This is a genomic window from Amycolatopsis sp. cmx-4-61 (assembly GCF_046548775.1).
Classification (GTDB): Bacteria; Actinomycetota; Actinomycetes; order Mycobacteriales; family Pseudonocardiaceae; genus Amycolatopsis.
The window spans coordinates 1-55868 of the sequence record NZ_JAEBEI010000011.1 but is presented as its reverse complement, the minus strand read 5'-3'; the positions used below and the strand labels follow the sequence as shown (position 1 = coordinate 55868).

The 55868-nt window shown below is 72.4% G+C and carries 50 protein-coding genes (1 of these 50 running past the window's edge); 20 read left to right on the top strand and 30 right to left on the bottom strand.

Features of this window, described 5'->3' with window-relative positions; genetic code table 11:
• Together ACLJOU_RS27700 and glmS are read left to right on the top strand one after the other, a co-directional pair.
• Positions 1–188, top strand: partial view of a hypothetical protein gene (locus ACLJOU_RS27700; RefSeq protein WP_410571222.1) — the 3' portion only. Its footprint begins 85 nt before the window's first position; only the last 188 of its 273 coding nucleotides appear in the window; its start codon lies off the left edge, out of view; the stop codon is at positions 186–188.
• A gap of 14 nt (positions 189–202) precedes the next feature.
• Entirely contained in the window at positions 203–2026 is a 1824-nt protein-coding gene (gene glmS / locus ACLJOU_RS27695) for a glutamine--fructose-6-phosphate transaminase (isomerizing) (RefSeq protein ID WP_410571220.1), read from the top strand.
• A 13-nt stretch (positions 2027–2039) separates the two neighbouring features.
• Here glmS and ACLJOU_RS27690 read toward each other — a convergent pair whose 3' ends face one another.
• Entirely contained in the window at positions 2040–2474 is a 435-nt protein-coding gene (locus ACLJOU_RS27690; RefSeq protein ID WP_410571218.1) for a pyridoxamine 5'-phosphate oxidase family protein, read from the bottom strand.
• The gene (locus tag ACLJOU_RS27685; RefSeq protein WP_410571217.1) at positions 2471–3046 is read right to left on the bottom strand and encodes a TetR/AcrR family transcriptional regulator; all 576 of its coding nucleotides are present in this window, start codon (positions 3044–3046) and stop codon (positions 2471–2473) included. Before ACLJOU_RS27685 ends, ACLJOU_RS27690 begins: the two co-directional genes overlap by 4 nt.
• Positions 3047–3136: 90 nt before the next feature.
• Between ACLJOU_RS27685 and ACLJOU_RS27680 the strand changes: the two genes are divergently transcribed.
• Both ACLJOU_RS27680 and ACLJOU_RS27675 read left to right on the top strand, forming a co-directional pair.
• On the top strand, positions 3137–4159 hold the full coding sequence (locus ACLJOU_RS27680; protein WP_410571215.1) for an aldo/keto reductase: 1023 nt from the start codon (positions 3137–3139) through the stop codon (positions 4157–4159).
• Positions 4156–5013: an LLM class flavin-dependent oxidoreductase gene (locus ACLJOU_RS27675; RefSeq protein ID WP_410571213.1), complete on the top strand. Its 858-nt coding sequence runs from the start codon at positions 4156–4158 to the stop codon at positions 5011–5013. The genes ACLJOU_RS27680 and ACLJOU_RS27675 overlap by 4 nt, the downstream gene beginning before the upstream one ends.
• A 398-nt stretch (positions 5014–5411) precedes the next feature.
• Here ACLJOU_RS27675 and ACLJOU_RS27670 read toward each other — a convergent pair whose 3' ends face one another.
• Positions 5412–5828: a MarR family winged helix-turn-helix transcriptional regulator gene (locus ACLJOU_RS27670; RefSeq protein ID WP_410571211.1), complete on the bottom strand. Its 417-nt coding sequence runs from the start codon at positions 5826–5828 to the stop codon at positions 5412–5414.
• 53 nt (positions 5829–5881) lie between these two features.
• On the opposite strand from ACLJOU_RS27670, the gene ACLJOU_RS27665 reads away from it, so the two are divergent.
• Positions 5882–6283: an SRPBCC family protein gene (locus ACLJOU_RS27665; protein ID WP_410571210.1), complete on the top strand. Its 402-nt coding sequence runs from the start codon at positions 5882–5884 to the stop codon at positions 6281–6283.
• Complete coding sequence (locus ACLJOU_RS27660; RefSeq protein WP_410571209.1) at positions 6280–6987, top strand: class I SAM-dependent methyltransferase; 708 nt, start codon at positions 6280–6282, stop codon at positions 6985–6987. The genes ACLJOU_RS27665 and ACLJOU_RS27660 overlap by 4 nt, the downstream gene beginning before the upstream one ends.
• Positions 6988–7006: 19 nt before the next feature.
• Here the strand turns inward: ACLJOU_RS27660 and ACLJOU_RS27655 are convergent, their stop codons facing one another.
• The 11 genes from ACLJOU_RS27655 to ACLJOU_RS27605 all read right to left on the bottom strand — a co-directional run bounded on the left by ACLJOU_RS27655 (position 7007) and on the right by ACLJOU_RS27605 (position 23649).
• On the bottom strand, positions 7007–9037 hold the full coding sequence (locus tag ACLJOU_RS27655) for a cellulose binding domain-containing protein (RefSeq protein ID WP_410571207.1): 2031 nt from the start codon (positions 9035–9037) through the stop codon (positions 7007–7009).
• Positions 9038–9118: 81 nt separating this feature from the next.
• Positions 9119–12445, bottom strand: coding sequence for an error-prone DNA polymerase (locus ACLJOU_RS27650; RefSeq protein WP_410571205.1), 3327 nt, complete (start codon positions 12443–12445; stop codon positions 9119–9121).
• A gap of 216 nt (positions 12446–12661) precedes the next feature.
• Positions 12662–13861, bottom strand: a complete 1200-nt coding sequence (locus tag ACLJOU_RS27645) for an RNA polymerase sigma factor (protein WP_410571203.1) — start codon at positions 13859–13861, stop codon at positions 12662–12664.
• Positions 13858–14211, bottom strand: a complete 354-nt coding sequence (locus tag ACLJOU_RS27640) for a YciI family protein (RefSeq protein ID WP_410571559.1) — start codon at positions 14209–14211, stop codon at positions 13858–13860. The genes ACLJOU_RS27645 and ACLJOU_RS27640 overlap by 4 nt, the downstream gene beginning before the upstream one ends.
• A 22-nt stretch (positions 14212–14233) precedes the next feature.
• The gene (locus ACLJOU_RS27635) at positions 14234–14959 is read right to left on the bottom strand and encodes a dihydrofolate reductase family protein (RefSeq protein WP_410571202.1); all 726 of its coding nucleotides are present in this window, start codon (positions 14957–14959) and stop codon (positions 14234–14236) included.
• A gap of 108 nt (positions 14960–15067) precedes the next feature.
• On the bottom strand, positions 15068–17359 hold the full coding sequence (locus tag ACLJOU_RS27630) for an Orn/Lys/Arg decarboxylase N-terminal domain-containing protein (RefSeq protein WP_410571200.1): 2292 nt from the start codon (positions 17357–17359) through the stop codon (positions 15068–15070).
• Between the two features lie 327 nt (positions 17360–17686).
• The gene (locus tag ACLJOU_RS27625) at positions 17687–18250 is read right to left on the bottom strand and encodes a transposase (protein WP_410571199.1); all 564 of its coding nucleotides are present in this window, start codon (positions 18248–18250) and stop codon (positions 17687–17689) included.
• A gap of 35 nt (positions 18251–18285) precedes the next feature.
• Positions 18286–19866 carry a DNA polymerase Y family protein gene (locus ACLJOU_RS27620; RefSeq protein ID WP_410571197.1) on the bottom strand — a complete coding sequence of 527 codons (1581 nt, stop codon included), beginning with the start codon at positions 19864–19866 and terminating at the stop codon, positions 18286–18288.
• Between the two features lie 419 nt (positions 19867–20285).
• On the bottom strand, positions 20286–20957 hold the full coding sequence (locus ACLJOU_RS27615) for a hypothetical protein (protein ID WP_410571196.1): 672 nt from the start codon (positions 20955–20957) through the stop codon (positions 20286–20288).
• 117 nt (positions 20958–21074) lie between these two features.
• Complete coding sequence (locus ACLJOU_RS27610; RefSeq protein WP_410571195.1) at positions 21075–21992, bottom strand: class I SAM-dependent methyltransferase; 918 nt, start codon at positions 21990–21992, stop codon at positions 21075–21077.
• Positions 21993–22125: 133 nt separating this feature from the next.
• Complete coding sequence (locus ACLJOU_RS27605) at positions 22126–23649, bottom strand: alpha/beta fold hydrolase (protein ID WP_410571193.1); 1524 nt, start codon at positions 23647–23649, stop codon at positions 22126–22128.
• A gap of 173 nt (positions 23650–23822) precedes the next feature.
• Between ACLJOU_RS27605 and ACLJOU_RS27600 the strand changes: the two genes are divergently transcribed.
• The 5 genes from ACLJOU_RS27600 to ACLJOU_RS27580 are packed head-to-tail and all read left to right on the top strand — an operon-like array spanning position 23823 to position 29148.
• Entirely contained in the window at positions 23823–24215 is a 393-nt protein-coding gene (locus ACLJOU_RS27600; protein WP_410571192.1) for a GntR family transcriptional regulator, read from the top strand.
• Positions 24212–25093, top strand: a complete 882-nt coding sequence (locus ACLJOU_RS27595; protein WP_410571190.1) for an ABC transporter ATP-binding protein — start codon at positions 24212–24214, stop codon at positions 25091–25093. The genes ACLJOU_RS27600 and ACLJOU_RS27595 overlap by 4 nt, the downstream gene beginning before the upstream one ends.
• Positions 25090–26073, top strand: coding sequence for a transporter (locus ACLJOU_RS27590; RefSeq protein ID WP_410571188.1), 984 nt, complete (start codon positions 25090–25092; stop codon positions 26071–26073). The genes ACLJOU_RS27595 and ACLJOU_RS27590 overlap by 4 nt, the downstream gene beginning before the upstream one ends.
• A gap of 22 nt (positions 26074–26095) precedes the next feature.
• Positions 26096–27205, top strand: coding sequence for an alpha/beta hydrolase family protein (locus tag ACLJOU_RS27585; RefSeq protein WP_410571186.1), 1110 nt, complete (start codon positions 26096–26098; stop codon positions 27203–27205).
• Positions 27202–29148, top strand: coding sequence for an esterase (locus ACLJOU_RS27580; RefSeq protein ID WP_410571184.1), 1947 nt, complete (start codon positions 27202–27204; stop codon positions 29146–29148). Before ACLJOU_RS27585 ends, ACLJOU_RS27580 begins: the two co-directional genes overlap by 4 nt.
• A gap of 60 nt (positions 29149–29208) precedes the next feature.
• Here ACLJOU_RS27580 and ACLJOU_RS27575 read toward each other — a convergent pair whose 3' ends face one another.
• The 3 genes from ACLJOU_RS27575 to ACLJOU_RS27565 all read right to left on the bottom strand — a co-directional run bounded on the left by ACLJOU_RS27575 (position 29209) and on the right by ACLJOU_RS27565 (position 32745).
• Complete coding sequence (locus tag ACLJOU_RS27575) at positions 29209–30120, bottom strand: alpha/beta hydrolase family esterase (protein WP_410571182.1); 912 nt, start codon at positions 30118–30120, stop codon at positions 29209–29211.
• 11 nt (positions 30121–30131) lie between these two features.
• Positions 30132–31769: an endo-1,4-beta-xylanase gene (locus ACLJOU_RS27570; protein WP_410571180.1), complete on the bottom strand. Its 1638-nt coding sequence runs from the start codon at positions 31767–31769 to the stop codon at positions 30132–30134.
• 226 nt (positions 31770–31995) lie between these two features.
• The gene (locus ACLJOU_RS27565) at positions 31996–32745 is read right to left on the bottom strand and encodes an SDR family NAD(P)-dependent oxidoreductase (protein ID WP_410571557.1); all 750 of its coding nucleotides are present in this window, start codon (positions 32743–32745) and stop codon (positions 31996–31998) included.
• Positions 32746–32801: 56 nt separating this feature from the next.
• Between ACLJOU_RS27565 and ACLJOU_RS27560 the strand changes: the two genes are divergently transcribed.
• Positions 32802–33338, top strand: a complete 537-nt coding sequence (locus tag ACLJOU_RS27560) for a ferritin (RefSeq protein ID WP_410571178.1) — start codon at positions 32802–32804, stop codon at positions 33336–33338.
• Between the two features lie 365 nt (positions 33339–33703).
• A complete protein-coding gene (locus tag ACLJOU_RS27555) occupies positions 33704–34333 on the top strand; it encodes a PaaI family thioesterase (RefSeq protein WP_410571176.1) in 630 nt (209 codons plus the stop codon).
• 24 nt (positions 34334–34357) lie between these two features.
• Here ACLJOU_RS27555 and ACLJOU_RS27550 read toward each other — a convergent pair whose 3' ends face one another.
• The 6 genes from ACLJOU_RS27550 to ACLJOU_RS27525 are packed head-to-tail and all read right to left on the bottom strand — an operon-like array spanning position 34358 to position 39221.
• Positions 34358–34855, bottom strand: coding sequence for a nucleotidyltransferase domain-containing protein (locus ACLJOU_RS27550; RefSeq protein WP_410571174.1), 498 nt, complete (start codon positions 34853–34855; stop codon positions 34358–34360).
• 9 nt (positions 34856–34864) lie between these two features.
• Complete coding sequence (locus ACLJOU_RS27545; RefSeq protein WP_410571555.1) at positions 34865–35623, bottom strand: MHYT domain-containing protein; 759 nt, start codon at positions 35621–35623, stop codon at positions 34865–34867.
• Between the two features lie 20 nt (positions 35624–35643).
• Complete coding sequence (locus ACLJOU_RS27540) at positions 35644–36231, bottom strand: GTP-binding protein (protein ID WP_410571173.1); 588 nt, start codon at positions 36229–36231, stop codon at positions 35644–35646.
• Entirely contained in the window at positions 36212–36589 is a 378-nt protein-coding gene (locus tag ACLJOU_RS27535; RefSeq protein ID WP_410571172.1) for a DUF742 domain-containing protein, read from the bottom strand. Before ACLJOU_RS27535 ends, ACLJOU_RS27540 begins: the two co-directional genes overlap by 20 nt.
• Complete coding sequence (locus ACLJOU_RS27530; RefSeq protein WP_410571170.1) at positions 36586–37020, bottom strand: roadblock/LC7 domain-containing protein; 435 nt, start codon at positions 37018–37020, stop codon at positions 36586–36588. The genes ACLJOU_RS27535 and ACLJOU_RS27530 overlap by 4 nt, the downstream gene beginning before the upstream one ends.
• Positions 37017–39221 (bottom strand): ATP-binding protein, encoded by a 2205-nt coding sequence (locus ACLJOU_RS27525; protein ID WP_410571169.1) that lies wholly within the window; start codon positions 39219–39221, stop codon positions 37017–37019. Before ACLJOU_RS27525 ends, ACLJOU_RS27530 begins: the two co-directional genes overlap by 4 nt.
• Positions 39222–39614: 393 nt before the next feature.
• Between ACLJOU_RS27525 and ACLJOU_RS27520 the strand changes: the two genes are divergently transcribed.
• From ACLJOU_RS27520 to ACLJOU_RS27510, 3 genes are all read left to right on the top strand, one after another.
• The gene (locus ACLJOU_RS27520; RefSeq protein ID WP_410571167.1) at positions 39615–40574 is read left to right on the top strand and encodes an ArsR/SmtB family transcription factor; all 960 of its coding nucleotides are present in this window, start codon (positions 39615–39617) and stop codon (positions 40572–40574) included.
• A 345-nt stretch (positions 40575–40919) separates the two neighbouring features.
• The gene (locus tag ACLJOU_RS27515; protein ID WP_410571166.1) at positions 40920–41189 is read left to right on the top strand and encodes a hypothetical protein; all 270 of its coding nucleotides are present in this window, start codon (positions 40920–40922) and stop codon (positions 41187–41189) included.
• A gap of 58 nt (positions 41190–41247) precedes the next feature.
• Positions 41248–41721 carry a DUF4383 domain-containing protein gene (locus ACLJOU_RS27510; RefSeq protein WP_410571165.1) on the top strand — a complete coding sequence of 158 codons (474 nt, stop codon included), beginning with the start codon at positions 41248–41250 and terminating at the stop codon, positions 41719–41721.
• Between the two features lie 104 nt (positions 41722–41825).
• On the opposite strand, the gene ACLJOU_RS27505 is transcribed toward ACLJOU_RS27510, so the two are convergent.
• Positions 41826–42848, bottom strand: a complete 1023-nt coding sequence (locus tag ACLJOU_RS27505) for an NAD-dependent epimerase/dehydratase family protein (protein ID WP_410571164.1) — start codon at positions 42846–42848, stop codon at positions 41826–41828.
• A gap of 193 nt (positions 42849–43041) precedes the next feature.
• Between ACLJOU_RS27505 and ACLJOU_RS27500 the strand changes: the two genes are divergently transcribed.
• On the top strand, positions 43042–44634 hold the full coding sequence (locus ACLJOU_RS27500; protein WP_410571162.1) for an ABC-F family ATP-binding cassette domain-containing protein: 1593 nt from the start codon (positions 43042–43044) through the stop codon (positions 44632–44634).
• 255 nt (positions 44635–44889) lie between these two features.
• Here ACLJOU_RS27500 and ACLJOU_RS27495 read toward each other — a convergent pair whose 3' ends face one another.
• Positions 44890–45918 carry an alpha/beta fold hydrolase gene (locus tag ACLJOU_RS27495; protein WP_410571160.1) on the bottom strand — a complete coding sequence of 343 codons (1029 nt, stop codon included), beginning with the start codon at positions 45916–45918 and terminating at the stop codon, positions 44890–44892.
• A 94-nt stretch (positions 45919–46012) separates the two neighbouring features.
• Positions 46013–48808 carry an AAA family ATPase gene (locus tag ACLJOU_RS27490; protein WP_410571158.1) on the bottom strand — a complete coding sequence of 932 codons (2796 nt, stop codon included), beginning with the start codon at positions 48806–48808 and terminating at the stop codon, positions 46013–46015.
• Between the two features lie 122 nt (positions 48809–48930).
• Between ACLJOU_RS27490 and ACLJOU_RS27485 the strand changes: the two genes are divergently transcribed.
• Positions 48931–50436: a tannase/feruloyl esterase family alpha/beta hydrolase gene (locus tag ACLJOU_RS27485; RefSeq protein ID WP_410571157.1), complete on the top strand. Its 1506-nt coding sequence runs from the start codon at positions 48931–48933 to the stop codon at positions 50434–50436.
• Positions 50437–50496: 60 nt separating this feature from the next.
• On the opposite strand, the gene ACLJOU_RS27480 is transcribed toward ACLJOU_RS27485, so the two are convergent.
• From ACLJOU_RS27480 to ACLJOU_RS27470, 3 genes are read right to left on the bottom strand one after another with little or no spacing between them, the layout of a single operon-like run.
• Complete coding sequence (locus ACLJOU_RS27480) at positions 50497–51711, bottom strand: amidohydrolase family protein (RefSeq protein ID WP_410571155.1); 1215 nt, start codon at positions 51709–51711, stop codon at positions 50497–50499.
• The gene (locus ACLJOU_RS27475) at positions 51708–52130 is read right to left on the bottom strand and encodes a GAF domain-containing protein (protein WP_410571153.1); all 423 of its coding nucleotides are present in this window, start codon (positions 52128–52130) and stop codon (positions 51708–51710) included. Before ACLJOU_RS27475 ends, ACLJOU_RS27480 begins: the two co-directional genes overlap by 4 nt.
• The gene (locus ACLJOU_RS27470) at positions 52127–53518 is read right to left on the bottom strand and encodes an MFS transporter (RefSeq protein WP_410571151.1); all 1392 of its coding nucleotides are present in this window, start codon (positions 53516–53518) and stop codon (positions 52127–52129) included. Before ACLJOU_RS27470 ends, ACLJOU_RS27475 begins: the two co-directional genes overlap by 4 nt.
• A gap of 116 nt (positions 53519–53634) precedes the next feature.
• On the opposite strand from ACLJOU_RS27470, the gene ACLJOU_RS27465 reads away from it, so the two are divergent.
• On the top strand, positions 53635–54504 hold the full coding sequence (locus ACLJOU_RS27465; RefSeq protein ID WP_410571149.1) for a MurR/RpiR family transcriptional regulator: 870 nt from the start codon (positions 53635–53637) through the stop codon (positions 54502–54504).
• Positions 54505–54582: 78 nt separating this feature from the next.
• On the opposite strand, the gene ACLJOU_RS27460 is transcribed toward ACLJOU_RS27465, so the two are convergent.
• A complete protein-coding gene (locus ACLJOU_RS27460; RefSeq protein WP_410571553.1) occupies positions 54583–55308 on the bottom strand; it encodes an ANTAR domain-containing response regulator in 726 nt (241 codons plus the stop codon).
• 174 nt (positions 55309–55482) lie between these two features.
• Between ACLJOU_RS27460 and ACLJOU_RS27455 the strand changes: the two genes are divergently transcribed.
• Entirely contained in the window at positions 55483–55779 is a 297-nt protein-coding gene (locus tag ACLJOU_RS27455; protein WP_410571148.1) for a DUF3140 domain-containing protein, read from the top strand.
• Positions 55780–55868: the final 89 nt, after the last annotated feature.

Genomic DNA, 55868 nt, shown 5'->3' with positions numbered 1-55868 from the left:
TCGACGACGTCCTGGCCTTCTACCGGACTCCCACCGAGGACTACGTGCGCCGCCGGCACGCCGAGCTGCAGGCACAGGGCCGGAAGAACCCCGAAATCTTCCCCCTGATCGCCGCCGAGCTCCGCGGCAGGCTGGTGGCCGCGCCCGTCCTCTCCGAGCGGCAGCTGCGCCGCATCGTCTACGGCTAGGAAGAAGGTTCGCCATGTGCGGGATCGTCGGCTACATCGGCGGCCAGAACGCCGCGCCCATCCTGATCGAGGGCCTGACCCGGCTCGAGTACCGCGGGTACGACTCCGCCGGGATCGCCGTCCTCGGCGCCAAGGGCACCCCGCAGGTCCACCGGGTCGTCGGACGCGTGCGGAACCTCGCCGCGGCGCTGCCCAAGCGGCTCACCGGGAAGGCGGGCATCGGGCACACGCGCTGGGCCACGCACGGGCCGGCGTCCGAGGCCAACGCCCACCCGCACACCTCCGCCGACGGCCGGATCTGCGTCGTCCACAACGGCATCATCGACAACGCCGACGCGTTGCGCGCCCAGCTCGCCGACGCCGGGGTCGAGCTCACCTCCGAAACCGACACCGAGGTGCTGGCCCACCTGATCGCGCGCTCGGCCGCGGAAACCCTCGAAGACGCCGTCGTCGAGGCGGTCTCGCGGATCACCGGCACGTACGCGATCGCCGTCACCGACAGCGCGCACCCGGACCGCCTGGTCATCGCCCGCAACGGCTCGCCGCTGATCATCGGCGTGGGCGAACGGGAGATGTTCGTCGCCAGCGACCTGGCCGCGCTCGTCCGGCACACCTCGCAGGTCGCGCACCTCGACGACGGCGAGTTCGCGACGGTCTTCGCCACCGGCTACCGGACCTTCACCGTCGACGAGAGCGACACCACCAAGCCGGCCACCGAGATCGACATCGACGCCGAGGACCTCGACCTGGGCGGCTACCCGCACTACATGGCCAAGGAGATCCAGGAGCAGCCGGAGTCCGTCGAGCGGATCATCCGCGGCCGGCTCGACGACCGGTTCGGCGTCGCCCGGCTGGACGGGCTCAACCTGACGCCGCGGGAGCTGCGCGGGTTCGCCCGCGTGAAGATCCTCGGCTGCGGCTCGGCCTACTACGTCGGCCAGATCGGCGCGACGATGATCGAGGAGTTCGCGAGGATCCCGGCCGACGCCGAAGCCGCGTCGGAATTCCGGTACCGCAACCCGATCATCGAGGCCGACACGCTCTACATCGCGGTCAGCCAGTCCGGCGAGACGATCGACACCGCCTTCGCCGTCGAGGAGATCAAGCGCAAGGGCGGCCGGGTCGTCGGACTGGTCAACGTCGTCGGCTCGACGATCGCCCGCGCCTGCGAAGGCGGCGTCTACCTGCACGCCGGCCCGGAGATCGCGGTCGCCTCGACCAAGGCGCTGACCAACATGGCCGTCGGGTTCGCCCTGATCGCGCTGGCGCTGGGCCGGGTGCGCGATCTGTCCAACGCGGACGGTCAGCGGATCATCGACGCGGTCCGCGCGCTGCCGGGCCAGATCAAGTCCATTTTGGACTTCGAGCCGGAGATCGCCGAACACGCGAAGACCGTCGCCGCCGCGAAGAGCCTCTTCTTCGTCGGCCGCGTCCGCGGCTACCCGGTGGCCCGGGAAGGCGCGCAGAAGTTCAAGGAGATCTCCTACCGCCACGCCGAGGCGTACCAGACCTCCGAGCTCAAGCACGGCCCGCTGGCGCTGATCGACGAAGCCCTCCCGACGGTCGCCGTCGTGCCGTCGGACGAGCTGACCGGGCGCAACCTGGCCGCGGTCCAGCAGATCAAGGCCCGCGGCGGCGCGGTACTGGCGGTGACCCACGCCGACGTCGACTTCGGCGAACTGGACGTCCCGCGGATCGTGGTGCCGAAGACCGAGCCGGAGCTCGACCCGATCCTGCTGACCATCCCGCTGCAGCTGCTCGCCTACCACGCGGCCCTGACGCTGGGCTACGACATCGACAAGCCGCGCAACCTGGCGAAGTCGGTCACCGTGGAGTGAGGCCCGGCCGGAGTCACTCGCGTTCGACCTTCCGCAGGCCGCCGCCGGGGGTCCACCACTCGACGACCAGCAGCGTCGCCGCCTCGTTCAGGTGGGTGTGCACGACCTCGGCGACCTCGGCCACGAACCGCTCGCCGTCCGCCGTCCGCACCCGGCCGGCGATCTTCGCCTCGCCCGGCCACTGCGCCTCCGCGCCCTCGACGGGGTCGACCGTCGCGCTGTGCAGGGCGAACCGCGGGTCCCGCTGCAGGTCCGCGCCCTTGCGCGCGTGCGGCATCGAGCCGAAGACCAGCTCACCGTCCTCGAAGGTCGTTTCGATGCCCGAGATCCGCGGTGAGCCGTCCGCCCGCAGGGTCGCGATCGTCTTGTGCTTGTGCGCGTCGAACAACGCCCGCACCCGCCGGGCGAACTCCGGCTCCGCCGCTTCGAACTCCCGCCACGCCGTCATGCGTCCATCCTCCCGTACCGCAGCCCCGCGACGAGGATGCCGGCCAGCCGGCGCGCGTCGTACTCCGGATCGGAGTCCGCGCCGATGCAGAGGTTGCCGACCCCGCGCATGAGCTCCAGCGGGCGCACCTCGGCGCGGATCTCGCCGGCCGCGGCCGCCGCGTCGAGCAGCTGCGCGCACACCGGCACCAGGCGGTCGAGGAAGTACGCGTGCAGCGACTCGAAGCCGGCGTTGTCGGACTGGAGCACCCCGGCGAGCCCGTGCTTGGTCACCAGGAAGTCGACGAACAGGTCGATCCACTGCGCCAGGGCGGCGTACGGCGAGTCGTTCGAGGCCAGCAGCGCCGGCCCCGCCTCGGTGCAGGCGTCCACCTGGTGCCGGAAGACGGCGATGATCAGGTCCGCGCGGGTCGGGAAGTGCCGGTAGATGGTGCCCATCCCGACGCCGGCCTTCGCCGCGATGTCCCGCACCGGCGCGTCCACGCCGGAGGCGACGAAGACCGCCGCCGCGGCGTCCAGCAGCGTCTTCTCGTTGCGCCGGGCATCCGCCCGCTTGGGCTTGCGCTCGCCCACCGATCCTCCCGGGTTGCTAAGCGGAGCATTGTTCCGTATCGTTAGCGGAGCAACGTTCCGTTTGCCCATCCTGCCACGGAGGCACTTCCCATGCAGTACCGCACCCTGGGTCGCACCGGCGTCCAGGTCAGCACGCTCGCGCTCGGCGCGATGAACTTCGGCCCGATCGGACACGTCACCCAGGACGAGGCCACCGCCATCGTCGACGCCGCCCTCGAAGCCGGGATCAACCTGATCGACACGGCCGACATGTACGGCCAGGGCGAGTCGGAGGTGATGGTCGGCACGGCGATCGCCGGCCGCCGCGACGACATCGTGCTGGCCACGAAGGCGACCATGCCCATGGGCGACGAGCGCAACCACCGCGGCAATTCGCGCCGCTGGCTGGTCCGCGCGCTCGAGGACAGCCTGCGCCGCCTCGGTGTCGACCACGTCGACCTCTACCAGCTCCACCGCTGGGACCCCACCACGAGCGACGAGGAAGCGCTTTCCGCGCTGACCGACCTGCAGCGCGCGGGCAAGATCCGCTACTTCGGCTCGTCGACGTTCCCCGCGTACCGCATCGTCCAGGCGCAGTGGGCCGCCCGCGAGCACCACCTCGGCCGGTACGTCACCGAGCAGCCCAGCTACTCGATCCTGCAGCGCGGCATCGAAGCCCACGTGCTCCCGGTGACCGAGGAGTACGGCATGGGCGTGCTGGCCTGGAGCCCGCTGGCGTCGGGCTGGCTGTCCGGCGCGGTCCGGGCGGGCCGGGAATTCACCGGCAACCGCGCGAAGGTCCTGCCGCAGCGCTTCGACCTCGACGTCCCCGCCAACCGGGCCCGGCTCGACGCCGTCGAAGAGCTGGCCAAGATCGCCGAGCAGGCCGGGCTGACCCTGATCCAGCTCGCGCTCGGGTTCGTCACCGCGCACCCGGGCGTGACGAGCGCGCTCATCGGCCCGCGGACCCGGGACCACCTGAGTTCGCAGCTCGAAGCGGCCGACACCGTGTTGCCCGCCGACGTCCTGGACGCGATCGACGCCGTCGTCGCGCCGGGCACCGACCTGGCGCCGGAGGAGAAGTTCGACACCCCGCCGGCACTGCTCGACCCCGCGCTGCGGAGGCGTCGATGAGCTTCGGCATCATGACCGCGCCCCAGCAGGTCGGCTACGCCGAGATCCGGCGCGTGTGGCGGGAAGCCGACACGGTGCCGGAGATCGAGCACGCGTGGCTGTTCGACCACCTGATGCCGATCGCCGGCGACCCGGGTGGCCCGATCTTCGAGGGCTGGACGCTGCTTTCGGCCCTCGCGGCGCAGACGTCCCGGCTGCGGGTCGGCCTGCTGGTCACGAGCAACCGGTTCCGTCCGCCGGCCGTGCTGGCGAAGATCGCGACCACGGTCGACGTGGTGTCCGGCGGACGGCTCGACTTCGGCATCGGCGCGGGTTCCCGGCCGAGCCACCCGCTGGCCCGGCGCGAGTACGACGCCCACGGCCTGCCCTACCACGACCAGGCGGACGCGGTGGCGGCGCTGGCCGAGGCCTGCACGGTGATCCGTCGCTTGTGGACATCTGCGGAGCCGTTCGACTTCGAGGGTGCGCACGTTTCGTTGCGGGGAGCCTTCGGGAACCCGCGGCCGGTGCAGCGGCCCCACCCGCCGATCGTGATCGGCGGCCGGGCGAGCGCGACGCTGCGCGTGGTGGCCGAGCACGCGAACGTGTGGAACATCCCGGGCGGCGGCGAGATTTCGGACCTGGCGGGCCGGAGCCGGTTGCTGGACGAGTACTGCGCGGAGATCGGCCGCGACCCGGCGGAGATCACGCGGTCGATCTTCCTGCCGGTGGACTACCAGCGGCCCGAGGTGACGCGGGGCAAGATCGCCGAGGCGCGGGAGGCGGGATTCGGGCACTTCGTGCTCGGGTTGGCGGATCCGTATCCGGACGGCGTGGCGCAGTGGGTGGCGGAGGAGCTGATCCGCCGGTCGTGACGCCGGGCCCACCCGATTCCGATGGAGGAGCGGGGTGGTCATCCCGCGGCCCACCTCCCCAACGAGAGATGACAGCGGAACCAGGGGTCATCCCGGAGCCTGCCCGTCCGGCGAGGACATGCTTTCGATTCTCCTGTCGAACTCTGCCGCGGCAGAGCGGGTCCGACCTCCCCCGCCCCTCCGGGGGGATTTTCAGCCGACGGGCGGGTTCGTCAAGGCGGGAAAGCGTGCCTTGACAAACCCGCCCGTCGGCTGAAGAGCAGGCTGGGATGAGGGGCGGGGGAGGTCTGGTGACGTCCTTGGTCGGCTTACGCTGCCGGCCGTCTGTTATCGGCCGTGTGCCGCAGTCCGCGTGCCTGCCGCCGGTTCGGCGATGGCTTCCGGCGAACCCGCCGCGGTCAGCCCGAGTTCGCCAAGTGGGCCAGGGCCGACCGCAGGACCCGCCGGGCTTCCGGGGGCAACCCCGCCAGCTTGCGCTCCTCCACCTCCCGGATCGCGGCCCGGACCGCCGCGTGCCGCCGGGTTCCCTCGGGGGTCAGGCGGACCACTCGCGCGCGGCGGTCGGCCGGGTCCGGCTCGCGGGCTACCAGGCCGGCCGCCTCCAGCTTGTCGAGCAGGGCGATCAGCCGGGTCTTGTCGTAGTGGATCTGCTGGGCCAGCACCAGCTGGCTCGGCGCCGCCTCGGTGGCCAGTGCCGACAGCACCACGTACTGCCACATCGAGAGGCCGTACCGGTCCAGCACCGGCCGCTCGGCCTCGGCCAGGTTGCGGCCCGCCCCGGCGCAGAGGGCTCCGAGATCGTCGTCCTCGTTCACCGGCAAGATCTTACGCGTGGACAAATCATAAGCACCTGCGTATCGTTTCCCTCATGACACTGGGACTCGCCGAAACCCGCACCATCTCCATCTCCGCACCGCCGGCGCAGGTCGTCGGCTACCTCGCCGATCCGCGTCACCTCCCGGAATGGGCGCCGGGCTTCGCCGCCGCGGTCGATCACGACCACGACGACATCTGGCGCGTCCGGACGGAAGGCGGCGCGCAGCGGATGTCGGTGCGGGTCGCGGCCGACCACGGCGTCGTCGACTTCGTCAGCGCCGACGCCCCGAACCTGGGCCTGTTCACCCGCGTGGTCCCGAACCTGACCGGCGCCGAGCTGATCTTCAGCCTGTTCTTCCCCGGCGACACCGACCCCTCGGCAGTGGCCGCCCAGATGGCGGTCGTCGGGGACGAACTGCGGGCCGTGCGCGACCACGTCGAAAGCGGCCGGTGAACCGGGACGTCCGGTCCGTCGACGACCTGCTCCGCCTGCTGGACGGCCTGTTCGACGACCGGCCGGCCCCGGACCGGTGGGACCGCTTCTACGCCGACCGCGATCGTCCGGTCCCGTTCTTCGTCAGCCTCCCCGACGAAAACCTCGACGGCTGGCTCCGCGACGGACCCCTCCGCGGCGGCCGCGCCCTGGAGCTCGGCTGCGGGCCCGGCCGCAACGCGCTCCGGCTCGCGGCCGCGGGCTACGAAGTGGACGCCGTCGACCTCTCGCCGGTCGCGATCGCCTGGGCGCGGGAACGCGCGGGCGACACCCCCGGCGTCCGCTTCCACTGCGCGGACATCTTCTCCGTCGACCTGCCGCACGAAACCTACGACCTCGTCTACGACTCCGGCTGCCTGCACCACCTCGCCCCGCACCGGCGGATCAGCTACCTCGCCCTCCTCGACCGCCGGCTCGCGCCCGGCGGCCACTTCGGCCTCACCTGCTTCGCCGCGGGCACCGATGATGCGAACTCCGGCGTCGAAGTCCCCGACGCCCAGCTCTACCGGGACCGCAGCCTCCACGGCGGCCTCGCCTACGGGCCGGACGACCTGCGCCGGCTGTTCGCCGGCTACACCGAAGTCGAACTGCGCGCCATGAACGGCGCTCCGGCGGAGGGCCTGTTCGGCGTCCCCTTCCTCCTCACCGGCCTCTTCCGCCGATGAGGAGGAGGAGACACCGGGATCAGCCCGCCGCGCAGAGGACGCCGTTCAACGTGAACGCCGTCGGCAGGATGTTCGGCCCGCTGTAGTCGGCCGTGAAGCCGACGTCCACCCCCGCCGCCGGCGGGGACGACGATGACACCGTCACGGTCGAGCCGTTCTGGGCCCACGTGCCGTTCCAGCCGCCGGTCAGGTGCTGGCGTGCGGTGGGCCAGCCGAACGTCAGCGTCCAGTCCCCCACCACCCCGGTGGCGGTGACGTGGATGCCGCCCACGAAACCGCTCGCCCAGTCGGTCACGTCCGTCAGCCGGACCGTGCAGCTGCTCGTCGCCGGGGCGCCCGTCGTCACCGTCAGCGGCGGGGAGGCCGCCGACACGTTCCCGGCCGTGTCACGCGCCAGCACGTTGATCGTGTAGCGGCTGCCCGGCACCAGGTTCCCGACGTCCAGCGACGTCCCGGTCGTCTCGCCCCACTGCTCGCTCACCGCGCCCACCTGCCGGTAGACCTCGTACTTCGCGATCGGGTGCGCGCCGGGCGCGGCCGCTGGCCAGCTGATCGTCGCGGTCCGGTCGGTCGCCGTCCCCGTCGGCTGCCCCGGTGCGCCCGGGCCGCCGGACGCGGTGGCCGCCGGGTGCAGGACCACCGTGGTCAGCGAGTACGGCGGCAGCGTCTGGGCCGTGCTCGTCCCGGTCGCCGCGCTGGAAATCGCCGTGGCGCCGTTGGTGAAGGTGAACACCTGGGGCGCACCGGCGGCCGGCGTGTAGCCCGCGTAGTCCAGGGTCACCGCCCTGGGCTGGTCGGGGTCCTTGTTGAGCAGCAGCACGGCGAGGTCGCCGTTCGGCCGCCGGACGGCGTGCGCGCCGACGAGCGGATCGTCCGCGGCAGCCTGGACGAACTGGTCGCCGGGACGCGCGAACGTGCTCAGCATCTTCAGGCCGTAGTAGGGCGCGAACGGCGTGTTGAGCGCGGGTTCGCAGCCGCCGTCCAGACAGGTCGCGCTGGAGAGCAGGCCGGAGTCGCCGTAGTCCGGGTAACCGGCCACAGTGGACAGTTTGGTGCCGCCGTTGTGCGTGTCCCACCAGTCGACGGTGAACACGCCGTTCGCCAGCAGCGAGCTGTAGGTGTCGGCGGCGAACAGGGCGCCGGGCTGGGTGTCCATGCCGACCGGCGTGTTCGTTTCGGTCATCGAGATGCCGATCCGGCCGGCGTTCGGGCCCGCGTACCGGGTGATCTGCTCGCGTGCCGCGTAGATCATGTCGCCGATCTGCTCGGGCTTGGTGAGCGCTTCCGCGGCCGTGGAGCCGGTGGGGTACCAGTGCAGGATGACGAAGTCGATGTGCGGGCCCGCGATCGACAGCACGGTCTGGTTCCAGGTGGCCGTGTCGCCGGCGCCGACGATGCCGTCCGGCCAGTTCGCCGGGGTGGTCAGCACGGCACCGATCTTGACACCCGGGTCGACGGCCTTCATCGCGTCGGCGTAGGCGACGACGCCGTTGGCGTAGGCCGTGGGGCTCTTGTCCGCGTGGTTGTCGGCTTCCCAGTTCGCCCCGTAGTGCCCGTTGCCGTACAGCTCGTTGCCGATCTCCCAGTACTTGACGCCGTAACCCTTGGTCACGTTGGCGTACCGCACCCAGTCCGCGGCTTCCTGCGGGGTGCCGGTGCCGTAGTTGGCGATGATGATCGGCTGGGCACCGGCCCGGCGGACACCGCCCATGAAGGTGTCGAAATCGGTGTTCGGCGCCACGTAGCCGCCCGGCGCGGTGTTGTCCTTCCAGTGGTAGATGTCGCCGTAGGAACCCCCGGGGTAGCGCATCGTGCGGACACCGGCCGCGCCGAACAGGTCGGCCACCTGGTCGGTCCCCAGCTGGCTGTCCCAGACCGCGTGGTTGATGCCGATCCCGGTGTCCGGCATGGTCGCCAGCCCGGCTCGGGCGTTGACGGTGACCGTCGCCGCGGGCGTGGTCGCCGCCCCGGCGGTCCCGGCCGCCGGGATGGCCGCGGCGAGCACCGCGAGCACCGGCCACGCTGCCCAGCGCAGACGTCGAGCTGTCATGAAGGGTCCATCCTCACTCGTCGTTCACGAACGGATGACTGGGAGCGCTTCCAGCGAGAGAACCACCGAGGGGGCCCGAAGTCAACGGAAGTCGCGCGAGGGCCCGGTCCGCAGCGAAAGTTCGAGTCTTTCGAGATGATCGGCCACGAGCGTGACGACCCCTTCGGCGGCTTGCACCCGGCCGCGGACCAGTAACGCCGCGCTCGTGCGGGCGACCAGCCGCTGCCGCTGCCAGAGCCCGGGCGAGACGAGGACGTTGGCCATGCCGGTCTCGTCTTCGAGGTTGAGGAAGGTGATCCCGCCGGCGGTCGCGGGGCGCTGCCGGTGGGTGACCGCGCCGCCGACCCACACCCGCGTCCCGTCCTCGGTCCGCACGAGCTCGGCGACGGTGATCGCACCGCGCGCGGTGAGCAGCTCGCGCAGGTACTCGACCGGGTGGCTGTCCGGGGAGACGCCGGTGGCCCACAGGTCCGCCGCCGTCACCTCCAGCCGCGTCATTCCCGGCAGCGCGGGCGCGTCGAGACCCGGCGCCAGGCCGGGCAGGTGACCGGGCCGCGCCGCCGCGGCCGCGCCGGCCGCCCACAGGTCCTGGCGCCGGTCGCCGCCGAACCCGCTGAACGCCCCGGCCGTGGCCAGCGCTTCGACGGCGTTCTTCTTCAGCCGCACCCGCCGGGTCAGGTCGCCGATGCCCGCGTACGGGCCGTGGGCCTCCCGTTCGGCGACGATCTCCTCGGCGAGGTCCGCCCCGAGGTGGCGGACCGCGGCGAGGCCGAGCCGGAGCGCGACGCCGCCGGTGCTGCCGTCGTCCGGCTCGAGGGTGGCGCCGGCGAGACTCGCGTTGATGTCGGGCTCGCGGACGTGCACACCGTGCCGGCGGGCGTCGGCGACCAGCGACTGCGGGCTGTAGAAGCCCATCGGCTGGGCGCGCAGCAGCCCGGCGCAGAACGCGGCCGGGTAGTAGCGCTTGAACCACGCCGACGCGTACACCAGCAGCGCGAAGGACATCGAGTGCGCTTCGGGGAAGCCGTAGCCGGAGAAGGCGTGGATCTGCTCGAAGATCCGGGTGGCGAGCTCGCGGTCGAGGCCGTTGGCTTCACAGCCGGCGAAGAACCGCGCCATCAGGGCCTTCATCTTCGCGCTGGACCGCTTGGCGCCCATGGCGCGGCGCAGCTGGTCGGCCTCGGCCGGGGTGAAGCTCGCGACGTCGACCGCCATCTGCATCACCTGTTCCTGGAACAGCGGCACGCCGAGGGTGCGGTCCAGCGACGCGGCCAGCAGCGGGTGCGCGTGCGCCCATTCCTCGTCCCCGCGGCGACGGCGGATGTAGGGGTGCACCGAGCCGCCCTGGATCGGGCCGGGCCGGATCAGCGCGACTTCGACGACGAGGTCGTAGAACTCCCGCGGCCGCAACCGCGGCAGCGTCGCCAGCTGGGCGCGGCTTTCCACCTGGAACACCCCGACGGCGTCGGCTGCGCAGAGCATGTCGTAGACCGCCGGGTCGGCCAGGTCGAGTTTCCCGATGTCCACAGTGGACCCGTGGTGCTCGGCGACGAGGTCGAGCATGTGGTGCAGCGCCGAAAGCATGCCGAGGCCGAGCAGGTCGAACTTGACCAGCCCGACGGTGGCGCAGTCGTCCTTGTCCCACTGCAGGACGCTGCGGTCGGCCATGGTCGCCCACTCCACGGGGACCACTTCGGACACCGGCTGCTTCGAGATCACCATGCCGCCGGAGTGGATCCCGAGGTGGCGCGGGAAGTCCTCGATCCGCGCCGCGAGGTCGAGGACGTCGTCCGGGATCGCCCCGGCGGCCTGCTGCCTGGTGGCGGCGACCCCGCCCCAGCGGTCCACGAGCTTGCCGTAGGCGTCCTGCTGCCCGGGGCTGTGGCCGAGTGCCTTCGCCGCGTCGCGGATCGCCGAGGGCGCCCGGTAGGTGATGACGTTGGCGACCTGCGCGGCGTGGAACCGGCCGTGCTTTTCGTAGACGTACTGGATGGCCTCCTCGCGGCGGCCGGACTCGATGTCGACGTCGATGTCCGGCGGCCCGTCCCGCTCCGGCGCCAGGAACCGCTCGAACAGCAGGTTCCACTTCACCGGGTCGGCGTGGCAGATCTCGAGCGCGTAGCAGACCGCGGAGTTCGCGGCCGAACCCCGGCCCTGGCACAGGATGTCGTTCTCCCGGCAGAACCGGACGATGTCCCAGACGACGAGGAAGTAGCCGGGGAAGCCGAGCTTCTCGATGACGGCGAGTTCGTGGTCGAGCTGGGCGTAGGCCTTCGGGTTCTCTTCCCGCGGCCCGTAGCGCTTCGCCGCGCCCTGCCGGGTCAGCTCGACCAGGAACGACATCTCGTCGTGGCCGGGCGGGACGGGGAACGGCGGCAGGTCCGGCGCGACGAGGTTCAGGTCGAACGCCACCTCGACCCCCAGGACGGCGGCCCGGCCGACGGCACCGGGGTAGCGGCGCTCGAAGCGGCGCCGCTGTTCCATCCCGGAGCGCAGGAACGCCTGCCCCGACGGCGGCCGCCACCCTTCCAGGTCCTCGGCCGAGCGCCGCGCCCGGACGGCGGCGACCACGTCCGCCACGACGGCGTCTTCCGGGCGGGCGTAGTGCACGTTGCCGGACACGACCGTCGGCAGCCGGAGGTCGCTGGCCAGGTCGGCGAGGAGGTCGTTGGCGGCGTCGTCGGTGGGCTGCCGGTGGTCGATCAGCTCGACGGCGACGTGCGACCGCCCGAACCGGTCGACGAGCCGGGCGAGCTCGGCGTGCGCGGCGGCCGGGCCGTTGCGCGCGAGCGCCTGCCGGACGGCGCCCTTCCGGCAGCCGGTGAGCACGACGACGTGCCCGGCGAGTTCGTCGGCGAGTTCGTCGAAGTCGTAGACCGGCCGCCCCTTCTCGCCGCCGGCGAGCTGGGCGCGGGAGATGACCCGGCACAGCCGGTGGTACCCGCTCTGCTGTCGCGCGATCACGAGCAGGTGCGACCCGGCCGGATCGGGCGCCCCGGCCTGCGGGGCGGGCAGCCCGAGGGAGAGTTCGGCCCCGAAGCCGACGCGCACGCCGAGCTCCCGCGCGGCGTCGTTGAACCGCACGGCGCCGTACATGCCGTCGTGGTCGGTGAGGACGAGCGCGTCGAGCTCCAGCCGCGCGGCTTCCTCGACGAGGGCCTCGGGGTGGGAGGCGCCGTCCAGGAAGCTGAAGTTGGAGTGGACGTGCAGCTCGGCGTAGGGCGCCCGGATCCGGTCCCCGCCGTCGTCCCGGCGCCGCCGGTTCCGCAGGTCTTCCGGTGCCCCGGCGTACCCCTCGCGTTTGCGCGACCACGCCGGGGCATCGCTGCCGTCCCCGGGAACGGGCGGCCGCCCGGAGGCGATCCGCTCCACTTCGGACCACGGCACGCGCGGATTGTCGAACGCCAACGCCAGCTCCCACGAGAGTTTCGCTGTGGGGAAGCCAGCGACTACGGTTCGAACACAAGTACGAATACGGTGACCCGATCCTGCGGCGGCCCGGTGCCGGTGTCAACTCCGGCCACCGGCGAGGAACCGGATGTTGCGCGGGAAGTTCGCCAGCTCGACCGGCGTGTCCTGAGTGGAGCGTCGGGTCGGCGGTATGACGACCCTCACTCCACTGGGTCACCGCAGGCGGGCGGCCCGGGTCAGGAGGTGGCGCCGCTCGGGTTCGCTCGTCGTGCGCCGGGCTGCCTCCCGGTACGCACTGCGGGCCGCGTCGAGATCGCCCGCCAGCTCCAGCAGGTGCGCCCGGACCGACACCAGGTGGTGGGACGCCGAGATCCGCGCGTCTCCCGAAAGGGCCTCGAGCAACGCCAAGCCCGCCGCCGGTCCCCGGACCTCCGCCACCGCCACCGCGCGGTTCAGCGTCACCGCCGGGTTGGGGGCCACCCGCTCGAGCACCGTGTACAGCGCCAGGATCTGCGGCCAGTCCGTCGCTTCGGCGGTGGGTGCCTCGTCGTGGACGGCGGCGATGGCCGCCTGCAGCTGGTACGGGCCGACCGGCCCGTCCGGCAGGGCGGCGGTCACCAGCGCCACGCCCTCCGCGATGGCTTCGCCGTCCCAGAGCGTCCGGTCCTGCTCGCTCAGCGGCACCAGCGACCCGTCCGGGGCCGTGCGGGCCGGGCGGCGGGCGTCGGTCAGCAGCAGCAGGGCCAGCAGCCCCGCCACCTCGCCGTCGCCGGGGACCAGCCGGTGCAGCTCGCGGGCCAGCCGGATCGCCTCCGCCGTCAGCTCGGCCCGCACCAGCCGGGTCCCCGCCGTGGCCGTGTACCCCTCGTTGAAGATCAGGTAGACCACCTGGAGCACGACGCCGAGCCGCGCCGCCTGCTCGGCGGGCGGTGGCAGCGCGAAGCCGGTCCCCCTGATGCGGTGCTTGGCCCGGCTGATGCGCTGGGCCATGGTCGCCTCGGGCACCAGGAAGGCCCGGGCGATCTCGGCCGTCGACAGGCCGCCGACAGCCCGCAGCGTCAGCGCGATCTGCGATGACGGCGTCAACGCCGGGTGACAGCACAGGAACAGCAGCGTGAGCGTGTCGTCCCCGGCTTCGACGTCGCCGCCGGCGGGCGGGGTGCGGAGGGCGTCGGCCTCCTCCCGCCGCCGTCGGGCGGCGTCGCTGCGCACCTGGTCGGCGAGGCGGCGCGACGCCACCGTCACCAGCCAGGCCCGGGGGTTCTCCGGCCACCCGTCCACCGGCCACTGGGCGGCGGCCGCCACCAGCGCCTCCTGGACGGCGTCCTCGCAGGCGTCGAACCGGCCGTAGCGGCGCACCAGCACGCCGAGCACCTCCGGGACGAGCCGCCGGACGGCCTGCCAGCCGGTCACGGCGAAACGTCGGCCTCGTGCATCAGCGGCCGGACCTCGACACCCCAGTAGCGCGCGGACGGCGCGCGGGCCGCGATCTCCAGCGCCCGGTCCAGGCTGTCGCAGTCGACGATCATGAAGCTGCCCAGGAACTCCTTGGCCTCGGCGTAGGGCCCGTCGGTCACCACCGGCTGCCCGTCGGCCACCCGGACCATCTTCGTGTTCACCTCGTCGGCGACGCCGTAGGCGCCGACCAGCTCGCCCGACTCGAACAGCTCCCGGTTGAGGGCGTCGGTCTCGCGGATGACCTCGGCGAGGGCCTCCTCCCCGATCGAAGTGAAGGCTTCCTCGTTGCCGTAGATCAGCAGCATGTACTTCACGGTCGTTCCTCTCTCACCGCTGCGTCGTGGCCGGGCCGACCAGGTCGCCGCTCGCCCCGCGATCGTCCAGCACCAGCTTCGACCGCCCCGTGACGGTATAGCGGAGGTGGGTCACCCCGGGCGTGTCGACGACCCGCGTCGGCACGAGCTCGATGCCCTCGTTCGCGCCGAGGTCCAAACCCGGGCCGAAGAGGTGCTGCCCGTCGCCCAGCAGCACCGGGGCGATGTGCAGGTCGAGCTGGTCGAGCAGCCCGGCGGCCAGGACCTGGCGCAGGAGCTCCCCACCGCCGGCCACCGCCACGTCCTTGGCGCCGGCAGCGGCCCGGGCCAGCTCGACGGCCCGCCCGACGCCCTCGGTGACGAAGGTGAAGGAGGTGCCGCCCTCGCGTTCGAGCACCGCCCGTGGCCGGTGGGTGACGACGAACACCGGGGCCCGGAAGGGCGGTTCCGCGCCCCACGGGACCTCGCCGGCGTCGAACATGCGCCGGCCCATGACGTAGGCCCCGGCCGCGGCGAACGTCTCCGCGACGATCTCCGAATCGACCGACTGCTCGCCGCCGGCGAAGCCCTGCCGCTCCCGCCAGGCCGTGGCGTCGACGGCCCAGCGGGTGACCCGGAAGAACCCGGGCGCTTCGGGGCCCCGCATCCAGCCGCTCATGTCCTGGGGGTTCGCCGCGTCCCGTGGCCCGGTGTAGCAGCCGTCGAGGGACACCGACATCTGGGCGGTCACCTTCGTCATCGTGCGCGCTCCGCTCGTGGCGGGCGGCCCCGTTGGCCGCCGCTGCCCCTCAGTCGGAGCCGAGCGCCCCCGCTCGACACGTGCTGGCGGGAAACTTCGTGACGCCCGTCACACGGTACGGAGGCAGGTGATCCAGTAGTCGCCGTCGGTGCCCCTCGTGACCCCGTGGGTTTCGCTGGGGAAGCCCGGGAAGTGCCGGTCGAAGTCCTCCAGCGCCCGCAGGTAGCGCAGCGTCGGCTCGTCGTGGCCGCCCGCGTTCTCGCCCGGCATGAGCACCGGGATGCCCGGCGGCGTGGTGACGACCTGGGTCGCCACCGTCCGGTCGGCGAGCTCCGCCAGGCGGACCGGCTCGGTGCCGCCGCGCAGGAGGCGCTGGTACGTCTGCGCCGGGGTGAGCTCCGGGCGCGGCGGGTGCGTGAACGCCGCGTCCAGCAGCGGGATGAGGTCGCTCTTGCGCAGGTGGGCGTGCATCTCGTCGCACAGGTCGCGCAGGGACAGCTCGCCGTAGCGGGCGGGGTGGGCCTCGACCAGGGCGGGCAGGACGTCGGCGAGGCGCGCGCCGGTGTCGTAGAGCGCCTTGAAGTCGAGCAGCCCGTCGATGAGCGTGCCCCACTTGCCCTTCGTGATGCCCATCGAGAAGAGGATCAGGCAGGTGTAGGCGTCGGTCTTCTCGACGACGATGCGCCGCGTCTCCAGGTAGGCGGTGAGGATCCGGGCGGGGATGCCCTGCTCGGCCACGGTGCCTGCGGCGTCGGTGCCCGGGCAGGTGACGCTGACCTTGACCGGGTCGAGCAGGCAGTACCCCTCCTCCAGGCCGGGGAAGCCGTGCCAGGCCGCGCCGGGTTCGAGGGTCCAGCAGCCGGGCTCGGTGCGCAGCAGGTCCAGCGGAGCGTCCGCGAACGGGTAGCGCTGCCCGGTTTCCGGGTCGCCGACCTCGTCCGGCTGCCACGTGCCGAAGAACCAGTCCGGCCGGTCGCCGGCCGCGGCGATGCGGCGGCCGATGCGGGCCACCGCCTGCCGGAACCGGATGGCTTCGGTGACGGCCTCGTCGACCAGCCACCGGCCGCCCGGGCCGTCCATCATGCCGGCGGCGACGTCGAGCCCGGCGATCATCGGATACAGCGGCGACGTCGTGGCGTGCATCATGAACGTCTCGTTGAACTGCCGGTGCTCGACCGGCGACCGCGGCGAGTTCTTGACGTGCAGCATCGCGCTCTGGGACATCGCGGCCAGCAGCTTGTGCGTGGACTGCGTGCTGAACACGGTGGGCCGCACGGCGTCGGGCACCGCGTCGGCGTCGACGGCCATGCCGTAGCGGCGGGCGTAGAGCGGGTGGAAGCGAGCGTAGGCGAACCACGCCTCGTCCAGGTGCAGCCGCGGCACGCTGGCGCCCAGCAGCCCGGCGACGCGGACGGCGTCGTAGCACAGGCCGTCGTAGGTCGAGTTGGTGATGACGGCGTACACCGGGTCCGGCGCGGCGGCCGCGGCGGCGAGCGGGCTGGCCGGCACGAGGTCCGCGATCGCTTCGCGGGTGAGCGCGGCGGGCGGGATCGGGCCCATCAGCCCGTAGCCGTTGCGCGTCGGGACGAGGTAGACCGGGCGGCCGCCGGTCAGGGTCAGCCCGTGGTAGATCGCCTTGTGGCAGTTGCGGTCGACCAGCACCAGCTCGTCGGTGGCGATGCTCGCGTGCAGGGCGATGCGGTCGCCGGTGGAATCGCCGTGCAGCACGAAGTACGTCAGGTCGGCGCCGAAGATCCGGGCGGCGTTGCGCTCGGCATCGCCGATCGGCCCGGTGTGCTCGAACAGCGAACCCAGCTCCGCCACGGAAATCGAGAGGTCGGTGCGGAACAGCCGTTCACCGTAGTAGTCGAACAGCGCCCGCCCGACCGGCGATTTCAGGAAAGCCACCCCGCCGGCGTGGGCCGGGGTGTGCCAGGAGTATTCGTGGGTGTCGTCGAACCGGCGGAGTTCCCGGAAGAACGGCGGCAGTATTTCGTCCCGGTAGCGGCGCGCGGCCACGCCGATCCGGCCGGCGATGAACCCCGGCGTGTCTTCCAGCAGCCACACGTACCCGCAGATCACCTCGGACACCCACAGCGGCAGGTCGTCCACCGACGCCGAAGTGGTCACCAGGAACACCGGGAGCCGGGTGAACCGGCCGACCAGCGCCTTCAGCACGGCTTCGGCTTCCGCGCCGCCGTCACCGAAGTCCCAGCTCACCAGGGCGGCGGTGAGGTCGGCCCGCGTCTGCACGAGAGCCAGCGCGTCCTCGCCGGTCCCGGCGCGCACGACGTCGTGGCCGTCCTCGGCGAGGTGTTCGCAGATCCGCATCAGCTGGGCATCGGGCACCGATCCCGGCGGAATGTCGTCCAATGCCAGCAAAACCGTCGAACCGGCCACGTCGGGGTTCCTTTCCGCCAGATCCTTTCGGTTATATCGGCTGCTCCGGGACGTCGTCGATCGGCCGGAAGCCTGATGACTTTTGCCCATGGAGGGAATTCGGCGGGGAAATTGTTCCTGGGGGTAGCGCTCCCTCACTCTTTCGTGACTAGGGGCATGTCTGACAATGCTTTGGTCCAGGTGATGACGGCATGCAGAACCGCGTCGAAGGCGGGTGGGCGGCCGCCGCGGGAACCGCGGCGTTTGCGATGCCCGGCCTCGTCGCCGCGGACCCGGTCGGGCTCGTACGGGCCCGGCCGCGTCCGCGGCGGGCGACGTGCAGGTGTCTCATGAGGTGCGGGAACATCGGCGCGTCCCCGGCCTGCCCGGGCCCGACCAGGGCCACCAGCGGCCGTCCGTGCCTGTCGACGAGGTGGTGCACTTCGGTGCTCCATCCGCCGCGGGAGCGGCCGATCGCGTGATCAGGCGGCTCGGCGAGCAGACGTGTGGTTCGACCCAGCCCCCTGTGGCGCGGGTGATGTTCGTGGCGTGCGGATGCGCCCGCGCGATCGTGGAATCCACCGACACCGACCAATCGACCAACCCGGCGGCGTCAGCATGGATAAGCAGGCGTCGCAGCACCGTGTCCCAGGTGCCGTCACCGGCCATCCGGCGATGCCAGGTAGATCGTCTGCCACGGACCGAACACCGCCGGCACATCCCGCCACGCAATCCCGCCACGCAATCCCGCCACGCAATCCCGCACCGATACCGGTAGATGATCCCTTCGACCATCGCCCGTGCATCCGAAAACGGTCGGCCGCGCTGACCGGTCCGGACCGGCAGCAGATCCTCGATCAACGCCCACTGAGCATCCGAAAGCAACCGAAACCGCGACACGACCAGCAGCATCCCAGCAACCAACCGGAACGTTTGTCAGACACGCCCTAGTCGTAGCAGCCCTCGACCGTCCACTGTGGATCATCACCGACGACGGCCCGGAGCAGCAGCGCGATGTCGCCGTCCTCGGCGGTGTCGCCTTCCAGCACCACCTGGAGCCGGGCGAGGGGCCGCTCGGCGCGGCGGCCGGGCAGGGCCGGGTGCACCACCCACGGGCCGGCCGAGCCGGTGACCCGGCGCGGCGGTCCCCCGTCGACGGCGACCGTCGAAGGCGGGTAGCCGAGCTCGCCGCGGGTGGTGCAGCGGACCACGTCGCCGACCGCGTCGAGCACCTCGGCCGGCACCGGCCGCGGCGGCACGACCGTCGGCGAGGGCGCGGGCAGCCGTCCCGGCCACGGCCGGTCCGCGGCGAGCGGGCGGCGCGGCTCGCCCCAGGGGATGAGCCGGACGCGTTCGCCAGGGCCGCGGCCGCCGTCGAGCAGCGGCGTGACGACGGCGTCCGGGCCCAGCAGACCCTGGATGCGGACGAGGGCGCGGCCGGCGCGTTCGGCGGCGTCGGCGTCGCGGCCCACCGAGCCGAGCTGCAGCTGCAGCGCTTGACCGCCGACGACCTCTTCGGGGTCGAGGCGCAGCCGGACGATGCCGGCGGTGGGCCGGCCCCGCGTGGTGAGCCAGCCTTCGCACTGCCACCGGACGCGGTCGGCCGTCGAGCGGGCGGTGAGGGGTTCGGCGCAGCGCCAGACGCGGACGCGTTCTTCGCCGGCCTCGGTGACCGCGACGATGGCCAGGCGGGTGCAGGCGAGGCCGTGGCCCGCGAGTCCGGCGAAGAAGCGCTCGCCGAGGGCCTTCGCGACGAAGGCGGCCTCGTCGATCCTCGCGAGGGGTTCCTCGAACGTTTCGGTGACGGCCAGGTCCGGCGGGAGTGCGCGGCGCAGCGGCGGGCGTTCGGAAAGGCCCCGGGCGAGGCGGTGGGCGGTGATGGCGTCCTTCGGGAAGCGCCCGGCGACGTCGCGTTCGGCCAGCGCGGCGAACGCGCCGAGGGTGCGCAGGCCGAGCCGGTGCAGCAGGTCGACGAGCTCACCGCGGTCGTCACCGGGCTGGTTCAGCTCCCCGATCGAGAGCGGCGCGAGGAACTCCTTGGCCCGCCCGCGCGGAACGAACTCCGACCGCCGGGCGGCGAGGGTGGCGGCGAACAGCCCGTCGGCCACCCCGACCTGGCATTCGACCCCCGCCCGCGCGCCGGCTTCGTCGATGAGCAGCTCGGCGAGGGCGGTCTCCCCGCCGAAGTACCCGGCGGCCCCGTCGACGGGCACGGCCAGGAGCCCGGGCCGCACGACTTCGACCCCGACGGCCTGCGCCTCGACGGCGGCGGCCACGGGTTCGAACAGCCGGGCATCGCGATCGGGATCGTGCTGGTGGACGACGAGCCCGGGGCACCGGGACTGGGCGTCCCGCCGCCGCATCCCGCGTCCGACACCGCTGCGCCGGGCGGCGGCGGAGCAGGCCACGACCCGGTTGCCGGAGAAGACGGCGGCGGGCGAGGAGGGCGGGGTCCCGGCCGCGGCCCCGGCGGCGACCACGGGCCAGTCCGGACACCACAGCACAAGCAACCGCGGCACATCACTCATGCGGCGACCAGCACCTGCGGCTTTCGTGCGCGGCTCGCCCGGCAGCCCCGGCAACCCCAGCAGCCCCGGGCAGCCCGGACGGCCCGGGCGGCCGTGGCGTCGCGCTCGTGAGTGCGACCGGAACTGGCGTGCTGGAGAGCGGAACCCGCAGGACCCGGGCCGGAACTGGCGTGATGGGGGACGAAACCCGCGCGACCCAAGCCGGAACCCACGGGATCCGGGGCGGAACCCGCATGACCCAAGCCGAAACCTGCGGGACCCAAGCCGGAACTCGCGGGATCCAAGCCGGAACCCGCGGGAGCCGAGCCGGAACCCGCGGGATCCGGGGCGGAACTCGCGGGATCATCCCGCGACCCGCCCAGCCCGGAAACCCCGCCGTGCCCACACCAGCCGCGCCGGCACGCCCCACGCCGCCGAAGTCATCCGGCCACCTCGACCAGGCGGCGTCCCGGCACGATGCCGGCCGCCGGCCTTCCCTCCGGGCCCGGGAGCTGCAGCCCCAGTGATGACGGCCTCGCCGCCGATCCGCGGCCGCGGCTTGTCGCCACCACCTCGCGGGACCTCAGGTGGCCGTGGCCGTCCTGGGTCAGGCCGTGCCAGCGGCGGCCCGTCACCCTCAGCTCCAGGTCCGCTCCCGGCCACGCGCCCGCGGCGAGCAGGACCGTCCCGCGGTTGCGGACCCGGCCCGCCAGCCGGCGCGCCGTCTGGGGCTGCACCAGCCCCGGGCCGAGGACCACCAGGTCGAACCCGTCCACCAGCGCCGACACCACCGCCACCAGCTCCGCACCCGGCTCCGGCACCAGCGCCACGCGCTCCAGGTCGACGCCGAGTTCCGCCGCCGCCGCCAGGCCCAGCTCCGGCAGGCCCGTCACCGCCGCCCAGGAACCCTCGCGGGTGGCCGCCGCCAGGAGGGCCAGCACCAGGGAGGTCGCTCCCCGCACCGCGACTGTGGTGCCGCGCCGCAGCCCGCCGCCCGGGAGCAGGCGGGCCAGCTCGGGCAGCACCGCCAGCAGTTCGCCGTCACCCGGCTCCCGCAGCTGCGCGGCCGTGCGGACCCCCGGGATGGCCGTGAGCGCTTCCGGCACCGCCACCGCTCACCTCCAGCACCACGTACTCGTACCGGAGACACCCGCGCGAACCAGCGTCAGGCGAACCCAGGACAATCATCGAACACTTGTTCGCATAGTGCGAGACGTCCCGCCCCGCTGTCAAGCCGGGTGCGGCTTCCGGGGGAGAACACCACTGACGTAGCGGACGTCGCCCGTGCGCAGGTCGTCGTCCGCCAGGGACGCCAGGCCGTGGGTGGCGAGCAGCTCCCGGACGGTGCTCCCGGTCAGCACCCAGCCACGAGCCTCCAGGTAGGGCGCCGCTTCGTGGCGTTCACCGAAATAGCGCAACCGCGTCATGTCCGTGTCGAAGCGGTGCTCGCGCCAGCGCGCGGAAATCCGGTCCAGGCCGGCCTTCGTCCGCTCCTCGTCCCCCGGTCGCGGGGTGGGGCGGCTCTCGGTGGCCAGCCTGCTGCCCGGCGCGCTGAGCCCGGTGACCGTGTCCAGCAGCCGGTCCTGCGCCTCGGGCGGCAGGTAGCCCAGCAGGCCTTCGGCGCTCCACGCGGCCGGCCGCGCCGGGTCGAAGCCGGCCGCGCGCAAGGCGCCGGGCCAGTCCTCGCGCAGGTCGGCCGCGACGACCCGCCGGTCGGCGGCCGGCTCGGCGCCCAGCCCGGCCAGCGTGCGGGTCTTGAACTCGAGCACCTGCGGCCGGTCGACCTCGTACACGACGGTCCCGGCGGGCCACGGCAGCCGGTACGCGCGCGAATCCAGCCCCGCGGCCAGAATGACGACCTGGGTGGGGCGCGCCGCGCGGAAGAAGTCGTCGTAGAACTTCGTCCGCACCTTGGCGACGTCGATCCACACCGGCTCGACGAGGTCGCCGGGCGCCGTTTCGCCGCTCGCCAGCCGGGTGAGGAGGTCGACGCCGACCGCCCGGACGAGCGGTTCGGCGAACCGGTCGTCGATGAGCGACGGATCCGCGCGGGTCGCCATCGCCCGCGCCGCCGCGGCCATCGTGGCGGTCGCGCCGACGCCGGACGCCAGGTCCCAGGTGTCGCCGTCCTGCCTGCCCGAAGTCATGCTCTCCCCCGACCTCGCCGGAACCTCCACGCCGGCACCGAAGGTACCCCCGCCGGACCCCGGAGGCGCCGGCCGCACTTCGTCCCGGAGATCCGGCGGCGGGCCTCACCGCCACCGGTGAGGCCCGCGCCGGTCAGCCCGCGAAGGGGCTCGCGTCGATCCCGCAGGTCCGGCCGGCGGCCGGGAAGGTCCCCGAGATCAGGTAGTCCCGCTTGACCTTTTCGGTGCACGTGCTCGGCACGTACATCGACGAGTGCCCGTACCCCTCGGTGACGAACACCCGCGCCCGCGCCAGTTCCGCGGCGCCGTCGCGGGCGCCGGGCAGCGGGGTGGACGGGTCGTAGCGGTTGTTCAGTACGAGGATCTCCGCCGACGTCGGGCGGTTCCACGGGCCCGTGTAGCGGTCGGTGTCCTTGGCCCGCCAGTACGCGCAGCTCATCATGTCCAGCACCGCGATCCGCCCGAAGTACGGCACACGCTGGTCTTCCGACTCGGCGTAGCGGCTGTAGACCGCCGGGTCGGTGGGCACGTCGCTGTCGCTGCACTGGATGGCGTTGAACGACTCGGTGCGGTTCGAGGTGTACTGCTCACCGGCCACCGAGGCCGTCCGCCGGGCCGGCGTGGCCGGAGCGTCGTAAAGGCGCTGCAGCAGCGCGGCGATGTCCGGCCAGCCCCGCGAGTCGGACAGGTCCGCCGCCGCGTTGACGATGCCCGAGTAGGTCCACGCCTCGCCGTCGCTGACGATCGGGGCCTGTTTCGCCCGTGCCGTCAGCGCCGCCCACTTCGCCGCCGGGTCACCCGAGGAGAACGCGCACTTCGGACCGGCTTCGGTGCACAGGCGCAGGAACTGCGCGAAGGTCTGCGCGATGCCGGTGGCGACGTCCTGGCGGGTGTCGAGCGGGACGCTCCTGCCGTTGCCGTTCTGCCCGGTCGCGTTGCCGGCGAAGTCCATGGTGCCGTCGAACACCATCGCCCGGATCCGGTTCGGGAACAGGTTCGCGTACGTCGCGCCGAGCTGGGTCCCGTAGGAAATGCCGTGGTAGTTCAGCTTCGGGTCGCCGACCGCGCGGCGCAGCAGTTCCAGGTCGCGGGCGGTGTTCGCCGTCGAGACGTGCTCCAGGATCGGGCCCGCCTTCGCCGAACAGCGGTCGGCGAGTTCCTTCGACTTGGCGTAGAAGGCCGCGTTGCCGCTCGGGTCGCCCGGCATCTCGGGGAACGAACCGAAGAACGCCTGCTGTTCGGCCAGGGTGTCGAAGCACCGGACCGCGGTGCTGTTCGCGATCCCGCGCGGGTCCCAGGAAACCAGGTCGAACCGCGCGCGCAGCTCGCCGGAGAACAGCCACGGCCACTTGCCGCGTTCCCGCAGCCGCTGCAGGCCGGACGCGCCCGGGCCGCCGAAGTTGACGAACAGCGAACCGATCCGGTGCGCGGGGTCGGTGGCGGGCAGCTTGATGAGCGCGAGGTCGATCTTCGCGCCGGACGGCCGGTCGTAGTCCAGCGGCACCGAAGCCTTGGCGCACTGGAACCCGTCCGCGCAGTCGCTCCAGCTCAGCTGCGGCGTCGGCACCTTGTCGATCGAGGCCGGTGCCGCGGACGCGACCGCCGGTCCCGCCGCGACGGCCATCGAGACACCGAGCGCCACGACCACGCCGCGCACGATGCCTCCCCCAGAAAGTCGACGCACGAAAAATCCTCTCGAGAAGGGAAACGATCACCACCACAGACGGCCGGCCGGGCACCGAGGTTGACTCCGGCGGCCGAAAAAGATCACTGGCGCACACTGAAGCTATGTAGCTATAGTGCTAGGTAACTAGATAAATGGAGTTGCCGATGATCGAGTTCCACCTGGACGCGAGGTCCGGCCTGTCGCCGTACCAGCAGCTGGTCCAGCAGGTGCGGCACGCGCTGCGCCTCGGCCTGCTCACCGAGGGAGACCAGCTCCCGAAGGTCAAGGACGTGGTCGCGAGCCTCGCCATCAACCCGAACACCGTGCTGAAGGCCTACCGCGAACTGGAGCACGACGGCCTCGTCTCGGCCCGCCCCGGCGTCGGCACGTTCGTGACGGCCACGTTGAACGGCGCCTCGTTCGCCGCGATGGCGCCGTTGCGGCAGGACCTCCGCCGCTGGCTGAGCAAGGCCCGCAAGGCGGGGCTCGACGAGGAGAGCATCGAGGCCCTGTTGATGTCCACGTTTCGCGACTCCGCCAGAGAGGACATAGCGTGACTGTCCTGAACGCCCAGGGACTGGGCAAGAAGTACGGCCGCAAGCAAGCGCTCACCGGCTGCACGCTGGAGATCGAGGCCGGCCACGTCACCGGGCTCGTCGGGCCCAACGGCGCCGGCAAGTCGACGTTGCTGAACATCGCGGCCGGCATGCTCGAGCCGACGACCGGCACGATCGAGGTGTGCGGCGGGGTGCCGGGCAGCGGCCCGGACCAGCTGACCAAGGTCGGCTACGTCGCCCAGAACACTCCCGTCTACAGTGGACTGTCCATCGAGGAGCACCTGCGGCTCGGCGCGCACCTCAACCCGCGCTGGGACGCCGGGGCGGCCGAAAAGCGGATCGCCCGGCTCGGGCTGGACCCCAAGCAGCACGCGGGCAAGCTCTCCGGCGGCCAGCGCGCCCAGCTCGCGCTCACGATCGGCATCGCCAAGCGCCCCGAACTGCTGCTGCTCGACGAACCGGTCGCGGCGCTGGACCCGCTGGCCCGCCGCGAGTTCCTGCAGGACCTCATGGAAGCCGTGGCCGAACACGAGCTGTCCGTCGTGATGTCCTCGCACCTGGTCAACGACCTCGAGCGGGTCTGCGACCACCTCGTCGTGCTGGTGGACTCGCAGGTCCGGGTGATCGGCGAGGTGGAGACGCTGCTCGCGACGCACCACCGGCTCTCCGGCCCGCGCCGCGACCTCGAAACGCTGCCGGCGGACCAGCACGTCGTCTCCGCGACGCACACCGACCGCCAGACCACCGTGCTCGTCCGCACCGAGGCACCGATCCTCGATCCCGGGTGGACGGTCGGGCAGCTCGGCCTGGAGGACCTCGTCCTCGAATACATGAGCAACCCCACCGCCGCCCGCCCCGCCCTGGAGGTCCTGAGATGACCTGGCTGACCTGGCGCCAGTTCCGCATCCCCGCCCTGTCCGTGTTCGCGGGCCTGCTCGCGATCGCCGTCGTGCTCGCGATCACCGGGCCCGACCTGGTGGGCCGCACGGACTTTTCCGATGAGAACGCCCTCTTCGGCGGGACCGTCCTGGTGCTGTACCTGCTGCCCGCGGTGATCGGTGTCTTCTGGGGCGCGCCGATGATCACCCGCGAGCTCGAGAACGGCACGCACAGCCTCGTGTGGAACCAGACCGTCACGCGCAAGCGGTGGCTCACCACCAAACTCGGGTTCGGCGTGCTCGCCGCGATGCTCGCCGCCGGCGTGCTGAGCCTGGCGGTCACGTGGTGGGCGAGCCCGATCGACGCGCTCGCCGCGGTCAAGGAAGACCACGGGATGCTTTCGCGCATCTCGCCGGTGGTGTTCGCCGCGCGGGGGATCGTCCCGATCGGCTACGCGGCGTTCGCGCTCGTCCTGGGCGCCGCGGTGGGCATGGTGCTGCGGCGGACGGTGGCCGCGATGGCCGTCACCGTCGTCGCGCTCGCCGCGGTGCTGCTCGCGGTCACGCTGCTGGTCCGCCCGCACCTGCTGCCGCCGCAGACCGAGACGGTCGCGATCACGCCCGAGAGCATCACGAACATCACCGGCAACGACAAGCAGGGGATCACCGAGATCGGCGTGCGGAAGCCGGCCGGGGCGTGGGAGCTGGCGAACGAAACCCTGGACCCGTCCGGGAACGTGGTCACCTCGATGCCGGACTTCCTGCAGGACTGCGCGCCGCGGCCGGGCGTGGCCCCGCCGGAGCGCGGTGACATCCAGGCGTGCGTGGCCCGGCTGGGCGCGCACGGCTACCACCAGCGCGTGACCTACCAGCCGGGTGACCGGTTCTGGCCCCTGCAGTGGCTGGAACTCACGCTGTACCTCGCGCTGACCGCCCTGCTCACCTGGTTCTCCTTCCGCCGTCTCCGCCACCTGTCCTGACGAAGTCCGACTGGGGGATTTCATGCGCATTCTCGCGGCAGCCACCGCATTGACACTCACGTTGTCCGCGTCACCCGCTTCGGCGGCCACGACGCCCTACCTGCCCGCCCCGACCGGGCACCGGCCCGTCGGCGTCACCACACTGTCCTTGAAGGACACTTCGCGGCCCGACCCGTGGGTGCCGTCCGTGCCCTACCGGGAGCTGATGGTCTCCGTCTTCTACCCGGCGACCTCGGCGAACGGGCCGAAGAAGCAGTACATGACCCCGCTCGAGTCGGAACGCAACCTCGAGCGGGAGAACCTCCCCGGCCTGCCCCTGGACGTCTTCAGCACGGTCCGGACGAACGCCGTCGTCGACGCTCGCCCGGCCGGGCGGTGGCACAGCCTGCCGCTGGTCGTGCTGTCCCCCGGCTGGACCCAGCCGCGGGCGACGCTCACCGCGCTGGCCGAGGACCTCGCCAGCCGCGGGTACGCCGTGGCGGCGATCGACCACACCTACGAAAACCGCGCCACGACCTTCCCCGACGGCCACGTCACCGGCTGCGCCGCCTGCGACGTCGACGAACTGCCCGGGTTCTGGGAGAAGTTCGCGCAGGTCCGCACGAAGGACACGTCGTTCGTGCTCGATTCCCTGCTGTCGTCGAAGTGGGGCGCGCTAATCGACGCGCAGCGGATCGGCATGGCCGGCCATTCCGCGGGCGGCGCGGTGACCACCCAGGCGATGCTGGCCGACCCCCGGATCCGCGCCGGGGCGGACCTCGACGGCAGCGTCCACGTCCCGATCCCGGCGTCCGGGCTGGCCCGGCCGTTCATGTTCGTGGGCCGCACGGAATCGAACCACCCGGGCCAGCCTCCGTACGACGGCTGGGAACGGGATTGGCCGCACCTGACCGGCTGGAAGCGCTGGCTCATGGTGTCCGGCACGGCGCACGACTCCTTCAACGACCTCGGCGTGCTCGCCGCGCAGCTCGGCGTCGACATCGGTGACACGATCGACCCCTACCGCGCGCTGACCGTCACGCGGACCTACGTAAGCGCTTTCTTCGACCAGCACCAGCACCTGCGCTGCCGCCCGCAGCCGCTGCTGACCGCACCCTCGCCCGCTTACCCGGAAGTGACCTTCGTCGGATGAGAATCAAGAGCATCATGGCCAGCACCGTCCTCACCGCCCTCGCCCTCGGGTCGGCCACGCCGTCCGCATCGGCGTCGCCGGCTCCGCACCTGGCCCGCCCGACCGGCGACCGGCCCGTCGGCACGGCCACGCTGTCCCTCGACGCCACCGGTGGGCCGGTATCGCTCTTCTACCCCGCGGTTTCCGCGGCGGGGCCGAAGGCGCCGTTCATGACCGAGGCGGAGGCGAAGGCCGTCCTCGACGCCGACGGCATCACCGGGGTGGCGCCGTCGGTGCTCGCCGGCGTCCGCACCGACGCCGTGGTGGACGCGCCGCCGTCCGGGCACCGGCTGCCGCTGGCCGTCCTGTTCCCCGGGCTCCGGCGGCCGCGCGCCGAACTGACGTCCCTGGCCGAGGACCTGGCCAGTCACGGCGTCTTCGTCGCCGTGGCCGCCCGCCCCGACGGACCGGCGGACGTGTCGCCCGTGCTCGACTCCCTGACCCGCTCGAAATGGGCGGACCTGGTCGACCCGGACCGGATCGGCGTGGCCGGGCTCGACGGCACCGGCCCGGCGATGGCGGCCGATCCGCGGGTCAGGGCCGGGGTCGACCTCGACGGCCCGGACGCGCCGCTGCCCGCACCCGGCCTCGACCGGCCGTTCCTGTTCCTCGGCCGACCGGACGCCGGCACGGCCGGCTGGGACGGCCTGCGGGGCTGGAAACGCCGGCTCACCGTGACCGGCACGGTCCACCGGTCGTTCACCGACATCGGCTTGGTGGGCGAGCAGCTCGGCCTCGGTTTCGGCGCGACCACCCCGGCCGTGCGCGCGCAGGCGATCACCGCGGCCTACGTCCGGGCGTTCTTCGACCGGCACCTGCGCGGCCGGCCGCAGCCCCTGCTGGACCAGCCCTCGGCGCAGTACCCGGAGGTCGTCTTCGCCCGGACGTCGACGCCGTACCTGCCCGCCCCGACCGGGGACCGGCCGGTCGGGGCCACGGCGGTGTACCTGAAGGACACTTCGCGCCCGGACCCGTGGGTGCCGTCGGTCCCCTACCGGGAACTGATGGTCTCCCTCTTCTACCCGGCGGCTTCGGCGAAGGGCCCGAAGACGCAGTACCTGACCCCGGCGGAGTCGGCGGCGTTGCTGCAGGGCAGCGGCCTCGACATGCCCCCGGACGGGCTCGCCGCGATGGTGACCAACGCCGTCGCCGACGCCCGGCCGGCGGGCCGCGGGCTGCCGCTGATCGTGCTCTCCCCCGGCTACACCAAGCCCCGGGCCACGCTCAGCGCGCTGGCCGAGGACCTGGCCAGCCACGGGTACGCCGTCGCGCTGGTCGGCCACACCCACGAGAACACCGGCCAGAGCTTCCCGGACGGGCACTTCGCCGGGTGCGCGTCCTGCGACCTCCCGCACGACGACGCCTTCTGGGAGAAGCTGGAGCAGGGCCGGGCCACCGACGTGTCGTTCGTCCTGGACTCGCTGGCGCACTCGAAGTGGGCGCCGCTGATCGACACCTCCCGGATCGGCATGGCCGGGCACTCCATCGGCGGGGCGAGCACCCTCCCGGCCATGGTCGCCGACGGCCGGATCAAGGCCGGGATGAACATCGACGGCACGACCCACGTCCCGCTGACCGGGCTGTCCCGGCCGTTCATGTTCCTCGGCCACCAGCTGGGAGACACCGCCTGCGTGCCGGGCGACCCGACCTGGCAGCGGGACTGGCCGCAGCTCACCGGCTGGAAGCGCTGGGCGGACGTGCGGGGCGCGCAGCACGCGTCCTTCACCGACGTGGGCCTGGTGGGTGACGAATTCGGCGTCGACTACGGCGCGACGACGAGCGCCCTGCGAACCCAGGAGATCACGCGGACCTACGTCAACGCGTTCTTCGACCAGCACCTGCGGGGTGCGCCGCGGCCGGTGCTCGACCGGCCGGCGTATCCGGAAGTCTCGTTCTGCCACTGAGACGACGGCGGGAGGCGGCGCACTGGGGGTGCGCCGCCTCCCGTGTCCCGGTACCGGTGCTCAGTGGTCGAGGCCGAGGAACGAAATGGCGTACGCCAGCTGGCCGGTCAGCGGCAGCTGGTGCCCGACGCCGGCGATGCTGACGCCCTCCACCGTGGCCTGGGTGCTCGTGTTGCCGTACCGCGTCCGCGTCCACGACGACTGCGGGTGGTCGGTGTACGCCGGCGTCTGGCTCAACCCGTTCAGGTTGGTCCACTGCTTGATCTCTTCCCCGAAGTTCGGGTACGCCAGCGTCGTGTCGGTGGTGCCGTGCCACAGCTGCATCCGCGGGTAGCGGCCGGTGTAGCCGGGGTACATCGACCGGGCCAGATCGCCCCACTGCTGGGCGGTCTTGATCGACTTACCGCCCGAGCACGTGCTGTTCCACAGCGAGCCGTTCGTGGTGGCGAAACACCCGGCGGGCACGCCGGAGAACGCCGAGGCCGCCGAGAACACGTCCGGGTACTGGGCGGCCAGCACGTTCGTCATCATCGCCCCGGAGGAGAACCCGCTGACGACGATCCGGGCCGGGTCGACGTTGTAGCGCGACCGGGCGTAGGCGACCATCGACATGATGCCCGTCGAGTCGCCGCCGCCGTTGCGCCGCAGCGCGTTCGGCGTCGAGACGTCGAAGCACTTCTCGCTGCGGGTGGCTTCGGGCAGCACCATGACGTACCCGTAGCGGTCGGCCGCGGTGACGTAGTCCTTGCCGTTCCAGCCGAAGATCGAGCTCGCCGAGCCGCCGCAGTAGTGCACCAGCACCAGCAGGGCCGGCTTGGCCGCCACCCGGTCGGGGACGTAGACGTACATGTTCAGGTTCGTCGGGTTGGTGCCGAAGTTCGTCACCCTGGTCAGGGCCGCCGCGTGGGCGGGGGCGGCCAGGCCGGTGACCGTGACCACCAGGGCCAGCAGGACGCCGAGCACGCGTTTCATCTGTTTCTCCTTCACGCCGCACCGAAGGCCTGGAGCACGGCGGTGTACGCCGGCTTCTTCGCGTAGTTGCCGTCGAACAGCAGCGGCGTGCTGCCGCTGCGCCAGGAGTACTTGTCGGTGACGCCCCACGTCGTGATGCTCGTGCAGCGGGAAACCGCCAGGCAGGCCCGCACGACCTGGCCGAACGTGCTCGCCTGCGCGCTGCCGGAGCCGCCGACGTCGAGCTCGGTGATGTTCACGTCGACGCCGAGGGCGGCGAACCGCTGGAGGTTCGCCTGCAGCGTCGAAAGGTTCTGACCGGCTGACAGGTGGGCCTGGAACCCGACGCAGTCGATCGGCACCCCGCGGGCCTTGAAGTCGCGCACCATCGCGTAGACGCCGTTGCTCTTGGCGTTCTCGTTGTCGGTGTTGTAGTCGTTGTAGCAGAGCTTCGCGGAGCCGTCGGCCGCGCGGGCCGCCCGGAACGCCTCTTCGAGGTAGCTGTTGCCGATGCGCTGCTGGAACACCGACGCGCGGCGGGTGCCGTCCTCGTTGAAGGCCTCGTTGACGACGTCCCAGTACGCGATCTTGCCGCGGTAGTGCCCGGCCACGCCGTTGATGTGGTTGCGCATCGCCGCGAGCAGGTCCGAGCCCGACCCGATGCCGCTCACCCAGCCGGGCAGCTGAGCGTGCCACACCAGCGTGTGCCCGCGGACCTTCTGGCCGTGGCTTTGGGCGTGGCTCACGATGGCGTCGCCGCCGGTGAAGCGGAACGAGCCGCGGGACGGCTCGGTCGCGTCCCACTTCATCTCGTTCTCCGGGGTGACCCCGGTGAATTCGCGGTCGAGCGTGGCCGTGTACGCCGATTCACCGAGGTGGCTGTTGGCCACGGCGGCGGCGAACGTGCGGCCCTTGGCCGCGGCCGCCGAACCCAGGGTCGCCGCGGCGAGCGCCTCGGTGGCCACGGCGGTCCGCGGGTTGCCGATGCTGCCCGGGACCGACCGCAGGGCGGTGTACCAGACCGCCGCCATCTTGTCGTAGCCGGTGGCGTTCGGGTGGACGCCGTCGGGCAGTTCGGCGGCGGACACCGCACTGTGCATGTCCACCAGGTGCACGTGCTTGCCGGCGTTCACCTTGCCCTGCACGATCCCCGGCAGCGCGGCGTTGAACGTCCGCACGGCGGCGTCCCCGCTCGCCCACCCGATCGGGATGAGCTGCGCGACGAACACGTCGGCGTTCGGCGCGGTGGCCGTGATGTGGTCGAGCAGCGTGGACAGCCGGCCGGGCGCGCCGGCGACGTTGTAGTTCTGCAGCACGTCGTTGGTGCCGATGTGCAGCAGCACCGAGCGCGGGTTGTACGTGCGCAGCCAGCCGGTGATGTTCGCGTCGATCTGGTCGATGCGCCAGCCGGGGTGGCCTTCGTGGTCGTGGTCCCACAGGCTGGCGGGCCCGTTGAACTGCGAGCCGACGAAGTCGTTGGTGTAGCGGCCCGCGGCCAGGCGCTGCCACAGGCCGATCCGGTACCCGCCGGGCACACCGGTGCCGTAGGTGATCGAGTCGCCCAGCGGCATGATCCGCACGCCGCCGTTCGACTCCGCGTGGGCGACACCGGTCAAGCCGGTGAACGCCAGAGCTGCGGCCGCCAGTGCGGCCAGGAACCGTGTTCTCATCGACGTCCTCCTCCCGCATCGGGGTCAGGAACAATTCGCCGGTGGCGATCGAAACTTTCGCCAGCGAATCCGAAATTCGACGATTTCCTGAAACTTTCGCTTTTACTGTTAGCGATAACATTCGATTGTCGGCCACAGCTTAAACCCGCACGCCACCCGTTGACAACGGTCGATGACGGACCCGTCACGCGCGGCGAAGAAATTCGTCCACTGTGGACGAGAGAGGTCACCAGGTCGGGTGCGCGGTGACCCCGCCGTCGACGACGAGGTCGTGACCGGTGATCCAGGACGCCAGCGGCGAAGCCAGGAACACGCACGCGTTCCCGACGTCGGCGGGGGTCCCCAGCCGGCCCAGCGGGGCCGCGCGCCGCCAGCGCTCGACGCCCTCCGGCCAGTCCTCGGCCAGGCCGGGGCGCGAAACCAGCCCCGGCGACACGGTGTTGACGCGGATCCCGCGCGGCCCGTACTCGAGCGCGGCACCGCGGGCGTGCATCACCAGCGCCGCCTTGGCCGCGCTGTAGTGGACGTGCCCGTGCGCCGGCTGCCGCGCTTCGATCGACGCAATGTGCGTGACACTGCCGCCGTTGCCCAGTACCCGGACCGCGGCCTGGGTGCAGGAGAACGCGCTCGTCAGGGTCGCGTCGAGCATGGCCCGCCAGTGTGGCGCGCTGAGCTCCGCGAGGGGCTCGACGGGCTGGATGCCCGCGTTGTTGACCAAGGCGTCGAGCCGGCCACCCCATTCCGCGACGGCGTCGAGCAGGGCGTGGCAGGCCTGGTCGTCGGTGAGTTCGGCGGCAAAGGCGCGCGCCCGTCCGCCCGCGGCTTCGATGGCCGCGACGACGTCGTCGGCGGCCCCCGGACGGCGGTGGTGCACGGCCACGGCCGCACCCGCTTCGGCGAACCGGAGCGCGATTCCGCGGCCGATGCCACCGGAGGCGCCGGTGACGCAGGCGGTGGTGCCGGACAGATCGGGCAGGGCGGTCACCGCGCCGATCGTAGCTGCGCGGGCCGGATCCGTCGTAGGTTGTGGGCATGGCCGAAACCCGGAAGTTCGCCGGACTGCTGCAGACGCAGATCCGCCACGAGTTCACCGCCGCCCAGCAGTACATCGCCCTGGCGGTCTGGTTCGACGCCCGCGACCTGCCGCGCCTGGCCAAGCGCTTCTACCGCCAGGCCCTGGAGGAGCGCAACCACGCGCTGGCGATGGTGCGCTACCTGCTCGACCGCAACGAGCCGGTGGCCATCCCGGGCACCGGTGACGTGCGGAACGACTTCTCGAGCGTCCACGAAGCAATCGAGCTGGCGGTGACCCAGGAGCGCGCGGTCACGGCCGACATCCAGGCAATGGCGAAGGCGGCCCGCGCCGAGGAGGACTACCTCGGCGAGCAGTTCGTGCACTGGTTCCTGAAGGAGCAGGTGGAGGAGGTGGCCCAGATGTCAACGCTGCTCACGGTGGTGGAGCGAGCGGGCGGCAACTTGTTCGAGGTGGAGAACCACCTGTTCCGCGAGTCAGGAGCAGAGGCCGAGGACGCCCCGGACATGCCCCCGGTAGCGGGCGGCAAGCTCTGACGGAAGCCCCCCAACCGGAGGCAAAGCCCCCGGTGGCCCCAACCGGAAGCCGAACCCCCGGCAACCCCCAACGGGAAGCCGAACCCCCGGCAGCCCCTCAACCGGAAGCCGAACCCCCGGCAGCCTCCAAACCGGAAGCCGAACCCCCGGCAGCCCCGGATCCAGGCCGCAACCCAGACCCCCGCAACCCCGATCCGAAGCCCCAACACGGCCGGCGGCACCGGGTCAAGGCACGCTTTCCCGCCTTGACGCGGTGCTGCCGGCCGTAGTCACAATCACGGCTTCGGGGTTGCGACCCGACAATCGGCAGAGCGCGAACCCAGCTAGACTGGAACACGTTCTAGTCAACCGCCCCGGGGAGCCCGATGCCCGAAAACCCGTTCCCGATCACCAACGGCATACCACCCGCCCGAGCCCTACTCGGGCAAAGAATCCGCGACCTGATCCAAGCCTCCGTCTGCGCCCAGGACAACGACGCCAACCTGACCACCGCAGCAGAACAGATCGAAGCCATCACCGAGGCACTACGAGCCCCCGGAACCACCCCACCCCTGCTCCTGACCGCCCTCGAAGGCGGCGGACACCTCAGCATCAACAACCCCCTCGAAGGCCCCGGCAACCCCCTGGCCCCACCACTGTCCTGGACCAGGATCGACCCGACGTCCGTCTCCGCCGACGTCCTGCTCGGCCCCGCGCACGAGGGGCCACCCGGACGGGTGCACGGCGGCTGGGTGGCCGCGGTCCTCGACCACGTCCTCGGCCGCGCCACCGCCGCGGCAGGCTACCCGGGGATGACCGCGTCCCTGACCGTCGACTACCACCACGGGACGCCGTACGCGGTACCGCTCACGGCGGAAGGACGGCTGGTCCGCCGCGACGGCCGCAAGCTCCACGCCACCGGCGAACTCAAGGCGGGTGACGTCGTCTGCGCGTCGGCGACGGCGATCCTCGTCCACTTCGGCGCCGACCGGTTCCCGGTGTCCACGAAGGACTAGTCGAGCTAGCCCTGCGGCGGCACGTCAGGTTCCGGTGCGGTGGGAGGCCGGGAGTGCGAACCCGAACCGTGCACTCATCGCCCGGACATCGAGCAGATCCTTGGCCGCGGGCGGATAGGCGGTCTTGAACTGGAACATCCGTTCCGGGCTGATGCACCGCACCTGCTTACCACCGATCACGCCGACGCCGGTGAACGAGTCGTTCGGGTACTCGATCCCGTGGATGTGGTTGCCGTCCGCGTCGAACTCGAAGACGTGGACGTCCACCGACCCGCCGCCGGACCTCGCCAGCACGAAGTTCCACTCGGTGGCACCGGCTCGGCTCTCGGCCGCGTAACCGAGCACCGCGAGGCACTCCCGCAGCCGGGAGACCTCCGGGCGGGTGACCGCGACGTCGAGATCGTCGTGCTCCCTCGTCCGTCGGCCGAGCAGCGCGTCGACGCACCACCCGCCATCGATCCACACCTCGATCCCCGCAGCTCGGCACGCCCGCACGACTTCGAGGACCTCCGCCGTCTCCACGTCGTCAGCCTAACCGACGACCGTCGTGTGCCGGGGCGCCTCCGAGCTCGACGTCGCCATCAGGACCGCGCAGATCGGGACCGCCATCGCCAGCGCCGCCAGGACGAACACCGGGAACAGGAACGAGAACACCTCCGTGCCGGAGGGGTCGGGAGCGGCCGGGTCCAGGTGGACGCGGACCGCCGCCATGCCCGTGTAGTGCATGCCCGTCACCGCCGCGCCCATCACCAGGCCCGCCGCCAGCCGGGGCAGGAGCTTGTCCAGCCCGACGGTGAACCACAGCGCGGCCGTGGCCGCGACGACGGCGATCACCACCGACAGGACCACCAGCGTCGGGTCGTAGCCGATCGTGCCCTTGATCTGCACGGCCCACATCCCCGTGTAGTGCATGACGTTCACCGCGAGCCCGGTGAGCAGGCCGCCGAGCAGCAGCCGCTTCCACGCGAACCGGTTGCGGACGCCGAACACCAGCAGCCCGCAGAACACCGCCGCCACCGACAGGATCGCCGACAGCGCGGTGCGCAGGATGTCGTAGCGCACCGGCAGCCCGGGCGTGGAAAACCCGAGCATGGCGATGAAGTGCATGACCCAGATGCCGACACCGCCGATGGACACCGCCGCGAGCACGAGCCAGACCAGCCGGCTCCGCGGGCTGTCGGTGGACCGCGCCTGCAGCGTGCAGGCGAGGCCGAGGGCGCACCCCACCACCGAAGTGAGGTAGGCGAGCACGATGAGCCAGTTCCCCATCGCGAAGTCTTCGTGGTCCATGGGCATTTTCCGGGTCTCCTTCAGGCTTTCCGTGATCGGGGGGCGTGGTGCTCGGCGAGCGCGTGCTCGGCCGCGGCGATGAGGGTCTGCTTCGTCGACTCCGGCGAACGCGCGTCGCAGGTGACGACCTCCACCGCCGCCGGGATCTTGAGGGCCTCGCGCACCTGCTCGGGCCCGTGCTGGCGGGTGTCCTGGAACTGGTTGATCGCGACCAGGAACGGCAGGCCGCGCGACTCGAAGAAGTCGATCGAAGCGAAGGAGTCCGCCAGCCGGCGCGTGTCCACCAGGACGATCGCCGCCACCGCGCCGCAGACGAGGTCGTCCCACATGAACCAGAACCGGTGCTGGCCGGGGGTGCCGAACACGTACAGCACCAGGTCCTCGGCGAGGGTGAGCCTGCCGAAGTCCATCGCCACCGTGGTGGCGAACTTCCCCGGGACCGCTTCGGTCCGGTCGACGCCGACGGCCGCGCTGGTCATCAGGGCTTCGGTCCGCAGCGGGTCGATTTCCGAGACGGCACCGACGAACGTCGTCTTGCCGGCCCCGAACCCCCCGGCCACGACGATCTTCGCCGAGGTGATCCTTTTGTCAGAGCGCACGTAGTCCACTGAGGACCCTTTCGAGCAGGTCGTTCCGTTCGTCCCAGGAGGCGTCCGCGGTGAGCGTGTCGCGGATCGACACCTGGCCGGCGATGAGCAGGTCGCCGATGAGCACCCTGGCCACGCCGAGCGGCACGCCCAGGTGGGCGGCGACCTCGGCCACCGACCGCTGGTGCAGGCAGAACTGCGTCACCACGGCCAGGGGGTTGGTCGGGCTGAAGGGCGCCGCCCGGCCGTCTGCCGTGGTCTCCACGAGGGCTTCCACCGCCAGGTCGACCGTCGGCCGGGTGCGACCGGCGGTCCACGCGTAGGGGCGGGCCAGCGACGCCGCGTGCCGCCCGCCCTCGCGTCGCCGGCCTTCGGTCACCGGGCCGCTCCCGGGGCGGCCGCGGGCCGAGCCGGGGTCTCGACCACCTTCCCGACCCGGTCCACCAGCAACGTCATCTCGTAGCCCACCAGCCCGATGTCGCAGCCCGGGTTGGCCAGCACCACCAGGTTCGAGCCGTCGCCGACGTTCATCAGCAGCAGGAAGCCCTGCTCCATCTCGATCACCGACTGCACCACCCGTCCCGCGGTGAACAGGTCGGCGGTGCCGAGCGCGAGGCTGGCGAGGCCGGACGCGATCGCCGAGAGCTGGTCGGCGCGATCGCGCGGCAGGGTGTCGTTCGCCGCCACGAGCAGCCCGTCCGCCGAGACCAGTGCGGCGTGCGCGACGCCGGGCACCTCCTGGGTGAACGCCGACACCAGCCAGTTCCGGGACCGCTCGGCCACTTCCGCTCCTTCCTGCCGGGTGCTCATCGCTGCTCCCCCTCCGGCTCGCCCGAAACCCGGTGCCGGGCCGCACGCATGCCGCTGTAGTGGCGGGAAAGGTTGTTCCGCACCGCCGCCGGGTCGCGGAAGGACGTGTCCGCCGGCTGCGGCGCGCGCGGGCCGACCGAGCCCGGCGCGAGCTGCGCCCCCGGTGTCCGGGCGGGCAGCCCGGAGTCGGTGAACTCGGGGTCGTCGAGCGTGCCGATCGCCGCTTCCGCGGCCTGGCGGACCCGGTCGGCCGGCGTCGCCCAGGCTCCGGCCGCGGGGTCCGGCGGAGTCGCCGGGGGTTCGGCGAACCAGTGCGACAGCATCTGGTCGAAGATCGGCGTCGGCGGATCCGCCACGGCCACCGGCGGCGGTTCTTCGGCGGGCCACCGCGGTTCGAGCTCGTGCCGGGCCGTGCCGCCGACCGAGCCGTTGATCGAGCCGTTGACCGAGCCGCTGACCGAGCCGCTGACCGCGGGGGTCAGCGCGGGCGGGAGGGCCCGCGGCGGCAGGTCGACCAGGATCAGCACCCCCGGGACGTGCACGCTGGCGGTGATGCCGGCGCCGGCCGCGCGCGTGGTCGTGGGCCGCAGCCGGACGGTGATCCCGTGCGACGCGGCCAGCCTGCTCACCACGAACAGGCCCATCCGGCGGGTGGTCTCCGGGCTGACCGTGGCCCCGGCGGCCAGCCGGGCGTTCGCCGCTTCGAGGTCTTCGCGGGTCATGCCGAGCCCGACGTCGACGACCTCGATCAGCAGGCCGCCGTCGAAGCCGCGGTCGGCGGTGAGCACGACCTGCTCCTCCGGCGGCGACGACCGGATGGCGTTCTCCAGCAGCTCGGCGAGGATGTGCACGACGTCCGCGGCGGCTTCGGGCTGCACCGACCCGCGCGGCGCGTTGCCGAGGGAGACGCGCTGGTAGTCCTTGACCTCCGAGGTCGCGGCCCGCAGCAGCTCGACCGTCGCGACCGGCCCGACGTCGCGGCGCACCGGCTTGCCGCCCGCGAGGACCTGCAGGTTCTCGCCGTTGCGCCGCAGCCGGGTCGCGATGTGGTCGATCTGGAACAGCTCGGCCAGCCGCTGCGGGTCCTGCTCGTCGGCTTCGAGGTCCTCGATCACCGACAGCTGCAGCTCCACCAGCGACTGGCTGCGCCGGGACAGCGTCATGAACATCTCGCTGACCTGGATCCGCATCTCGGCCTGCTCGCCGACCGCCAGCCGCACGGCCTGCCGGTGCATGTCGTCGAACGCCCGGGCGAGCTGCCCGATCTCCTCCTCGGAGTCGACCGGGAGCGGCGGGGTCGCCCGCCAGTCGACGTCGTCGCCCTCCCGGATGCGTTCGATGGTGCCGGGCAGGCGGCGGCGCGCGGTGTCGAGCGCGGCGGCGTGCAGCCGCCGGATCGGGGCGACCACCGAGCGGGCCACGGCGAGGGCGATCGCGAGGGCGCCGAGGAGCGCGGCGAGCACCAGGGCGGCGTCACGCAGGGCGTCCGACCGGGCGGTGTTGGTCTGCGCCCCGACCGCGTCCGAAAGCGTCTTCACCTGCTCGGCGAGGAAGGTGCCGAGCATCGCGCGCTTCGCCTCGGCGCCTCCGGCGCCGAGACTGGTCGCCGCGGCGAACCGCGCGGCCGCCGCGCCGGGCGGGAGAGCGCGCCGGATCTGTCCGGTGATTACGGTTTCTTCGGCCGCCGCGCGCTGAGCCGCCTCGGCCGAAGTGCCTTCGGACCGGCCGGCCAGTGCCAACTGGCCGGCCAGGCTCGTCCGCAGCTGCACCAGCGATTCGGCGACGGTGGCCACGGTGCCGAGATCACCATTCCCGGCCTGCCCGACGATCCCCCCGATCACTTCGCTCAGCGCGACCGTGAAGTCGTGGTAAGCGGCGGTTTTCGCGGCGGGCGAACCGGTCTGCTGCCGCAGGTCGGCCAATTTACCCAGCTGATCTTCCAATGACCGCGACAGCTCCGGGGTGAGCTGGGAAAAGGCGGCGTCGTGGCGGACCGCGGCGGCTTTCTCGTCGACTGCCGCGGTCTGGGCGGCCGCGCCGTCGTGGATCATCTCGTCGTCGGCCAGCCCGGCGAGTTCGGAAATCCCTTGCACCACCGGCATTTGGTCGCGGACGGCGCTGAGCCCGCCGGCCTGGGCGAGCTCGGCCTGCACCCGGCTGCCCGCCAGCAGCAGGGCGACCAGGACGGGCAGCAACAGCACTACGGAGATCTTGGTGCGCAACCGCCAGCTGCCGGGATTCCAGGAGCTGGCGGAACGACGGGACGAGGGTTCGTCTTCTTTCATCGGTGGCGTGGCTCGATTCGTACCGGTGGCCCGAGAACGATTCCGGTTCCTTTTCCGCGGAATTCAGCCGACGACGTAACCCCGGTGGCCGTGGTGTTGTCAAGGAATGGCGGTCGTTTCCCCCGTACGCACCAATCACACAGCGTGAACTGCCACGCGACGGCTTTTTACCCTTGCGGAGGGTGAAGGGAGGTCGCCAGACCGTGCGGAATTGCGCGGCGGGTGCGTGAATTTCCGGCGGCCGCGGCCCGCGTCCGGGACTCCGGCGTTGCCCGTTACCCTCGGCCGGGAAAGGGGTGGCCGCCGTCGATGTTGAAAATTCACTTCACCGAAGCCGACCTGACGAAGGTGACCATCGCCGAGGACGCCGACCCGATGTGGGAACTGCTGATGAGCAGCTACCGCATCCGGCGGCCCGAGGGTGAGCCGTTCTTCGGCCGCTGGCGGCGGGGATCGCGCTCCGCGGTGCCGGCGTCCGGCCGGCTGCTGATGTCCGCGGTGCCGCCGTACGGCTACTGCCCGGACTTCCTCACCCCGGCCGGCACCCGCACGATCGGCGACGGGATCTCGGCGGTGCTCGAGACGCCGGCGCCCGCGCTGGCCACCGACGTCGGCGAGCTGGTGGCGCAGGGCACCCGCGTCCCGGCGTGGCTGCGCCGCATCGGCGACGGCGAACCCCGTGAGCTGCGGCGGCTGGGGGCGGCCCTGCACGACTACTACCGCCAGTGCGTGGCCCCGGACTGGGCGGCGGTGCGCCGCGCGGTCGCCCGCGACCGCCAGCGGCTGCAGGCCAACCTGGACCGCGGCGGGCCGCAGCTGCTGCTCTCGACCCTGCACCCGGAGGTGACGTGGTCCCCGCCGGTGCTGCGGGTGCGTTTCCCGATCGAGCAGGAACTGCACCTGGACGGCCGCGGGTTGCGGTTGATCCCGGCGTTCTTCGCCCACGGCATGCCGACGACGTACAAGGACCCGGCCCGGCCGCCGGTCCTGGTGTATTCGATCAGCCACCCCCGCTTCGACAGCGACGCGGAACCGGGCCCGTCCCTGGCGGCGCTCCTCGGCCAGACGAGGGCGAAGGTGCTGGTGACGATCGCGACGACGAGGTGCAACACGAGCGAGCTGGCCGACCTGACGGGCATCTCCCCGGCGACGGCCAGCCAGCACGCGTCGGTGCTGCGGGCCAGCGGGCTGATCAGCAGCAACCGGTCGGGGAAGTCGCAGATCCACGAGATCACGCCGCTGGGGCTGGGGATCATCCGGGCGAGCTGATCACCGGCGTAGCGCGGCTCGTTCGTCGAACGCCGAGCGCAGACAGGCCCCGCCGCGGGGCTGAACAGCGGAATGCCGCGCGAGCCGACCCCATCTGTGGCACTGACCAGCGGAAACGTCCCGTGCGTCGACCGCGCGTGCCCCGCCCGGACGCCCGGGAGCCGAGCCGTGCGAGGTCTTCGCTCGTCGTGTTAGCCTGTCGCCGTGCTGCGCCCGATGTCGTCCTCGCGACTCGTAACCCGGCGCGCCGGCTGAACCCAGGTCGCCGGCGCGCTGCGTCGGCGATCGCTCTTTTTCCGGGACCTGGCCCCGCTCTCGTGTTCCCATTCAGCAGGGAGATCCGCCATGTCCACTTCCTTCGCCGTTCCCGCACCCCGCTCGGCCATGCTGCTGCGCCGCCGGATCGCCACCTACTTCGTCGGCGGGGCCGACCAGATCCCGTCGCTCGTCGGCGCCCTCGAAGGCCGGCTCGTCCACGAACTGTCCGTCGACGTCAAGGACGGTGTCCGGGAGAGCAGCATGGTCTGCGCCGTCCTGCTGGCCGCCGGGGAAACCGGCCCGCTGCTCGACCGGCTGCGCGAACTGCCGTCGGTCGTCTCGGCCGAGCTCGCCTGAGCGTCCCGGGGCCAGGGGCGGCGGGTTTGCCCGGTTCGGGTCCGGGTAGCCGGGCGCCATGACCGAAGTCCACGCCCGGCCCCGGCGGAGCACCGCCCGGGCCGCCGCCCTGCTGTTCGGGATCGCGTTCCTGCTCGTCGGCGTGCTGGGGTTCATCCCGGGCATCACCACGGACTACGACGCGCTGAAGTTCGCCGGCCACGAGTCGGGCGCGCAGCTGTTCGGCGTGTTCACCGTGTCGGTGCTGCACAACCTGGTCCACCTGCTGTTCGGCGTGCTCGGCGTGCTGGCCGCCCGCGCCAACGGCAGTTCGCGGGCGTTCCTGATGATCGGCGGCGGGATCTACGTGCTCCTGTGGGTGTTCGGCCTCGCGCTGAACCACGACAGCGCGGCCAACATCCTCCCGATGGACAACGCCGACGACTGGCTGCACCTCGCACTGGGCGTGGCGATGATCGCCGCGGGCATCGCCACCACGGCCGCCGACCGGGCCCGGGGCCAGTACCCGGAACCGGAAAAGCAGGGCCACTGACCCAAGCGCCCCAAGGCGGCCTTGGTTGCGTCTGACGCACCGAAGGCCGCCTTGGGTGCGTCTGACGCACCGAAGGCCACATTGGGGCGCGGGGGAAGCGGGGGTCAGGGCTTTCGGCCGATGCCGGTGGAGACCTCGTGCAGGCGGTGCCGGTCCGGGGCCAGCGGGGCCGTGTCCGCCCCCGCGCCCGCGCGCAGGCCCGCAAGGAACTCCTTCAACGCGAACGCGGCGTCGTGCCGGGGCTGCCAGTCCAGTTCGGACTCCGCTCGTCCCGTGTCCATCACGGGCAGCCGCATGACCGCGTCGAACAGGCCGGGCGTCGCCGGGATCGCGTGCAGGCGCCAGGCCGCGTCCACCGCCGCGCGGACCACGCCCACCGGCACCGGGATCGTGCGGGCGCCCAGGAGGTCCGCCACGAACCGCGGGTCGACGACCGGGCCGGTCGCGATGTTGAACGGCCCGCGCACCGGGCGCGTCACCGCGCGGCGGACGGCGTCGGCGAGGTCGTCCGTGTGCACGATCTGGCACCGCAGCCCCGGGACGTCCGGCACCACCGGGATCAGGCCCGGCCGCACCAGCGAACCCGGCACGAACGGCCCGGCGAACAGCCGCCGCTGCTCCGTCGCGGCGCTGCGCTGGAAGACGAACCCCGGCCGCATCCGCACGACGTCGAGCTTCGGGTGCCGGGCCTCGAAGGTGTCCAGATACCGCTCCAGATAAGCCTTTTCCCGCGTGTAGGCCGCTCCGGGCCAGCCGTGCGTCGGCCAGTCCTCGGTCACCGGCGAGTCGTCCTCCCGCGGCGAGTAAGCCCCGATCGACGACGTGTAGACGAGCTTGGGCACACCCGCCATGGCCGCCGCCTCGAACACCCGCATCGAGCCGAGGACGTTCGCCCGCCACGTCCGTTCGGGGCGGCGGGTGGGCTGGAACAGCCACGCGAGGTGCACGACCGCGTCCGCGCCGCGGAAGTGCGGCACGAGGTCGTCGCGTTCGACGTCGGCCGTGACGACGCCGTCCGCCGGCCGCCTCGCGAGCTTGACGATGGTCTCGACCTGCGGATCCGCGCCCAACGCGCGCACGACCCCGGTCCCGATGTTGCCGGTCGCTCCGGTCACCACGATGCGCATCCGGGGCGGTTACCCGGGCCCCGGTCCGCCAATCCTGCTATCTTCGCAGGCGAAGATCGTCTGGAGGAGACCAGTCGTGGCAGGTGACGTCGACATCTCCGGGTAGCCCCGGAGTGCGCAGGCCCCCGGCAGCGCCGGTGCGGGCCGCCGTCGACGACCCCTTTTCCGATTTCACCCCATCGAGGTCTTCGCCATGTCCGAAATCGTGCTGTCCGGCCTGTCCTTCTCCTGGCCGGACGACACCCCCGTCTTCGACCGGCTGTCCGCCACGTTCCCGGCCGGCCGCACCGGTCTCGTCGCCCCGAACGGCTCCGGCAAGACGACGCTGCTCAAGCTCGTCGCCGGCGCTCTGCAACCTTCCGCCGGGAGCGTCACCGTCGACGGCGTGCTCGGCTACCTCCCGCAGGACCTGCCGCTGAGCGGGGAGCCGTCCGTCGCCGAAATCCTCGGGGTGGCCCCGGTGCTGCGCGCGCTCGCCGCCGTCGAAGCCGGGGACGTCGACGAGGAGCACTTCACCACCATCGGCACCGACTGGGACATCGAGGAACGGACCCGGGCCCAGCTCGACCGGCTCGGCCTCGGCGGCATCGGGCTCGACCGCACGCTGGGCACCCTCAGCGGCGGTCAGATCGTTTCGCTCGGCCTCGCCGCGCAACTGCTGAAGCGGCCGGACGTGCTGCTGCTCGACGAGCCCACCAACAACCTCGACGCCGAAGCGCGCCAGAAGCTCTACGCCGTGCTCGACGACTGGTCCGGCGGCCTGCTCGTGGTCAGCCACGACCGCGCGCTGCTCGACCGGGTGGACCGGATCGCCGAGCTCCACGGCGGCGAAATTCGGTTCCACGGCGGCAACTTCACCGCTTACGAGCAGGCCGTCCGAGCCGCGCGCGAAGTCGCCGAGAAGAACATCCGCAACGCCGAGCAGGACGTCAAGCGCGAGAAGCGGGAGATGCAGCAGGCCCGGGAGCGCGCCGCCCGCCGGGCGAGCGCCGCGTCGCGCAACCTCGGCAACGCCGGCCTGCCCAAGATCTTCGCCGGCACGATGAAGCGCAACGCCCAGGAGTCGGCGGCCAAGGCGGACGGCACGCACGCCGCCCGCGTCGGCGCCGCGAAGGCCAAACTCGACCAAGCCGAACGCGAACTGCGGACCGAGCAGAAGATCAGCCTCCAGCTGCCGCAGACCGAGGTCCCGGCGGGCCGGACGCTCTTCCTCGGCGAAGGCATGCGCGTGCGCGACCTCTTCGGCGGCGGCGCCGACCTGGCGATCCGCGGTCCCGAGCGGATCGCGCTGACCGGCCCCAACGGCGCCGGGAAGTCGACGTTGCTGAGGCTGGTCAACGGCGACCTCGAGCCGGACAGCGGCACCCTCACCCGCGCCGACGGCCGGATCGCCTTCCTGTCCCAGCGCCTCGATCTGCTGGACGACGACCGCAGCGTCGCCGCCAACCTGGCGGCGGCGGCCCCGGCGCTGCCGGCCGCGCAGCGGATGAACCTGCTCGCCCGCTTCCTGTTCCGCGGTTCGCGGGTGCACCTGCCGGTCGGCGTCCTGTCCGGCGGCGAACGGCTGCGCGCCACGCTCGCCTGCGTCCTGTTCGCCGAACCGGCCCCGCAGCTGCTGTTGCTCGACGAGCCGACGAACAACCTCGACCTGGTGAGCACCGGGCAGCTGGAAAGCGCGCTGACGGCGTTCCGCGGCGCGTTCGTCGTCGTCAGCCACGACGAGCGCTTCCTCGCGGAGCTCGGGATCGACCGGTGGCTGCGGCTCGAGGACGGCGAACTGCGGTGACGTACCCGGGTGACGTCGGGCGAGGGCACCAACCCGGAGCAGCTGTCCGCCGCGGGCTGGGCGTCCTGCTTAGGTGACTTCTCCCTCGGCGCGGTACTGCACCTGGAGGTGTCGGGTATCGACCGGGCCACGGCCGACGACCTGGTCCGGGACGCGCACCAGGGGGTGCCCGTACTCGAAGGCCACGCGCGGCAACATCGAGGTCGCCCCGCGCGACGCGCTGAGAAAAGGGGCCCGGGTGGCGGGCCCCTTTTCTCACATCCGGTCGGCGTCGATGACCGCCTGGGCGAACGGCCGCGGTGCCTCCTGGGGCACGTTGTGGCCGATGCCGTCGAAGATGCGGTGTTCGTACCTGCCGGTGAATTTCGCGCGGTAGGCCTGGCCGTCCTTGGCCGCGCCGTCGAAGTCGCTGCCGATGGTGATCGACGGGACGCCGATGGTCGCGCCGGCGGCCAGTTTCTGTTCGTACGCCTCGTATTGCGGCTCGCCCGGGGCGAGGCTGAGGCGCCAGCGGTAGTTGTGGATCACGATGGCGACGTGGTCGGGGTTGTCGAACGCCGCCGCGCTGCGGTCGTAGGTCGCGTCGTCGAACTTCCAGGCCGGGGACGCGGTCTTCCAGATCAGCTTGTTGAAGTCGTGGCGGTTCGCCGTGTAGCCGGCGCGGCCGCGCTCGGTCGCGAAGTAGTACTGGTACCACCAGCCGAGTTCCGCCTGCGGGGCCAGCGGCTGCCGGTTCGCCGCCAGGTTCGTGACGATGTAGCCGCTGACCGCGACGATCGCCTTGCAGCGTTCCGGCCAGAGCGCGGCGATGATGTCGACGGTCCGGCCGCCCCAGTCGTAGCCGCCGAAGACGGCCTTGTCGATCTTCAGCGCGTCCAGCAGGGCGACGACGTCGAGCGCCACGGCCGTCTGCTGGCCGTTGCGGACCGTGGCGGCGGACTTGAACACCGTCGGGCCGTAGCCGCGCAGGTAGGGGACGATCACCCGGTAGCCGGCGGCGGCCAGGACCGGCGCGACGTCGACGTAGCTGTACGGGTCGTACGGCCAGCCGTGCAGCAGGACCACCGGCTGGCCGCCGGCGGGCCCGAACTCGTGGTAGGCCATGGTGAGCACGCCGGCGTCGGCCTGCTTCACCGGACCGAGCGAGGTGTGCTCCCCCGACCCGGCCCGCAGGTCGGGCGCGGAGGCGGGTGCGGCCGCGGGAGTGCCCGACGAGCAGGCCGCCAAGGACGTCGCCGCGAGCCCGGCCGCGAACACCTGCCCGAACCTTCTCCTGCTGATCATCTGCTGCTCCTGCGCGAAAAGACGGTGGGACTTCCACGACGTTAGGAGCGGCTCGGTGACCTTCGCGCCCGTCGGGTGACGCAGCGCGTGTACGTCACCCTTCGAGGTTCTTCAGCTTCCCGGCGAGGTCGGCGCGCGAGCTCACGCCCAGTTTGGGGAAGATCCGGTGCAGGTGGGTGCCGACGGTCCGGTGCGAAAGGTACAGCCGCTGCCCGATCTCCCGGTTCGTCAGCCCTTCCGCGGCCAGCTGGGCGATGCTCAGCTCGTGCGGGGTGAGCTTGTCGCGGGCGTCCGGGCCGCGGTTCGGGCTCGACTCGCCCGCGCTGCGCAGCTCGCGCCGGGCCCGGTCGGCCCAGGCGGCCAGGCCGAGCGCGTCGAACGCCTTCCGCGCGGTGCGCAGGTGTGTCCGGGATTCGACGACCCGCCGCTGACGGCGCAGCCACTCGCCGAAGGCCAGGTGGACGCGGCCGCGTTCGGCGGGCCAGCCGGTCAGGTCGGCGCCCAGCGCCTCGGCGAACCGCTCGTCGCTCGGGTCGAGCACGGCTCGCGCGTACCGGAGGCCGATGTGCAGGGCAGGTGACGGCGTCCGCGCCGCGAGCGGCTCGAGCTCGGCGAGGACGTCCCGCAGTTCGTCGGTCCGCCCGGCCCGGACCGCGGCCTCGGTGAGTTCGGCGACGCAGTAGGTGCGCAACGCCAGCTGGTAGGCGGGGTCGGCGGGGTCGAGCAGCCGCCGCAGGTCGGCGAACGCGTCCTCGAACCGGCCTTCGCTCAGGCTCGTCAGCCCGCGCGTGAGCTGCACGGTGGCCAGCACGGGCCGGGCGCCGGCCGCGAGCCCGGCGCGTTCGGCCTCGTCGGCCAGGGTTTTCGCCTGCTTGTGCTCGCCGCGCAGGGCGGCGATCTCGGCCTGGACGGCGGTGGCGAGGCCGGCCATGAACGGCTGGCCGGTCTCCCGGGCGAACCGGACCGCCTCCGCCGCGGCCGGCCCGGCGCCGGCCAGGTCGCCGAGCCGGACGCGGCTCCACGCCTGGACGGCCAGCGCCCGCGGCAGCAGCCCGAGCCGGCCCTGGGCCCGCAGGCCGGGTGCCGCGGCGGCGGCGAAGCGGGCGGCCAGGTCGAAGGCCCCGACCTGCAGCGCGGCGCTGCCCAGGTACCGGTCGACCTCGGGATCGGCGCCGGTTTTCGCGACCAGCTCCCGCAGGTGGTGCAGGACGGATTCGCCGCGGTCGAAGGGCGCGACGTACGCGGTGACGGCGACGATCCGCGGGTCGCCGTCCGGGACGGGCAGCCGGTCGGCGACGTCGAGCAGGGCTTTTCTCGCGGCTTCGCCGGGCTCGGTCCAGAAGCAGCGCATGGCGGCGCTCCAGAGGATCCGCAGGGCGGCGTCGTGCTGCCCGCCGTCGGCGACGGAGGCGGCGGTCCTGGCCAGTTCGGCGACGCGGCCGGGATCTTCGCGGACGCCGTCTTCGAACTCGCTGAGCAGCCGCGCGGCGGTGGCCCGGCGGCGCGGATCGGCGGGAGCGGCGGCGTGGAGGAGCCGTTCGGCGGTCTCCCGGCGCCCGGACTCGACGGCCAGTTCGGCGGCCAGCAGCAGCCGGTCGGTTCTGGCTTCGGCACCGGGACTCAGCCGCGCGGCCTGTTCGAGAGCGGCGATGGCCGCGGCGGCCCCACCGCGCGAGCGCGCGCGTTCGGCGGTCCGCTCGAGCTCCGCGGCGACGGTTTCATCGGGCCCGCCACTGGCGGCGGCCTGGTGCCACGCGCGGCGATCGGGCTGGTCCCGGAGGGCTTCGACGAGGGCGAGGTGCGCGCTCCGGCGCTCGAGCGGAGTGGCCGAGGCGGGAAGGGCGGACCGCATGAGCGGGTGCCGGAAGGTGACGCAACCGGCCGGCAGGTCGACGAGCCCGGCCTCGACCGCGGGCGCGAGGATGGCGGGACCGGCGCAGAGCCCGGGTTCGCGAGCCGCGGCGAACCCGCCACCCGACCCGCTTGCGCCCACCTCGTCACCAGCCGCCGTGCCCGGCGCGGCGCCCGTATCACCCCTCCCGAGCAGGGCACGAGTCGCCGTCAAAGTCTCCGTCAACGATGTCGTCTCGTTCAGCGCCGCCACCAGCAGGGCCGTGCGCGTCACCGCCGGCAGCGCGGCCACGCGGGCCGTGAAGGTGCGCTCCAGGCGCTCAGTCAGCGGTAACACCGGATCGAGTCCGTCGACCTCAGTCATCGCCGCGGGGAGCTCCGTCAACGCCAGCGGGAGGCCCGCCGCCTCCGCCAGGACCCGCGTCCGGACCGATGGGGCCAGGCGGGGCGCGACCGAATCCAGCAGCTCGGCCGCCGCGTCCGCCGGCAGGCGGTCCAGCACCATCGGCGTCAACCCCGCGTCGGCCAGCGGAGACTCCGCGCCGTCGCGCAGCGTCGCCACCAGCACGATCGGCTCGTGCTCGAGCCGGCGCGCCACGAACGCCAGTACGTCCGCGCTCGCCCGGTCCAGCCAGTGCACGTCCTCGGCCACCAGCAGCAGCGGCTTGGCCGCCGCCTTCTCGGCCAGCAGCGTCAGCGCCGCCAGCCCGACCAGGTACGCGCTCGGCTCGGCCACCGAAGCCAGGCCCAGCGCCGTCTCGAGGGCGTCCCGCTGCGGTCCCGGCAGCTGCGCGACGCCGCCCCGGACCGGGTACAGCAGCTGGTGCAGCCCGGCGAAGGCCAGGTTCCGCTCCGCCTCCGCGCCGGTCGTCCGCAGCACCTTCAGCCCCGCCACCGACGCCGCCGCGGCCGTCGCCGCGACCAGCGCGGACTTCCCGATGCCCGCCTCGCCGCGGATCAGGACGCCACTGCGGCCGGCCGGCCCGTCGACGAGCTCGCCCAGCTCCTTCAGCTCGGTGTCCCGTCCGCTCAGCGCCATGGGCACGACCCTAGCCGAGTGACGTACGCCGGCAGCGTCATCCGACGGGCGCGAAGCCACCGGCCGCCCGCCTACCGTTCGACCGCAATGTCCACATCGGACGAAAGCGACCGGAGAGACCGATGAAACGCCTCCTTCTCGCCGCCGCCGTGCCGCTCCTGCTGACCACCGTCACGCAGCCGGCCGCCTCGGCAGCAGCAACCCCGACCCCGTGCGCCGCCGTCGCGGTGCCCGCGCCGCCCGGCGCGAAGATCGAGTCGGTGCAGGCCGCGCCCCAGCCGTCGTCCTGCCTGCTCACCGTCACGCTGACCCACACCGGCGCCGACCACGTCAAGGTCGCCGTGGCCCTGCCGGACACCGGGTGGAACGGACGGCTGCAGGCCCTCGGCGGCAGCGCCTACGCCGCCGGCAACTTCGACGCCCTCCCGCAGGCGGTCAAGGACGGCTACGCGGCCGTGACGACCGACGCGGGCGTGTCCCTCGACGGCCTCGACACGTCCTGGGCGCTGAAAGACGGCCATGTCGACCAGACGCTCCTGACCAACTTCGCCACCCGGTCGGTGCACGAAGAAGCCGTCATCGGCAAGGCCGTCACGCAGCGGTACTACCAGCGCCCGATCTCGTACTCCTACTGGACCGGCTGCTCGACCGGCGGCCGCCAGGGCTATTCCGAGGCCCAGAAGTACCCGCAGGACTTCGACGGCATCCTGGCCAACGCCCCCGCCGTCGACTGGACGCAGTTCGCGGTCGCCACCCTGTGGCCGCAGGTGGTGATGAACTCCAGTCACGACTTTCCCAGCCCCTGCGTGCTCACGGCGTTCCGGCAAGCCGCCGTGCAAGCGTGCGACGCGCGGGACGGCGTCACCAACGGCATCGTCGACCGCCCGGACGAGTGCGGCTACGACCCGCGCAGCCTCGTCGGGACGAAGCTGGTCTGCGACGGCCACGAGGTCACCGTCACGGCCGCGGACGCCGAGGTCGTGCGCAGGATCTGGGCCGGCCCGACCGACGAGCGCGGCCGCAGGCTGTGGTCCGGCCTGCCGAAGGGCGCGGACTTCACGTGGCTGGCCGGCACGCAGCCCGGCCCGGACGGCACCCTGATCGCGCCGGGCTTCCCGGTCGCCGTCAAGTGGGTGCAGTCGTTCCTCGAGAAGCAGGCCGGCTTCGACACATCGAAGCTGACGTACGCGCAGTTCACGGCCCTGTTCCACCAGTCGGTGCGCGAATACGACGACGTCATCGGCACGTCCGACCCTGACCTGTCGGCGTTCCGCCGCGCCGGCGGCAAGCTGATCACGTTCGTCGGCGCGAACGACCAGCTCATCCCGCCGGGCGGCACGCTGTCCTACCGCAACCGGGTGGAGCGCACGATGGGCGGGCCGCAGCGGGTGAACGACTTCTACCGGCTGTTCCTCGCGCCGGGTGTCGAGCACTGCTTCGGCGGTGGCGGCCCGGAGCCGACGAACGCGCTGGGCGCGCTGGTCGGCTGGGTCGAGCACGGCAAGGCGCCGGCCACCCTCGCGGCCGCGTCCGCGGACGGCAGGACGCGCGACCTGTGCCCGCTGCCGCGGGTTTCCCGCTACACCGGCGGCGACCCGGCCACGGCGTCGAGCTACCGCTGCCGCTGACCGCAAGCGTCCCGAGGCGGCCTTGCGCCTCACGCACCCGAGGCCGCCTCGGGACGATCGTCAGCCCGACACCACCGCGCCGCCCTGGACGACGTGGCGGAGGTGCTTCTGCTCGGCCAAGACGCCGATGTCCACCAGCGGGTCACCGTCCACCACCAGCAGGTCCGCGTGCGCGCCCACGGCCAGCGTGCCGACCTGGCCGGTGAGGTTCAGCAGGTCCGCCGCCGTCGACGTCGCCGAGCGGAGCACCTCCAGCGGGGACTGCACCTCGGCGCGCAGCCGGAACTCGTGGTTCTGGTGGCGGTGCATGCCGCCGAGCAGGTCCGTGCCGTAGACCAGCTTGACGCCGCCGCGGGCCGCGCGGTCCAGGGCCGCCAGGCCCGCGCCGAGGACCTCGTCGACCTTGCGCCAGCTCGATTCCGGCAGCCCGTGCTCGCGGCCCTCCTCCTTGAGGGCCCAGTACGTCACCAGCGTCGGGACCAGGAAGGCGTCGTGTTCCAGGAACAGCGAAACACTGCGGTCGTCGAGCAGGTTGCCGTGCTCGATCGACCGGACACCCAGTTCCAGGGCGCGGTTCACGGCGCGGGCGGTGTAGGCGTGCGCGGCGACGTACCGGTTGGCCGCTTCGGCCTCCTCGACGATCGCGCGCAGTTCCCCGGCCGAGTACTGCGTCGAATCGATGCGGTCGGTCGGGGACGCCACCCCGCCGGACGCCATCACCTTGATGTGGTGGGCGCCCTTGCGCAGTTCGTCGCGGGCTGCGGCGCGGACGGCGTCCTCGCCGTCGGCGACCCGGCCCAGGCCCGCGCAGCACGGGTGGTCGTCCTGCACGTGGGTGCCGCGGGTGCGGCTGTCGCCGTGGCCGCCGGTCTGGCTCAGCGCCCGCCCGCAGAACAGCAGCCGCGGACCGCGGAACAGCCCGTCCGCCTGGGCGTCGGCCAGGCCGAAGTCGGCGCCCGAGGCGTCGCGGACCGTGGTGAACCCGCGGTCGAGCATCCCGCTCATCGTGCGGGCGGCCTGCGCGGCCACGTAGGACGGTGACGACGAAGACAGCGAACCCAGGTCCGCGGTCGACGCCGTGACGTGCACGTGCGCGTCGATCAGCCCGGGCAGCACGGCCGCGCCCCGGACATCCAGCACGGGGACGTCGGCCGCGGCCAGGCCGGTCCCCACCTCGGCGATGCGGCCGTCGGCGCACCGGAGGTCACCCTCGGTGTACTCGCCGGACAGCGGGTCGAGCAGGCGGGCGTTGCGCAGCAGCAGGGATCCGGTCACTTTTCCTCCTCGAGCGCGGGCGCGGCCAGCGGGGCGAGCGCTTGGGCCACCTGGACCGAATCCTCGTCGTAGGCGCCCTCGGCGTCGAGGATGTTGAGCACCCCGAGCGTCCGGCCGTCCGCGACCACCGGCACGTTGATGATCGAGCCGCAGCCGAGGGATTCGATCAGCTCGTGGTCGGCGAAGATCTCCCGCACCGCCGCGCGGTCCGGGCCGAAGTACGGTTCCTGCGCGGTGATGCAGCGCTCCAGCCAGCCCGCCGCGACCTCGACGGTCTTCTCCCCGCCGACCGGGTACTGCGCCGGATGGCTGCTGTGCACGCGGCGCAGTGCCCGGCGTTCCGGGATCCAGGCGAGCACCGTGAACAGCCGCACGCCGAGTTCGGCGCGCACCCGTTCCTCCACAGTGGACAGACTCACTTCGTCATCTCCTTCGCGGCCGCCACCGGGGCGCCGTGTTCGGTCAGTTCTTCGAGCGAGCGGCCCGCGGTGGACAGGCCGAAGACGAGCACGCAGAGCACCCCGGCGGCCAGCACCGCCGTCGTCAGGCCGAAGACGCCGGCGAAGCCGAGGCTCGCCGCGGACAGGCCGATGATCGTCGGCGCCAGGATGCTGCCGACCCGGCCGAACGCGCTGGACAGGCCGGTGCCGCTGGCGCGGATCCAGGTCGGGAACACCTCGGGCGTGTAGGAGTACACCCCGGCGTAGGTGCCGTTGAGGAAGAAGGACAGCACCGCCCCGGCCAGCGTGATCGACCACGGCGCGCTCGTCTGGCTCAGCCAGAACGCACTCACGGCGGAGCCGGCCAGGTAGAGCGCGATGGTGTGCTTGCGGTCGAGCCGTTCGGACAGCCACGCGGCCGAGAAGTAGCCGGGCACCTGGGCCAGGTAGATGATGATCGAGAACTCGAAGCTCTTCGTCACCGTGATCCCGCGTTCCACGAGCAGCGTGGGGATCCACGAGAAGAAGCCGTAGTAGGAGAACGTGATCACGAACCAGACGGTCCAGATCACCGCCGTCCGGCGCCGCATCGCGGGGCTCCACAGGAACTTGAGCGCGCTGAAGAGGTTGACCTTCGGCGTCTCGGTCGCCGGTTGCGCGGCGGCCGGCGGCACCGGCGGAAGGGTGGTCCCGGTGGCTTTCTCGACGTCCCGCTCGATTCCGGCGACGACGGCCTCGGCCTCGGCGGCCCGGCCGTGGGCCAGCAGGAACCGCGGCGATTCGGGCAGCGACCGGCGCCACCACAGCAGCATGACGATCGGCAGCGCGGTGACCAGCTGCGCGACCCGCCAGCCCTCGGCGAAGGACGGCACGACGAACCGGCCGATCAGCGCGGCCGCGACGAAGCCGAAGGAGAAGAACCCGGCGAGCGCGCCGACGAACCAGCCGCGCCGCCTGGCCGGGACGAACTCGGACAGGAAGGGCGCGATGATCGCGCTTTCGGCGCCGGCCCCCGCCCCGGCCAGCACGCGGGCACCGAGGAAGACCTCGTAGTTCGGGGAGAAGGACGCGACCACGGAGAACAGCGCGTAGAAGGCCAGCGCGTACATCATGACCTTCTTGCGGCCGATGCGGTCGCCGAGCAGGCCGGCGGCGATCGCGCCGAAGAGGAAGCCGAACGGCGTCGCGGAGCCGATCAGGCCGAGCTGGCCGTTGTCGAGGTGCCACACGGCCTTCGCGCTGGGCAGCAGGAAGGCGACGACGGCCGAGTCCATGCCGTCGAAGGTGTAGCCGAGCCCGCCGATGAACAGCAGTTTGTAGTGGGGACGGCTCAGCGGGAGCCGGTCCAGTCGAGCCAGCAGCGTCATGGGGAACGCCTTCCGTCGGAGAGTGTCGACAACATAGACTGCATTTCGACAAAACTGCAACGTTCTTTGCAAAACTGCGTGCGTTACGGTGCACCCGACCCGAGGGGAGGCGCGAAGTGGCGGAGACCGACGACGGTTTCGAGGCGTGGCTGCGGGACCGGCTGCCCGACCGCGGCCTGCGGCCGAAATCGGCCGCGGTGCTGGAGGTCCTGGTCTCCCAGCCGAGACGGGCGTCGTTCGGCTCGACGGCCGAGCTGGCGCAGCTGGCGGGCGTCAACGTGGCGACCGTGACGCGCACGGCCCAGGCCCTCGGCTTCGCGGGCTGGCCGGCGTTGCAGCAGGAGCTGCGGGCGCGGTACATGTCGTCGCTGAGCGCGCCGCAGGTGGCCGAGGAGCACCGCGGCGTGGACTCGCCGGGGTCGGCGTCCCTGCGCCGTGACCTCGACGGCCTCGCGCTGCTGAACCGGCGGTTCGACGAGGAGGTGCTGCGGACCGTGGCGAAGGCGATCGGCGCGGCCCGCCGGACGCTGGTGATCGCCGACGGCAGCTACGCGGCGGTCGGGATCGCGATGGCGCACAACGCGCGCCTGGCGGGCTACGACGTCCACGCGGTGACGGCGGGCGACGCGGAGCTGGCGAACCAGACGGCCAAGCTGACCGCGGACGACGTCCTGGTGGCGATCAGTTTCTGGCGCCTGTACGAGAGCACGGTCCTGGCGGCGAACGAAGCCAGGACCCGCGGCGCACGGGTGTTCGCGATCACGGACGCGGCCAGCCCGGCGCTGGCGGGCGCGGCGGAGGAGGTACTGATGGTGCCGGCGGAGGGCGTGACGTTCTTCCCGTCACTGACGGCGGGCATGGCCCTGGTCCAGGCGATCGTGGCCCAGCTGGCGGCGGTGGACCCGGCCCGCACGAGCGCCTCGATCGAGGCGGCGGAGGCGATGTGGTCCCGGTTCGACCTCCTGCACCGGCGCCCGTCGGGGTAACGCGGAACTTCCGCACCAGCCGTCGGAGACCTCCGGCCGACGCGGTCCGGCGGGCACGGCCGTGCCCGCCGGAGCCGGTCAGTGCCGAGCCGGGCCTCCGTCCGCCGAGCTCATCCGCTTCGTGAACCGGGCGGCGACGTCCCGCAGCTTGATGTTCGTGTGCTGGGACTCCACGATCAGCCGGTGCATCGCCGCGTCCTCGTTGACCCGGTGGATCAGCATCAGCATGCCCTTGGCCTGCTCGATCACCGCCCGGGTCTCCATCGCGTTGCGCAGTTCGTCGGCCAGGCTGCGCGCCTCGCGGTAGCGGCGGGTCAGCCGCAGCACCGTCTCCACGCACAACGTGAACAGCCGCAGCACCTTCGTGTCGAACTCGTGGTAGCCGTGGCCCTCGAAGGCGAACAGCGTGATCGCGCCCACCAGGTTGTCGTCCACCCGCAGCGGGACCGCCAGGTAGCTGCCCACGCCGAGTTCCTTGGCCGCCGCCACGAACTCGGGCCACTGGTCGCCGGTTTCGGCGACCGCCACCCGGACGACCTCGCCCGTCAGCGCCGCGAGCAGGCCCGGACCGTCGCCTGCCGCGTACTGGACGTCGTCGATGCGCTGGGCCCGCTCGTCGGTGAACGCCGCGGTCTGCGTCACGCCGTCGCGGACGACCATGATGCTGGCCAGGTCCGCGTCCCGGACCACCCGGACCGCCTCGCCGCAGACCGCGTCGAGCAAGCCCGGCGTGTCGGACATCGATTCGAGGACCCCGACGAGATCGGCCAGCACGGCGTTCAGCTCGTCGACCCGCTCCGCCATGCCGTCGCCAGTGGTCGGCAAGGCCCACCCCTCCCATGCGTCAAGCGGCGAGCACGGGTTCGAGCTCGCCAGCAGCGTCAACAGAGACCACCGCTGGCGTTTCAACGGGTCCGGACGAATTCTACCGGCCACCGGACCCGGTTTGACGTCGGCCGCGCCGGGTCGCCCGGGACCATGGGCGATCCGGTGGTCGACGACGAGTTGTGGGCGGAGTTCCACCGGGTGGTGAACATGACCTCGCGCGAGCTGGAGGACTGGCTGCGCACGCGCGACGCCGGTCCGGAGACCGAGCCGCTCCCCGGCGAGGCGGGCCCGCCGACGGGCAACGAAGTGCTGGTCATCCTGCGCAAGCGCCGGTCCGACGTGGACCAGCGCGACGCGGACGTGATGCGCAAGGTCGTCGACCGCGTGCACACCCAGCGCCGCGACGACCCGCCTGACCCAAGCGCCCCAATGAGGTTTTCTCAGTAGCGGCCTTGGTGCTCGTGATGGGTCAGGACGAGGGCTGCTTGGACGATGGCGCCGATGCGTTTCGGGCAGAGAGTGACCCGTCGTAGGGC

What these genes read in the sequence shown, in the direction of transcription:
- glmS (WP_410571220.1), top strand. Translation starts at nt 203, where the DNA reads ATGTGCGGGATCGTCGGCTACATCGGCGGCCAGAACGCCGCGCCCATC.
- ACLJOU_RS27690 (WP_410571218.1), bottom strand. Translation starts at nt 2,474, where the DNA reads ATGACGGCGTGGCGGGAGTTCGAAGCGGCGGAGCCGGAGTTCGCCCGG.
- ACLJOU_RS27680 (WP_410571215.1), top strand. Translation starts at nt 3,137, where the DNA reads ATGCAGTACCGCACCCTGGGTCGCACCGGCGTCCAGGTCAGCACGCTC.
- ACLJOU_RS27675 (WP_410571213.1), top strand. Translation starts at nt 4,156, where the DNA reads ATGAGCTTCGGCATCATGACCGCGCCCCAGCAGGTCGGCTACGCCGAG.
- ACLJOU_RS27665 (WP_410571210.1), top strand. Translation starts at nt 5,882, where the DNA reads ATGACACTGGGACTCGCCGAAACCCGCACCATCTCCATCTCCGCACCG.
- ACLJOU_RS27655 (WP_410571207.1), bottom strand. Translation starts at nt 9,037, where the DNA reads ATGACAGCTCGACGTCTGCGCTGGGCAGCGTGGCCGGTGCTCGCGGTG.
- ACLJOU_RS27640 (WP_410571559.1), bottom strand. Translation starts at nt 14,211, where the DNA reads ATGCTGCTGATCTACGGCAACGAGGAAGCCTTCACTTCGATCGGGGAG.
- ACLJOU_RS27635 (WP_410571202.1), bottom strand. Translation starts at nt 14,959, where the DNA reads ATGACGAAGGTGACCGCCCAGATGTCGGTGTCCCTCGACGGCTGCTAC.
- ACLJOU_RS27625 (WP_410571199.1), bottom strand. Translation starts at nt 18,250, where the DNA reads ATGCTGCTGGTCGTGTCGCGGTTTCGGTTGCTTTCGGATGCTCAGTGG.
- ACLJOU_RS27620 (WP_410571197.1), bottom strand. Translation starts at nt 19,866, where the DNA reads ATGAGTGATGTGCCGCGGTTGCTTGTGCTGTGGTGTCCGGACTGGCCC.
- ACLJOU_RS27610 (WP_410571195.1), bottom strand. Translation starts at nt 21,992, where the DNA reads ATGACTTCGGGCAGGCAGGACGGCGACACCTGGGACCTGGCGTCCGGC.
- ACLJOU_RS27600 (WP_410571192.1), top strand. Translation starts at nt 23,823, where the DNA reads ATGATCGAGTTCCACCTGGACGCGAGGTCCGGCCTGTCGCCGTACCAG.
- ACLJOU_RS27590 (WP_410571188.1), top strand. Translation starts at nt 25,090, where the DNA reads ATGACCTGGCTGACCTGGCGCCAGTTCCGCATCCCCGCCCTGTCCGTG.
- ACLJOU_RS27585 (WP_410571186.1), top strand. Translation starts at nt 26,096, where the DNA reads ATGCGCATTCTCGCGGCAGCCACCGCATTGACACTCACGTTGTCCGCG.
- ACLJOU_RS27580 (WP_410571184.1), top strand. Translation starts at nt 27,202, where the DNA reads ATGAGAATCAAGAGCATCATGGCCAGCACCGTCCTCACCGCCCTCGCC.
- ACLJOU_RS27575 (WP_410571182.1), bottom strand. Translation starts at nt 30,120, where the DNA reads ATGAAACGCGTGCTCGGCGTCCTGCTGGCCCTGGTGGTCACGGTCACC.
- ACLJOU_RS27570 (WP_410571180.1), bottom strand. Translation starts at nt 31,769, where the DNA reads ATGAGAACACGGTTCCTGGCCGCACTGGCGGCCGCAGCTCTGGCGTTC.
- ACLJOU_RS27560 (WP_410571178.1), top strand. Translation starts at nt 32,802, where the DNA reads ATGGCCGAAACCCGGAAGTTCGCCGGACTGCTGCAGACGCAGATCCGC.
- ACLJOU_RS27555 (WP_410571176.1), top strand. Translation starts at nt 33,704, where the DNA reads ATGCCCGAAAACCCGTTCCCGATCACCAACGGCATACCACCCGCCCGA.
- ACLJOU_RS27545 (WP_410571555.1), bottom strand. Translation starts at nt 35,623, where the DNA reads ATGGACCACGAAGACTTCGCGATGGGGAACTGGCTCATCGTGCTCGCC.
- ACLJOU_RS27530 (WP_410571170.1), bottom strand. Translation starts at nt 37,020, where the DNA reads ATGAGCACCCGGCAGGAAGGAGCGGAAGTGGCCGAGCGGTCCCGGAAC.
- ACLJOU_RS27520 (WP_410571167.1), top strand. Translation starts at nt 39,615, where the DNA reads ATGTTGAAAATTCACTTCACCGAAGCCGACCTGACGAAGGTGACCATC.
- ACLJOU_RS27515 (WP_410571166.1), top strand. Translation starts at nt 40,920, where the DNA reads ATGTCCACTTCCTTCGCCGTTCCCGCACCCCGCTCGGCCATGCTGCTG.
- ACLJOU_RS27510 (WP_410571165.1), top strand. Translation starts at nt 41,248, where the DNA reads ATGACCGAAGTCCACGCCCGGCCCCGGCGGAGCACCGCCCGGGCCGCC.
- ACLJOU_RS27505 (WP_410571164.1), bottom strand. Translation starts at nt 42,848, where the DNA reads ATGCGCATCGTGGTGACCGGAGCGACCGGCAACATCGGGACCGGGGTC.
- ACLJOU_RS27500 (WP_410571162.1), top strand. Translation starts at nt 43,042, where the DNA reads ATGTCCGAAATCGTGCTGTCCGGCCTGTCCTTCTCCTGGCCGGACGAC.
- ACLJOU_RS27495 (WP_410571160.1), bottom strand. Translation starts at nt 45,918, where the DNA reads ATGATCAGCAGGAGAAGGTTCGGGCAGGTGTTCGCGGCCGGGCTCGCG.
- ACLJOU_RS27490 (WP_410571158.1), bottom strand. Translation starts at nt 48,808, where the DNA reads ATGGCGCTGAGCGGACGGGACACCGAGCTGAAGGAGCTGGGCGAGCTC.
- ACLJOU_RS27485 (WP_410571157.1), top strand. Translation starts at nt 48,931, where the DNA reads ATGAAACGCCTCCTTCTCGCCGCCGCCGTGCCGCTCCTGCTGACCACC.
- ACLJOU_RS27470 (WP_410571151.1), bottom strand. Translation starts at nt 53,518, where the DNA reads ATGACGCTGCTGGCTCGACTGGACCGGCTCCCGCTGAGCCGTCCCCAC.
- ACLJOU_RS27460 (WP_410571553.1), bottom strand. Translation starts at nt 55,308, where the DNA reads ATGGCGGAGCGGGTCGACGAGCTGAACGCCGTGCTGGCCGATCTCGTC.
- ACLJOU_RS27455 (WP_410571148.1), top strand. Translation starts at nt 55,483, where the DNA reads ATGGGCGATCCGGTGGTCGACGACGAGTTGTGGGCGGAGTTCCACCGG.